We start from the raw sequence: 57,671 nt of genomic DNA on the forward strand, positions 1-57,671 counted from the left end.
CTGGGTGATGAAGCCGCGCAGGGTGCTGAGCTGATCGGTGAGCTGCGGAAAGGTCCCGGCGAGGGACTTCACGCTGTCGGTCAGGCCGTCCGCGATGCCGTCGAATTGGTCGAGGTCGTCGAAGAGTGAGAATCCCGTGACCGCGGCTCGGCAGGGATCGATATTTCCGCAGTTCGGAACGGTTCCCACGAATTGTTTGACCGGCTCGGCCGTATCCCGCAGCGAATGCAGCTTCGCTGTCACGCCGCCCAGCGCGGTTCGCAAGTTCTCCGCTTGCCCTGCGGCTCGGCCGATGCCCGCTCCACCGGTGTCGAGGGCTTTCTCCAGACCGTCGGCGACCTGCTCGAGCTGCCCGATGCTTCCGGACAGCGAATTGAGATCGTCGAGCCGCTGGGAGAGCAGGTTCGCCAGTTGGGTGAGACGTCCCCCGACGTATCCGGCTTGATTGGCCAGCGTGCCCTGTTCCAGCGGGGCCGCGAGCGGTCGGGTGATGCCTTGCACATTGCTGATTCCAGGAATGGACAGCACCGCGTTGGTGAGTTTCGCCAGGGCGATCGCGTCGGCGGGATTGCGCATGTCATGATCGGCTTCGATCAGCAGCAGGCTGGGTGCCATGATATTCGGCGGCAGATGGCGATCGGCCGCCGCGAACCCCAGATTCGCGGGCGAATTGCTCGGCTGCGCGATCCGCTCGTTGAAGCTGGGCCGGAAGGTCGGCAAGACGAGAATCGACAGGATGAGCACGGACAGGGCGGCCGCCAGGACCGGTCCCGGCCAGCGCACCACGCAGACGGCGATCCGCCGCCAGCGCCGCAGTGACCGCTGCTCACGGGGTTCGAGGAAGCCGAGGCGGCTACCGACCGCGAGAAAGGCGGGCCCGAGTGTCAGCGCGGCGGCGAGGGTCACGATCACGGCCACCGTGCACGGCAGGCCGGAGGTGCTGAATATCGCAAGCCGGGTGAATGCCATGCAGGCGGTTGCTCCGGCGACCGTCAAACCGGACGCGATAATGATGTGCTGCACCCCGGTCAATGCCGTGTAATAGGCGGTGGTCGGGTCCTCACCCGCGCGGCGCGCCTCCTGATATCTACCCAGCAGAAACACGCCGTAATCGATGGCCGCGCCGAGCACGATCACCGCGAGCAACGCCGAGGCGAAAATCGAGACGCCAATGATGTGATGCTCGCCGAGAAATGCCACGATCGGCCGTGCGACGGCGAGCCCCATGCCCGCTATCAGCAGCGGCATCGCCACCGTGACCGGTGAGCGATACACCCAGATCAGCACGCCGAAGACGAGCAGAGCCGACACCACGACGAGCAGAAGAATCGAATTATTGATCGACACCAGTTCGTCGTTCACCACCGCCGACGGTCCGGTCAGGTAGACCTTGATCCCCGATGGCGGCGGGAATCCGGCGATGATGTCACGGACCGCCTGCGTGGATTCCATCGCCAGGGCGGTGCCCATATTCCCGGTCAGATTGAGCAGCACGAATGCGGCTTTTCCGTCGGAGCTCTCGTTCGCGGGCGCGAAGATGGGATTGGACCACAGGTCCATCGACGAGCTGACGTGTTTGCTGTCCTGATCCAATCGGTGCAGCAGATCCTGGTAGTACCGGTGCGCCGCATCCCCGAGCGGCTTATCGCCCTCGAGCAGAACATAGGTGAAGTTATTGGTCCCGGCCCCGCCGAAGTAGTTGCCCATCTTCGCGATCGCCTGCACCGAGGACGCCTGGTCCGGCAGAAACGACCGGGCATGCCCTTCGATCACCTTCTCGAACTGGGGAACGAACAGGTTCAACCCGCCCGCGGCTATCAACCAGACCCCGATGACGGGCACCGCGAAGAGATACAGCAACCGCGCATACAACGGCCGCCCGGGAGTACGCGCCCAGTGCCTGATATCGAAGGGCACCCGGAACTCGTCCCGCACCCGGGAAATAAGGTCACCGCCGCGATCGCGCAGCGAGGCCCACTCCGGGAGAATCGACGGCCTGTTCATGACACGAGCACCTTGCAATTCACCGCCGCGGACGGCTCGTCCGACGACTGCGTATCCCGAACTTCCCCATTGATGACGATCCGGCAGGAGACCCGATCGGCGGTCGATTGCGCGATCAAACCCGTCGACAAGGTCAACTTGTGGGTGTGCAGCGAGGTGCGCCACGGCAGCGTGGCCTGCACGGTCTGCACCGCGCCGTTCTGATCCAGAAACGACAGGCTCGCCGACGCGTTCGCCGGGCCGTCGACCTGATAGTCGATCACCTTGTCGACGGGCCTACCCAGCGAAGGAGGTGGATTCGAATGCCCGATCGCCAGGTCCGGAATTTCACTGAGCCGCAAATGCGCAATGAAGCCCCCGGCCGCGCCGAGCGTCACGACCACGACGACGTACACCCACGCCCGCCGCATACCGATCTCCTCCCGCGCGCCCTACAGGAGATCCGCGCGGACCGGTCCGCGGAGATCGGCGGTAACCGGTTCGCTGCGGTAGCGGGCCGGTCGCCCGTCGATGCGGCACAGCTTCCAGACCACCCGCGCGGCCGGGTTCATCAGCCCGCTGTTCTCCGCAAGCATGCGAACATCGGCGAACGCGTCCCGCAGCGCCTGCCGCGACCGGGGGCTGCGCCAGTAGATGTCGCGGAACACAGCGCGCGGGATGCGGAACTGGGTGCGGAACCGCCGCGGCGGCACCGCGATCAGCTCACACGCGACCCGCATGGTGATCGGAACCAGCAGCGACAATGTCACCCGGCCGATCGGCGTCAGCCCGCCGGTGTTCTCCTCGATGTAGCGGTGCGCGAAGGAGATATGGCGCGCTTCCTCGGCGATATGGATCTGCATGACCCGACGCACCGCCGGATGCACCGCCTCACCAGCGCGCAGGATGGTCTTCTGCGTATGGTCGATCGGCTCCTCCCCCGCGAGCACCATCGTGAAGAACCAGGTCGGAAACACGATGGGCACCAACGGAATGAACGGGGCGAGCAGCCGCATGACCCGCGGCATACCGGGCACATCGACGCCGATCCGATTGATCAGCTCCTGGAACATCTGGTTGTGATTACACTCCTCGGCCGCCTCGTGGGTGCTGTACCGGAACTCCGGCGACCCGTTCGGCAGCGAGAATGTGTACTGCATCAGCCCGCGGATCAGCAGATTCTCGAACTGCACACCGACCTTGGCGATATTGGCCTGCCGCCACAGCCCGATCTCGATCCGCCGCTCCCGCGGCAACCCCCGGTACCACGCGCTCCCCCCGATCGGATCGACCTCGGGCAGAATCCAGTGATCGTCGTCGACATCGATGGCGAACTCCGGTGCGTCCCAGTCGATATCGAGAAACGGATCGAACCGCCGATGCACCGACCCCTCCGAAAGAGTCTGCAGCAGTTCGGCATACGACTGCTCGTCGCGCCCCTGACCGACACGACGGACAGGTCCGGTCGAGATCGTCATCGCAACTCCTTTGTCCGATGGGTGGCGCTCTCGCACGACCGCGTCCGCGCCGTTTAGTGGTACACCATGTCACATACAGTTACATGTGACAAGTGGTAACATTAAAATCGATACGCTCGCGCTCTTGGTATCTACGAGGGGACGGATCAGAACGGTGGTATCGGGCGGATCGACAGGGCAGGGTGTTCCATCAGGACTTCGGCGACATGCTCTGCCTGCTGCCGTGCGGGCGGGCCGTCTTCGTGCTGTTCGAGAATGTCTTCAAGCAGATCGATGATGGCTTTCGAGGCGAACTGCCGGTCTCGGTCCAGGCTCTCGAACTCGGTGGCGAGTCGTCTGAGATCGTGCGTCGTCCACAGTCTGAGTTCGTCCGGTCCCGCATCGAGGTGCTGGCGGCCGAAAGTCTCTGCATCACCGAGAGTTTCCGCAGCCTCACGCATGCGGTCCGGTAGCGGTCGCGTGTGCTTGGCGAGGGACCACGGGGGACCTTTTCGGTAGATCCGGGTCATGTCCTCCCACTTGTCGCTCGGGGTCGATGTGTAGAAGTCGTCCAACTGAACGAGGAGGCGGCCGTCGTCGGTCACCACGGCCAAACTGGTGCCGCCGGGGGAGGTCAGGGTGTACAGGCCAGGGCTGAGATCGCCCATCGGCCAAGGAGTACTGGTCATATCAGCGTACTTCGGTCATCTCGATGTGGTTGATTTCGATATTGCTTCCGTCGGTCCTTGGGATGTACTGCTTGTGCGTGCCGGTCACACGGAATCGAGTGCCGGGCAGAAACACCACCTCTTGCTCCCAGGGAAATCCAGAGTGCTTGCTTACGTCTCTGCCAGTCTCGGACATGATGTGGAATCTGACCGTGCCGGAATTGACACCTGCCTCGGTTGCCGAGGTGCTGGTGAAAGCCTTCTCGGTGATCGTATTTCCCGGTTTGTACTGTTTTAGCACATCGGCGGGAAGGTCCGCGCCGCGGAATACCTCGCCTCGATGTACGGGTAATTTCTTCAAGGCCCCGATCAATTTTTTGATACGTTCGTGCTGCTCGCGCGTGCCGCGTCCTGCCCGCAGGGCGTTGTTGAGGTCCTCAGAGCCGCTGCCGGTGTAACTGCGTACCGCCGCGGCCTCGTCCTGGGTCAGTCGGCCTGTGCGGTGGGCTTCGCTATGTCCGTTTCCGTGCTGTTCGGCGGAACCGCCATGGTGGTTGCTGTGCGGTTCGGGATGTTCCGGGGCCGGGCCTGCGGTCGGATGTCGGTTCAGGATCGTTGTCAGGAAATGGCCTATTGCGGCCGTCGCCACGGCCCCACCGGCGACCGCGTCGCCAATTGCCGCGCCCGTGGCGCCGAGGGCGAGGCAGCCGACGGTGTCGTCTTCGGGAGTCATGACGCCCGACGATGTTGCGTCGGCTACGGCGCTGCCGGTTGCCGCGCCTGCCGCGCATCCGATTGCGGCTCCGATCACCGCGCCGGGCAGTGCCGCGGCCTGTCCCGCGCCCATTTCGAGATTCAATGTGTTCAGTGCTTCGTCGAGATTGTCGCCGTCCGCGCCCTCGTCGAGTGGTGCGGAGTCGCTTTTATCGGCCTGCTCGGCCGGTGGCTGCGGCGGAGCGGCGTTACATGTTTCGGAGCCCGCAATCAGAATTCCGGCCGCCAGAATCGCGGTCGCGGTCGACGAGCGAAGGTTCACCAATCATCCCTGTCTGTTCGACGTGACATTTTCCCTCGAGCAACGGGCCCGACGGATCCCCCGATGAGGCGGCATTGATCGGACCGCACTGATCCATCTACGTAGCGGAATAGTAGATTGAGACGGGCGACCTGTCAAAGAGGGGCATGGCGGAGTCCCTGCGGGACTGAACGCAATCCGAAATGTCCGAATTGTTCTGTACTGTAACGGATTTGGCGTGCCCTCGCCTTCTTGTTACTGTCTACGTACCTACCTAGTAGACGAGCCGATTGGAGTGGTGGGGGAGCGCATCGCGGGGAATATCGAGACCGTGACGGTTATGCGCGGCCGGTGAGCATCATGTGCCAGTAGAAGAACGGGAGTCCGTACCGTTTCAGGTACCACATGTCTCGTCGCGGCCTGGTGGTGTCGATGATCGGGAAGGATGATGTGTGGTGGCCGGTGTAGTCGAATTCCGCGAGTAGCACCGTCCTGCGTGATGTGGTCAGCGGGCAGGATCCGTAGCCGTTGTAGCGGGCGGTCGGCGGGCGTGCCGCCAGGGTGGCGAGCAGGTTGTCGACCACGACGGGGGCCTGTTTACGCACGGCGGCACCGGTTTTCGCGTTCGGGGTGGAGCCGACGTCACCGAGGGCGAAGATGTCGGGAAAGCGGTTGTGCCGCAACGTGTGTCTGTCGATGTCGACCCAGCCTGCGCTGCTGTGCGGGTCGGCGATCGGGGAGGCTTTGATCCAATCCGGGGCCGACTGCGGCGCGACCACGTGCAGCATGTCGTAGGTGATCGAGTCGGTGGTCCCGGTGGCGTTGTTCGCGATCACGACCTGTCTGCCGATGGGATCGACCTCGGTGAGTTCGCTGTCGAGCCGCACCTCGATGCCGTAACCGGCGGCAACGCGCTCGAGCTCCCGGGCGAAGACCTCGATGCCGAACATGGCCGGTGTCGGCATGACCAGCACCACTCGGATGTCTTTCAGCACGCCGTGCCGACGCCAATGATCGCAGGCGAGGTAGGCGATCTTCTGCGGGGCGCCGCCGCATTTGATCGGCCCGGTCGGCATGGTGAAAATCGCAGTGCCCGACCGCATATTGCGAATCAGCTCCCAGGTCTTGGGTGCGAGATCGCGGGCATAGTTGCTCGCCGCGAAGGGCGTTGCGAGGGCGGGGCGGACTCCGGGGATCGCGTCCCAGTCGGTCTGGACTCCCGGGCAGACGACGAGGCGTTCGTAGTCGATCGCCGTGCCGTCCTCGAGCGTCACCCGCCTGCGGGCGGGATCGATGTCGCGGGCGGCCCGCCTGATCCAGGTCGCTCCCTTCGGCATCACCGACGCCTGCGGCCGACCGCTGTCGGCCATCGAGGCGCATCCGCCGCCGACGAGAGTCCACAGCGGCTGGTAGTAGTGCGTGACCGCGGGGTCGATGACACAGACCTCCCGGCCTCGCCGCCGCAGGCGAGACGCGACGCTGATACCGGCGCTACCACCTCCCACGACGACGATTTCGTGATGTCCGGCGAGCGAGAGCTGCTCCCGCCGCCTCCCCTCGAGCCTGCCGGACAAAAATGTACGGACATTGCGGATCGTCATGTCCGTACATTAATCTGATCGCGAAGTCGTCGACAACCGCCGGAGAGCCAGTGCCCCTTACGAACTCGGACAAGACCCCCGCCCGTCCGCTGCTCCGGGAGGCGGGCCTACCGCTGTGGCGGCAACTGCAGGCCGATCTGCGTCGTCGACTGCGGGAGGGCGAGTTCACCGAGCAATTCCCCGGTGAGCTGGAACTACGAGACGAATACGGCGTCAGCCGCCACACCGTCCGCGAGGCCCTGCGTGCGCTGCGCGAGGAGGGCATGGTCACCGCGACCCGCGGCCGCCCCGCCAAACTCGCTGCGCCGGGCGAGATCACCCAGCCCCTCGGCGCCCTCTACAGCCTGTTCGCTTCCGTCGAGGCAGCCGATCTGCGTCAGCGCAGCATCGTGCGCCGACTCGATGCCCGCCACGACGCCTACGCGGCGGTCCGCCTCGGCCTCGAGGAATCGACGCCGCTGATCTACCTGGAGCGGCTGCGCCTGGCCGACGAACAGCCGCTGGCGATCGATTGCGCCTGGCTTCCGGCCGCTCTCGCCCGTCCCCTGCTCGACGCGGATTTCTCGCACACCTCCCTCTACGACGAGCTCGCCGCCCGCTGCGGTGTCCGGCTGACCGGCGGGCAGGAGCAGATCCGAGCGGTGGTCCCCACCCCCGCGCAACAACGGCTGCTCGACATCGGTCCCGAGACGGCCGCCATGAAGGTCGAACGGATGGGCACGGCCGACGGCACCCCCGTCGAATGGCGCACGTCGCTGATCCGCGGGGACCGTTTCAGCGTTGTCGCCGACTTCTCGGCGCGGTCGGGGTACAGCGTCAATCTTGCTGCGCCCAGGGACTTTTCGTATTCGGCCTAGGAGATTCATGATCATTGCGGCAGTCGTCCTCGGCGCGGGCATCGGAGTGTGCCTCGGCGCGCTCGGGGGCGGCGGTTCGATCATCACCACGCCCGTGCTGGTGTATCTGCTCGATCAGCCGTTCTCGACGGCGATCACCCAGAGCCTGGTGATCGTCGGCATCTCCGCGGGCGTCACCGCGATCGCGTATGCGCGCACCGGTCACGTGAAATGGGGTGTGGGCGTAGCGCTCGGCGCGATGGGAGGGATCGCGGCGTGGGGCGGGGCCGCACTGGGCCGACTGGTGCCCGCGGATACCACGCTGGCGGGGTTCTCGGTCCTGATGGTGTTGGTGGCGTTCTCGATGCTGAAGCGATCGACACCGGCCAGGCGGGCGAGCCCGCGGTCGCGGATAGCCGTGGCCGCGCGCAGCGGATCTGCCACCTACGACGCCGAATCCGGCACTGTCGCGGAAGAATCCGGCACTGTCGCAGGCGATTCTCCCGGTAGGCCCGCCGCGCGGGCCGCGCTCGAGGTGGTGCTCGCGGGTCTGCTCATCGGGCTGTTGACCGGATTCTTCGGTGTCGGCGGCGGTTTCGTCATCGTCCCGGTCCTGGTGATCGTGATGGGCTATCCGATGCCGGTGGCCGTGGGAACGTCGCTGCTGGTCATCGCACTGAACTCGGCGACGGCCCTGCTGGCCCGTGCCGGTCACGAGGCGATCGACTGGTCGCTGGTGCTGCCGGTCACCATTGCCGCGATCCTCGGATCCGTCGCCGGAAAACACCTGGCGCTGCGTATCTCCGAGCAAACCCTCACCCGTGGTTTCGCCACGATGCTGCTCGTCATCGCCGTCTGCGTCGGCGTCCGCAGCAGCGGGCTACTGCTCTGACGCAACGATTCCCACAGAACGGAGTTCTCGCGTGATCCTGAAGCAGTTCTACCTGTCGTGTCTGTCCCACGCCTCCTACCTGATCGCCGATGAACAGTCCCGGCGCGCGATCATCGTCGACCCGCGCCGCGATATCGACGAATACCTCGACACGGCCGCCCGGCACGGCCTGCGGATCGAGGGCGTGATCAACACCCACTTCCACGCGGATTTCCTGTCCGGCCACCTCGAACTCGTCGCCGCCACCGGAGCGTGGATCGGCTTCGGTGCGGCGGCCGAGACCGACTACCCGATCCGCCGCCTCTCCCACGGCGAACACCTTTCCCTCGGCCGGGTCGACATCGAAATCCTCGCCACGCCCGGCCACACCTGGGAGTCGATCAGCCTGCTGGTCCGCGACGGTATCTCGCAGATCCCGGCCGCCGTCTTGACCGGCGACTCCCTGTTCATCGGCGACGTGGGCCGCCCGGATCTCGCGAATCTGAGCAACGCCACCAGTACCGATCTCGCTCGGGCGATGTACAACTCGATCCACCGGGTCCTGTTGCGGCTGCCCGACGAGGTCGCGGTGATGCCCGCGCACGGCGCCGGTTCCTCGTGCGGCAAGAACCTCTCGACCGATCTGGTGTCGACCATCGGCGAACAACGCCGCACCAACCCGTCCGTACAGCCGATGACCGAGGACGAGTTCGTCGCCCTCATCACCTCCGGGCAACCGGCGATCCCCGGCTACTTCCACAGCGTCGCCGACCTCAACCGCCGAATCCACCCCGTCCTCGACAGCGCGCGGACCGTTCCCGAGCTGTGCGGCAACGACATTCGGGCTCGGATGACCGACCCCGGCACGGTCCTGATCGACACCCGATCCCCCGAGGAGTTCGCCGCCGCTCACCTGACGGGATCGGTCAATGTCGGACTCGCCGGGCGATTCGCCGAGACATGTGGAATGGTCGCGAATGCCGACGACTCGATTCTCGTCATCACCGCACCCGGCGATGAGCAGCAAGCCGTCCTGCGCCTCGGCCGTATCGGATACGACAATGTCGCCGGGTATCTCAATGCCCGGCCCGATACCGGCTCCACCTTCCCGGAGTCGCTGGCCGACCTCGTCGAACACACCGATCGAATCACCGTCACCGAACTTGCCGACCTGCTCGACCGGGATGCGGTCACCGTCCTCGACGTCCGCAACGGCGGCGAACGGGAATCGGGCTTCATCGAGGGCTCCCTGCACATCCCGCTCCCGGAACTGGCCGGACGCCACCGCGAGGTACCCGATCGCACACCGGTTGTCGTCCATTGCCAGAGCGGATGGCGCTCGAGCGTCGCCGCCAGTCTGCTACGCGCACACGAACATCGGAGCATCACCGACCTGGAGGGCGGCTATCTCGCCTGGTCCCGGCTCCATCGAAAGGCCCTGTGATGACCACCGTTTCCGACCCTGCCCGCAAACTCGTCAAGCCCACACCGCCCGAGCTGATGGAGGACGCCGGCACCGGCCTGGACTACGGAACCCGCCCGGACCGCGTCCCCGGCTATCTGACCCCGACCGATCGCTTCTTCGTCCGCAGCCACGCGGCCACTCCGCAGATAGACGCGGCCACCTGGGCGCTGTGCATCGACGGCAAAGGAGTGCGCGAACCGATCGCCTACACCTACGACGAGCTGTGGAACTGTTTTCCACTGACCTCGGTGGTCCGAACGATCGAGTGTGCGGGCAACCGCCGCACTCTGTTCGGCGCGGAGGTCGGGAAACCGTTCCGGGGCACCGGATGGGGCCGCGGCGCGATCAGCACCGCCGAATGGACCGGTGTCCGCCTGCGCGACCTTCTCGAACCGGCCGGAATCACCCCCGACGCCTGCGAAGTCATGCCCGAAGGGCTCGACGAGATCCGGGCCCGCCGCCCGATGCCGCTGGCCAAGGCATGCGCCGACGACACCCTCGTCGCCCTGACCATGAACGGCGAGGTGCTCCCACCCGACCACGGATTCCCCGCCCGCATGGTGGTATCCGGCTGGCTCGGCGCGGCCAGCATCAAATGGCTGGGCCGAATCGAAGTCTCCGACAGCGCCATTCACGTGCCCTGGAACACCGACGATTACGTGCTGATCGGCCCCGACTTCCCGAGACGCCTGCCCGCGCGCGGTGCGGTGATCACCGCCCTCACCGTGACCAGTCTCGTCGAACTACCCTGGCCCGCACACCTGAGACCCGAACCGCAGATGATCCGCGGACGAGCCTTCGCAGGCGAAAACCTGGTCACCGCAGTCCAATACCGAATCGACGACGACCCCTGGCAGGACGCACAGATCACTCCACCGATCATGACAGGCGCCTGGGTACGCTGGCAGTTCCCCTGGAACCCGCACCCCGGCCACCACACCCTCCGCGTCCGCGCCCGCGACGACCAGGGCAACACCCAGCCCGATTCCACCCCATGGAACGAACTGGGCTACCTCCACAGCTCAGTCCTCGCCCACCCCATACACGTCGCCCACCCATCGCCCACCCACAAGCCACACGATCGAACACGGGGCACGGGCACGTGATGGTTGTCCGCCAGCATGAGGACTTCTTTGGCGACGGCGTGGGTGGTGAGAGAGCTCCGCGACACGGTGAGAAAACTCACAGAGATCGAAATGGGGTGGTCGGCTCCCGGAATGATCCTGCGGGAGTGCGGCAATGGGAGATGGAAAGTTCCGGTATGTGCCCTCGGCAGGATTCGAACCTGCGGCCTTCTGCTCCGGAGGCAGACGCTCTATCCCCTGAGCTACGAGGGCGGGGATTGGACCCGTTCGGCGCCGGTTGGTACGCCGTCCGATCGGGCTGGGAAAGCGTATCGCATCGGACGGCGTGCGCCAAAAAGTGGGGTCTAGCGGGTGGTTAGCATCTGGGTCATCAGTTGTATCTCGCCCTGTTGGGTCTTGCCCATGCTGTCGGCCAGGGTGCGGACCGCGTCGGTGTCGGCGTGGGTGGTGGCGTAGTCGACCATGGGGAGGCCGCCTCGGTGGTGGCGCAGCATGAGTTGGAGGAACAGGGTGTCCTGGGCGGGGCCGGTGGCGCGGCGCAGGCGTTCCATCTCGTCCGGGGTGGCCATGCCGGGCATGGTTTGCATCGGGCCGGACACGGGATGGGACATGCCGTGGTCGTGACCGGCGGCCGGTTCGGTCATCCAGCCCATGTAGCCGTCCGGGTTCATCGTGGGCTTGCTCCACAGCTGCAGCCAGCCCTGCATCCGCCCGGCCTGGTTCTGCTGGGTGGTGAGGATGTCGTAGGCCAGCCGCTTCACCTCCGGATCGCTGCCGCCGGACAGTTCCAGCCCGGCCATCTGCACCGCCTGCGCGTGATGCACCGACATGTCCTGGCAGAAGCCGGTGTCCACCGCGTTGGGGGCGGCATCGGTCTTGTCCTGCAACGGGTTCCGTGCGATCAGGCCGAGCGCGAAGCCGGTCGCCAGCAGGCCGATCACGGCCAGGATCAGCAGGGCCGTGCGCTGCCGCCGCACCGGTGCCGGGTGCTCGTCGAGGCCGGGATCGGCGGTCTCTGTCACTGCCCGCCGCCCTGCGGCCCACCGGGCGCGCCGGGAGCATCGGGCGCGCCGGGTACGCCGGGCAGTCCGGGAATGCCGCCGGGCAGGCCGGGCATACCGCCGCCGGGCAGGCCCGGAATGCCGCCGCCGCTCATCTCCGACACATCGGGGCGCAGGCCCTTGCCGTCCATCGGCACCGCGTCCGGGCCCGGGGGAGCGGGGTCGAACGGCGGCGGGTTGGCGGTGTCGAAGGTCGGGTTCGCGCAGTCCGCGCCGACCTCCGGGTAGGTGTACTGGTTGAGCCGCAGCGCGCTGATGAACTCGTTGATGCGCTTGTCGTCGGCGCTGGCCAGCTTCAGCTGATGTCCCCACGCCTGCACCGAGATCGGGGTGTCCAGGCCCGGGTACGGCGACAGGAGCATGGCGGGCTTGCCCTGCACCTTCTGCTTCAGCGTGTCCAGCGCCGCGCCGTCGATCCGGTCCGGGTTGTAGGCGATCCAGATCGCACCGTGCTCCAGCGAATGCACCGCATTCTCGGTCCGGATGGCCTTGGCGTACACGACGCCGGTGCAGGTCGCCCAGGAGGCGTCGTGCGGTCCGCCCATCGGCGGGCTCATGTCGTAGGCCACCCGCTGCGTCGGGCCGACGTGCAGACCGGCCTGGTACTCCTTCGTGATCACGCCGGGGATCTGCGACGAGGGGTCCTTCTTCGCCGCCGTCGGGGTGAACTTCTCGACGTCGGCCTTGTCCTCGTACTTGGGCACCAGATAGGCGGCGAGCGCTCCGATCAGGACGACGATGACCACCGCCGCACCGACCGTCAGCCACGGAATCCGCCGGCCGCCGGGCATTTTCCCGCCGCCGGGAGCGTTGCGAACGGCCGTGGATTTGGAGGATTTCGCGGCGGCGCGAATGGCCTTGGCCGATCTGGCCGCCCTGTCCTGCCGGGCCGAATTCCCGTCGGCACTGGTGTTGGGCATCGATACTCCAGCTCTCTTCGACGCCGCGATGCGGCACGATGGTGTTTCCCCGTCCGGTTTGCCGGCCGTTGCCCCGAAGGTGCCCGCTGCTCGCGTACACCACGTCGGACCATAGGATAGAGACTCGTGACTCCAGCTGACCTTGCAGATCTCCTTCGTGCTACCGCGGCGAAGGTGCTTGTCGAACGTGGATCGGACCCGGCCGTCCTGCCCGACGAGGTCAAGGTGGAGCGTCCCCGCAACCCGGAACACGGTGACTATGCCACGAATGTGGCTATGCAGGTGGCCAAGAAGGCCGGAATGAATCCGCGCGAGTTGGCCGGGCTGCTGGCCGAGGCGCTGTCGGCCACCGACGCCATCGATGTCGCCGAGGTCGCCGGTCCGGGCTTTCTGAACATTCGGCTCGCCGCGGCCGCGCAGGGCGCGATCCTGGAGCAGATCCGGTCCGCTGGGCCCGCCTACGGCACCGGGTCGGCGCTCGCGGGCACCCGCATCAACCTCGAGTTCGTCTCCGCGAATCCGACCGGCCCGATCCATCTCGGCGGCACCCGCTGGGCGTCGGTCGGCGACGCGCTGGGCCGGATCCTGGCCGCCCAGGGCGCCGATGTCACGCGCGAGTACTACTTCAACGACCACGGCGCCCAGATCGACCGCTTCGCCGAGTCGCTGATCGCCGCCGCCACCGGCGCCCCCACGCCCGAGAAGGGTTATGCCGGAGCCTATATCGGCGAGATCGCCGGCACGGTGGTGGCCGCGCACCCGCAGGCGCCGACGCTGCCCGCGGCCGAGCGGCACGAGCTGTTCCGCCGCGAGGGCGTCGAGCTGATGTTCGCGCACATCAAGCAGACCCTGCACGAGTTCGGCACCGACTTCGACGTCTACTTCAACGAGAGTTCGCTGTTCGCCTCCGGCGCGGTCGAGAAGGCCGTCGAGACGCTGAAGGCGTCCGGCGATCTGTACGAGAAGGACGGCGCCTGGTGGATCGCGAGCACCGAGTACGGCGACGATCAGGACCGGGTGGTCATCAAGAGCGACGGCAAGGCCGCCTACATCGCCGGTGACATCGCCTACTTCCAGAACAAGCGCTCGCGCGGCTTCGATCTGTGCATCTACATGCTCGGCGCCGACCACCACGGCTACATCGGCCGGCTGAAGGCCGCGGCGGCCGCGTTCGGCGACGACCCGAACACCGTCGAGGTGCTCATCGGCCAGATGGTGAATCTGGTGAAAGACGGTGTGGCCGTGCGCATGAGCAAGCGCGCGGGCACCGTCGTCACGCTCGACGACCTGGTCGAGGCGATCGGCGTGGACGCCGCCCGGTACGTGCTGGTGCGCAGCTCGGTGAACTCCGGCATCGACATCGACCTGGACCTGTGGACCAAGCAGAGCAGCGAGAATCCGGTCTACTACGTGCAATACGCGCACGCCCGCACCTGCGCGGTCGGCCGCAATGCCGCCGATCTCGGATTCGCCGCCGTCGCACCGGATCTCGCGCTGCTGGTCGCCGACGAGGAGGGCGAGCTGATCCGCACTCTCGGCGAGTACCCGTCGGTGGTGGCCGGCGCCGCGGCCCTGCGCGAGCCGCACCGCGTCGCCCGCTACCTGGAGGAACTCGCCGGCGCCTACCACCGTTTCCAGACCAACAAGGCGCTGCGCATCCTGCCGCAGGGCGACGACCCGGTCGCCCCGGTCAACGCCGCGCGGCTCGAACTGGTCAACGCCACCCGTCAGGTCCTCGCCAACGGCCTCGGCCTGCTCGGCGTCAGCGCACCGGAGAGAATGTAGCGTGAACGAGCGCAGCGAGAGAACCATGAACACAGCGCCTTGTGCGGTCATGCCGGAGCCGAGCGCTAGCGAGGTGGAGGCATGAGTGCACACCCCGCAGGTCCCAGGCACGCCGAAATTCCCCACGCACCCAATCTGCCGGAGCGGCCTTCCGATCCGGCGGAGCTGATCGAGCTGCCCGCGAATGTGTGGCCGCGCAATGCCTCTCGCGACGCCGACGGTGTGGTGCGGCTCGCCGGTGTGCCGGTGACCGAGCTCGCCGAGCAGTACGGCACCCCGTTGTTCGTGATCGACGAGGACGACTTCCGTTCCCGCTGCAGGGATATGGTGCGCGCGTTCGGTGAGGGCGCGCGAGTCCACTACGCCTCCAAGGCATTCCTGTGCGGCGAGGTCGCGCGCTGGGTGCGCGACGAGGGCCTGTCGCTGGACGTGTGTTCCGGCGGCGAGCTCGCGGTGGCCCTGCACGCCGGGTTCCCCGCGCAGCGAATCGCCCTGCACGGCAACAATAAATCGGTGCCCGAGCTGGAAGCCGCGGTGCGCGCCGGGGTGGGTCACGTCGTGGTCGACTCGCTGATCGAGATCGATCGGCTGGAGGCCGTGGCCGGGCGCGCCGGTGTGGTGCAGGACGTGCTGGTGCGCGTCACCGTCGGCGTGGAAGCCCATACGCACGAATACATTTCGACCGCGCACGAGGACCAGAAGTTCGGTTTCTCCATCGCGGGCGGCGACGCCATGGAGGCGCTGGCGCGCGTGTTCGAGGCGGACAACCTGCGCCTGGTCGGCCTGCACAGCCACATCGGCTCGCAGATCTTCGACATCGACGGCTTCGAGATCTCCGCGCGCCGCATGCTGCGGCTGCTGCGCGACGCCATCGACAAGTTCGGCGTGGAGCGCACCGCGCAGATCCACACCCTGGATCTCGGTGGCGGCCTTGGTATCTCGTACCTGCCGAGCGACGACCCGCCGCCGCTGACCGAATTCGCCGCCAAGGTGCGCGATCTGGTCGCGGCCGAGGCCGCGCAGATCGGGCTGCCCGCCCCGACCCTCGCGGTGGAGCCGGGCCGCGCCATCGCCGGTCCGGGCACCGTGACCCTCTACGAGGTCGGTACCACGAAGGACGTCACGCTGGACGCGGGCGCGCGCCGCCGCTACGTGAGCGTCGACGGCGGCATGAGCGACAACATCCGGCCCGCCCTGTATCAGGCCGACTACGACTGCCGATTGGTCTCGCGCGGTAGCGAGTCGCAGGCCGTGGTCGCGCGGGTGGTCGGAAAGCACTGTGAGAGTGGGGATATCGTCATCCGTGACACCTGGATGCCCGCCGATGTGGGCCCGGGGGATCTGGTCGCGGTGGCGGCGACGGGCGCCTACTGCTACTCGATGTCCAGCCGCTACAACATGCTGACGCGTCCGGCCGTGGTGGCCGTCCGCGCAGGGCAGTCGCGTCCGATCCTCCGCCGGGAGACGGTGGCGGACCTGTTGAGCTTGGAGGTGGAAGCATGACCGAGGCCGTGTCCGTGGCCAGACCGAACGGAGCGTTCGGCTCCGATCACCCGATCGGTGTGGTGGTGCTCGGTATGGGCAACGTCGGGACCGAGGTCGTGCGGATTCTGCGCGACAACGCCGACGATCTGCGGCAGCGCGTGGGCGCGCCGCTGGCGCTGCGCGGTGTCGCGGTGCGCCGGCTCGACGTCGATCGCGGCATTCCCGCCGAACTGCTCACCACCGATGCCGAGAGCCTGGTCACCCGCCCCGACGTCGATCTGGTGATCGAGGTGATGGGCGGCATCGACCCGGCCCGCTCGCTGATCACCGCGGCGCTCAACGCCGGAAAATCGGTGGTGACCGCGAACAAGGCCCTGCTCGCCGACTACACCGGCGAACTGGCCGCCGCCGCCGAGCGCAGCCGCGCCGACCTGTACTTCGAGGCCGCCGTCGCCGGGGCGATCCCGGTGGTGCGCCCGCTGATCCAGTCGCTGTCCGGCGACCGGGTCAACCGGGTGGTCGGAATCGTCAACGGCACAACGAATTTCATCCTGTCCGCGATGGACGAGACCGGCGCCGACTACGCCGAGACGCTGGCCGAGGCCACCCGCCTGGGCTACGCCGAGGCCGACCCGACCGCCGACGTCGAGGGCTACGACGCCGCCGCCAAGGCCGCCATCCTGGCCTCGCTGGCCTTCCACACCCGGGTCACCGCCGCCGACGTCTACCGTGAGGGCATCTCCCGGATCAGCGCCGAGGATCTGGAGACCGCCGCGGCCGTGGGCTGCACCGTCAAGCTGCTCGCCATCTGCGAGCGGGTCCCCGCCGGTCCGGGCGAGCCCGGGCCGAAAGAGGGTGGCAAGGAACGGATTTCGGTGCGGGTGTATCCGGCGCTGATCCCGCGCAAGCATCCGCTGTCGTCGGTGAACGGCGCGTTCAACGCGATCGTGGTGGAGGCCGACAATGCCGGGCGGCTGATGTTCTACGGCCAGGGCGCCGGTGGCGCACCGACCGCGGCGGCCGTGATGGGCGACCTGGTGATGGCCGCGCGCAACAAGTTCTACAGTGGCCGCGCCCCGGGCGAATCGGTTTATGCTGAGCTGCCGATAGCGCCGATCGGCGACACACCGACCCGCTACCACGTCAACCTGCAGGTTGCCGACCGCATCGGGGTGCTGCAGGCGGTGGCCGGGGAGTTCGCCAAGCACGGCGTCAGCATCTCGACGGTCCGCCAGGAGGGACACGGCGCGGGCGCTCGACTGGTCGTGGTCACCCACCACGCGGAGGAGTCGGCGCTGGCCGATACCGTGGCCGCGCTCGCCGAATTGGAATCCGTCACGTCCGTGACCAGCGTCTTGAGATTGGAAGGCACCGAGGAATGAGTACGACGGGAGCGGAGGCCCCGGCCAAAAGCGCGCCGGGGACAGCTGGTGGCAGCGCGCCGGGGCAGGTACACACGGCCTGGCCGGGGCTGATCGCGGCTTATCGCGATCGGCTGGCGGTCGGAGCCGACTGGGAGCCGGTCACGTTGTTCGAGGGCGGGACGCCGCTGGTGCCCGCGCATCACCTGTCCGAGCTCACCGGCTGCGAGGTCTACCTCAAGGTCGAGGGGGCCAATCCGACCGGTTCCTTCAAGGACCGCGGCATGACCATGGCGATGACCGACGCCCGGGCCCGCGGCCAGAAGGCGGTGCTGTGCGCCTCCACCGGCAACACCTCGGCATCGGCCGCCGCCTACGCCACCCGCGCCGGCATGCACTGCGCGGTGCTGATCCCGCAGGGCAAGATCGCCATGGGCAAGCTGGCCCAGGCGGTCATGCTCGGCGCCGAGATCATCCAGGTGCAGGGCAATTTCGACGACTGCCTGGAGCTGGCCCGCAAGGTGACCGCGGAATTCCCCGAGGTCGGCCTGGTGAACTCGGTGAACCCGGCCCGCATCGAGGGCCAGAAGACCGCGGCCTTCGAGATCTGCGACGTGCTCGGCAAGGCCCCGGACGTGCACGCGCTGCCCGTCGGCAACGCGGGGAACATCACCGCGTACTGGAAGGGCTACAGCGAGTATCACGCCGACGGCATCACGACCGGTCGCCCGCGCATGCTCGGCGTGCAGGCCGCCGGCGCGGCGCCGCTGGTCAACGGCGCGCCGGTGAAGAATCCGGAAACGATCGCCACCGCCATCCGCATCGGCGCGCCCGCGTCGTGGAACGGCGCGGTCGCCGCCAGGGACGAGTCCGGTGGCGCGTTCCGGGCCGCCACCGACGAGGAGATCCTCGCCGCCTACCGCCTGATCGCGGGCACCGAGGGCGTCTTCGTCGAGCCCGCCTCCGCCGCGAGCGTGGCGGGCCTGCTGGCCGCCCGCGCGGAGGGTTGGCTGGACGCCGGGCTGACCGTGGTCTGCACGGTGACCGGCAACGGCCTCAAGGATCCCGATACCGCGCTCGCGGGAATGCCCGAGGTGCAGGCGATTCCGGTCGACCCGATCGCCGTGGCCCGCAAACTAGAGCTGGGCTGACATGCACTCGCGTGAGGGGCAGCTGCTGACCCGGACCCTGCCCGCCGGTATCGAGGTTCTCGCGCGGGTGCCCGCGTCCAGCGCCAATCTGGGTCCGGGCTTCGACTCGCTGGGCATCGCGCTCGGCCTGTACGACGAGATCGAGGTCCGAACGACCGGGTCCGGACTGACGATCCGGGTGGAGGGCGAGGGCGCCGACGACGTGCCTTGGGGCCCTTCGCATCTCGTGGTGCGGGCGATCGAGCGCGGCCTGGAGTCGGCGGGGGTCTGGGCCGACGGCCTGGATGTGGTGTGCCGCAACGTGATTCCGCACTCGCGTGGACTGGGGTCCTCCGCGTCCGCGGTGGTGGGCGGGCTGGCCGCCGGTCGCGGGCTGGCCGCCCGCTTCGATCCGGAGCTGGCCTGCGACGATGCCGAATTGGTGCAGCTGGCTTCGGAATTCGAGGGGCATCCCGACAACGCGTCCGCCAGCGTCCTGGGCGGCATCGTGGTGTCGTGGACCGAAACCGATCGCCCCGCCGATCTGGGTGCGGGCATCGCCGACCACACGCGCTCCTACCGCGCGGTACGGCTGGATCCGCATCCCGCGATTCGCGCGACCGTCGTGGTCCCCGAGGAACGGTCGTCGACCGCGCACACGCGCGGCCTGCTGCCGGAAATGGTGCCGCACGGCGACGCCGCGTTCAATGCCAGTCGCGCCGCATTGGCGGTAGTGGCCTTGACGCAGCGCCCGGACCTGCTGCTACCCGCCACGGCGGACCGGCTGCATCAGGGGTATCGATCCGCGGCCCTGCCCTTGACAACCGCGTGGATCGCGCGATTGCGCGAGGCGGGAATTGCGGCCATGGTCTCCGGTGCGGGACCGACCGTACTGGCTCTGCACACCGGTGAATTCCCGGCCGAACTGCGCGAACTCGCGGCGGCGGACGGACTTCGAGTGATCGAACCGACAATTTCCGAGGGTGTGCGCGTGGACTGACGGCGTGCCTGCCTTGCAGGCATTCCGAGTGGGGGCTATCCTGAGCGAGTCCGTACATCGTGCGCGTCAGACGCCGGTGCTTCATCAGGGCAATCGCTCCAGCAGGCTCCTTGCTCAGATTCGAGACATGGATCGCGAATCTCGGGGGTAGCACTGGAATGATCACTCCCACCTTTATGAACCGGTGGCTGTGACCACGTGGTGATGGCCGCCGGTCCGGCGGGGCAGGCGATACGGCATCCGAGCTCGGCATGGTGATCGGGCTTCGGGACGAAACCCTCGAATAAGCACACGGCAATCGAGGGAAGGAAAGGATCTCCGTGACAGATACGGACCTGCTCGCGACACCCGGGATGGAAACGGATGCACGTTCCTCGGGCGGCCGCGAAAGTGACTCCGGACAGATTTCGAAGATGAGCGAACAAACTGACGTCGCACGATCGGGGCTGACTGGAATGTTGTTGCCGCAGTTGCGTGCACTTGCCGGAGAGCTCGGTATCCGAGGGACATCCGGTATGCGTAAGGGCGATCTGATCGCCGCCATCAAGGAAAATCAGGCCTCGCCCGGCAAGGCCACGCGCGGCCGGTCCGAGGCGAAATCCGACGAGGCGAAGCCGGCGGCACGGGCCGCCGAGGCGCCGTCGACCGGTGGGGAGTCCGCTTCGACGAAGGCCGAGACCAAGACCGCCGACGGCAAGGGCAAGGCCGAGAAGGCGTCCGCCCGGGGCGAGCAGCAGACGCTCGACGGCGTGGGCGCGGACAAGCCCGCCGAGAGCGCCCCCGCCAAGTCGGAGGGCTCGGAAAGCGCTGGGCGACCGGCCGATTCGGGTGAGGACACGGGCCGCGACGCCGGCCAGCGTGGCCGCGGCCGCCAGCGCCGGGGCCGCGAGCAGCGCGCCGCCGCCGCGACGGCCACCGCCGAGGCCCCGGCCGAGGCGAAGACCGAGGCGCCCGCCGCCGACACCAAGCCGGAGCAGGAGGGCGGCGAGCGCCGCCGCGATCGCAACCAGCAGAACGGCGGCCAGAACAACCAGGCCAACCAGAACGGCCGCGGCGGCGACCGCGACCGCGGTGGCGACGACGACGAGTCCGGCCGCGGCCGGCGCGGTCGCCGGTTCCGGGAGCGGCGTCGCGGGCGTGACCGCGAGGGCGGCGGCGGTGGTGGCGAGAGCCGCGAGGTCGAGATCCGCGAGGACGACGTCCTGCAGCCGGTCGCCGGCATCCTGGACGTGCTCGACAACTACGCGTTCGTGCGCACCTCCGGCTACCTGGCCGGACCGAACGACGTGTACGTCTCGATGAACCTGGTCCGCAAGAACGGCCTGCGCCGCGGTGACGCCATCACCGGTGCGGTGCGCGCGCCCCGCGACGGCGAGCAGGGCAACCAGCGGCAGAAGTTCGATCCGCTGGTGCGGCTGGACACCGTCAACGGCAGCGATATCGAGGCCGCCAAGCGGCGTCCGGACTTCAACAAGCTGACCCCGCTGTACCCGAACCAGCGCCTGCGGCTGGAGACCCAGCCCAACAAGCTGACCACCCGGGTCATCGACCTGATCATGCCGATCGGCAAGGGCCAGCGCGCCCTGATCGTGTCGCCGCCGAAGGCCGGTAAGACCACGATCATGCAGGACATCGCGAACGCGATCGCGATCAACAACCCCGAGGTCTACCTCATGGTGGTGCTGGTCGACGAGCGTCCGGAAGAGGTCACCGACATGCAGCGCACCGTGCGCGGCGAGGTGATCGCCTCCACCTTCGACCGCCCGCCGGGCGATCACACCTCCGTCGCCGAGCTCGCCATCGAGCGGGCCAAGCGCCTGGTCGAAATGGGCCAGGACGTCGTGGTGCTGCTGGACTCGATCACCCGTCTGGGCCGCGCGTACAACAACTCCTCGCCGGCGTCGGGCCGCATCCTCTCCGGTGGTATCGACTCGACCGCGCTGTACCCGCCCAAGCGGTTCCTCGGTGCGGCGCGCAATATCGAGAACGGCGGCTCGCTGACGATCATCGCCACCGCCATGGTGGAGACCGGTTCGACCGGTGACACGGTGATCTTCGAGGAGTTCAAGGGCACCGGCAACGCCGAGCTCAAGCTGGACCGCAAGATCGCCGAGCGCCGGGTGTTCCCGGCCGTGGACGTCAACCCGTCCGGCACGCGCCGCGACGACCTGCTGATGTCGCCCGACGAGGCCGCGGTGATCCACAAGCTGCGGCGGGTGCTGTCGGGTCTGGATTCGCATCAGGCCATCGATCTGCTGATCGACCGGTTGAAGAAGTCCAAGAACAACTTGGAATTCCTGATGCAGGTCTCCAAGACCGCACCGGGCGCACTCGACGAGTGACCGGAAGGAGGCTCCGCGACGCGGGGCCTCCTTCCATCTTGGGAGAGAAGAAGACCGATCCGATCACCGCGGCCCCGACGATCAACAGTCCCACAATCACGGCGGTGGCCGTGGTGATCGCGCCGGTCGACGCCACCGTGGCGGTGTATTCGACCCGGGACCCGTCGCCCGGCGGATCGGCGGCTATCGCGGGCCGGGGCGTGCCGGGCGCGGCCCACCAGCCGATCGCCGCCGCGAGCAACAGCACGGCCAGGACGATGCGAGCGGCGTGGAGATGCACGGCTGTCCTTTCGGGTATCACGCGGGTGTGACCTGGCAATACTCTATGAACAGCGGTGTTCGTATTCCTGAGTAGCGAACTACTCGACTCGAGGGAACAAGGCCGGTTCCGGGTGTGTTTTGAGTGCGTGTCGGCGGTTCTGGCATACTGGACCGCTGGTGCGCTTGCGATCCGCGCAGGCCATCCCGCCTAGTCGGTTCCGGTTCACGCCCTCGATTCGCGACGGCGACCCGGCGACCACATCGAAAGGACATCCATGAAGGCAGGAATCCACCCGGCATACGTGGCGACCACCGTCGTCTGCGGTTGCGGCAACACCTTCGAGACCCGCAGCACCAAGCAGTCGGGCCACATCACCGTCGAGGTTTGCTCGCAGTGCCACCCGTTCTACACGGGCAAGCAGAAGATCCTGGACACCGGCGGCCGCGTCGCCCGCTTCGAGGCCCGCTACGGCAAGCGCGCCAAGAAGGCCGACGCCAAGTAGCTGCCCCGCCGACGCCCGTCCTGCCCCGCAGGCCGGGCGTCGACGTGTTTGAGCACCCTTCCCCCTTTCCAAGGAGCATCTGCGATGGCCGACAAGACGGCCCCCTCGGCGATCGACGACATCCTGGCCGAACACGCCGGGTTGGAGACGCGGCTGTCGGATCCGGCGCTGCACAACAACCCCGGGGAGGCCCGGCGCGTCGGGAAGCGGTTCGCCGAGCTCGCTCCGATCATGTCGACCTACACCAAGCTGCAGACCGCGCGCGACGATCTGGCCGCCGCCCGTGAACTGGCCGCGGACGACTCCTCCTTCGCCGCGGAGGTTCCCGGCCTCGAGGCGCAGGTCGAGGAGTTGGAGACGGCCCTGACCGATCTGCTCGCGCCGCGCGACCCACACGACGCCGACGACGTCGTGCTCGAGGTGAAGTCCGGGGAGGGCGGGGAGGAGTCGGCGCTGTTCGCCGCGGACCTGGCCCGCATGTACATCCGCTATGCCGAGCGGCACGGCTGGAAGGTCGAGGTCCTCGACGCCACCGTCTCCGATCTGGGCGGGTACAAGGAGGCGACGCTGTCGATCAAGAGCCGCGAGCCCAGCCGCGACGGCGTGTGGTCGCGGCTGAAGTTCGAGGGCGGCGTGCACCGCGTGCAGCGGGTGCCGGTCACCGAATCGCAGGGCCGCATCCACACCTCGGCCGCGGGCGTGCTCATCTACCCCGAGCCCGACGAGGTCGAGCAGGTGCAGATCGACGAGTCCGACCTGCGCATCGATGTCTACCGGTCCTCGGGCAAGGGTGGGCAGGGCGTCAACACCACCGACTCGGCGGTCCGCATCACCCACCTACCCACCGGCATCGTCGTGACCTGCCAGAACGAACGGTCCCAGCTGCAGAACAAGATTCGCGCCATGCAGGTGCTGTCGGCGCGGCTGCAGGCGGTGGCCGAGGAGCAGGCCGAGGCCGAGGCCGCCGCGGGCCGGGCCAGCCAGATCCGCACGGTCGACCGCTCCGAACGCATCCGCACCTACAACTTCCCCGAGAACCGCATCGCCGATCACCGCATCGGCTTCAAGGCCCACAACCTGGACTCGGTCCTGGACGGCGAGATGGACGCCCTGCTCGACGCCCTCGGCGAGGCCGACCGCGCGGCTCGGCTGGCGGCGGAGTGACCGTTCCGCCGAGCGACGGGGACCGTCTTCCGTTGCGGCCCGCGCTCTCGGAGGCCGCCGCGGCCCTGGCGGCCGCCGGGGTGCACAGCCCGCGGGTGGATGCGGAGTACCTCGCGGCCCATGTGCTCGGCGTGCAGCGGCCGCGGCTGGCGCTGGTTCCGATGCTGACGCCCGAACAGCTGGGCGAATTCCGAGCATTGGTGGCGCGGCGCGCGGAACGGGTTCCGCTGCAACACCTTACCGGCGTCGCGGCCATGGGCGAGGTCGAACTCGCGGTCGGGCCGGGCGTTTTCGTGCCGCGGCCCGAGACCGAGCTGCTGTTCGCCTGGGCGCTGGCCCAACTGGAGGCGGCCGGGCACGCGCACGCACCCGTCGTGGTGGACCTGTGCACGGGATCGGGGGCGCTGGCCCTGGCCGTCGCGCACGCCCGCCCGGACGCCGAGGTGCACGCGATCGAGCTCGACCCCGCCGCGCTGGCGTGGGCCCGGCGCAATGCGGATCGGCAAGCGGCCCAGGGCGATACGCCGATCACCCTGCACGCGGGCGATGTCACCGATCCGCGGGCGCTGGCCGAACTCGACGGCCGCGTCGACGTGGTCGTCGCCAACCCGCCCTACATTCCGGTCACGGCCGAGCTGGAACCCGAAGTGCTCCACCACGATCCGCACGCGGCGCTGTTCGGCGGCCCGGACGGCCTGTCGGTGATCGAGCCCATGATCGGCACCATCGCCCGCCTGCTGCGCGCGGGCGGCGTGACTGCGGTGGAGCACGACGATTCACACGGCTCCCGGGTCTCGGGCCTGTTCGCCGCGCACGGCGGTTTCACCGATATCGCCGAGCATCCGGACCTGGCCGGTCGGCCGCGCTTCGTCGTCGCGCAGCGCGTCCGCGCCGACTGACCCTCGCCCGCAAGCGGATTCACCCGATCGCTGTGATCAAAGTCATATCTAGAAATACCTCTGAGTCAGAGCTATTCTGAAGTCGTGGAGGTAGCGCCCGAGGTCGAAGCGGTGGCCGCGCCGGATACGGAGCTGGTCGGCAGGCTGCTGGGTACCTTCGGGCGGCTGCGGCGGCAGGTGGCCCGGCTGGTCGGGCGCTCGTTCGATCGTGCCGGGGTCAGCTCCTCGCAGGCGGAATTCCTGCGGCTGGTCGGCCGGAATCCCGGCATCTCGGTGAAGGCGGCCGCCGCGGAGCTGGGCCTGGCGCCCAACAGCGTCTCCACCTTCGTCACCGCGCTGGTGCAGGCGGAACTGCTGGTGCGCGAATCGGATCCGGACGACCGCCGGGCCACGCGCCTGCGACTGCCCGCCGCCGTGCAGCGCGGTGTCGACGAAAGCCGCAGGCGCCGATACGGGCTCGTCGCCACCGCGCTCGACGAGCTCACCGCCGCCGAACGCGCGGATCTGGTGCGGGGCCTGGCCGTGGTGAACAAGCTCACCGACATCCTGCACCGCCGAGAAGAGGGGAGGCAGCGATGACGCAGGCGGATTTTCCGGCCGTCGAATGTATGGACCTGACCCACCGCTACGGCGACCACACGGTGGTCGACCACCTGAATCTGCGCATCGAGCGCGGCGAGGTGTTCGGCCTGCTGGGACCCAACGGGGCGGGCAAGACCACCACCATCCGCCTGCTCACCACGCTGATGCCGGTGCGGCAGGGGCGGGTTCGGGTGCTCGGCTTCGAGGTGGGCCGCCGCAATACCGACATCCGCTACAACCTCGGCTATGTGCCGCAACAGCTTTCGATCGAGGCCACGCTCACCGGCCGCCAGAACGTCACCTGGTTCGCGCGGCTGTTCGACGTGCCGCGCCGCGAACGGGCAAGGCGCGTCGAGGAAGTGCTCGACGCCATGAACCTGCTCGACGTCGCCGACCGGCTCGCCGCCGGGTATTCCGGCGGCATGGTCCGCCGGCTGGAACTCGCACAGGCGCTGGTCAATCGGCCCGCGCTGCTCATCCTGGACGAGCCGACCGTGGGCCTGGATCCCATTGCCCGCGACGGGGTCTGGGAGCGGGTGCGCGAGCTGCGCGAGCGCTACGGCACCACGGTGCTGCTCACCACGCACTACATGGAAGAGGCCGACACGCTGTGCGATCGGGTCGCCCTGCTGCACCGGGGAGCGCTGCGGGCGGTCGGGGCCCCGGCGGACCTGAAGGCCGAACTGGGGTCCGGCGCGACGCTGGAGGACGTCTTCCGCCGCCACGCGGGTGCGGACCTGAACGACGACACGACCCAGGGAGGGCTCCGCAATGTCCGGAACACTCGTCGAACGGCACAGCGGGCCGGTTGAGTTCCCGCCGCTGCGGCACGCCCCGCGCGGCCTGTCCCGGGCGGTCGCGCTCGGCTCCCGGATCGGCACCTTCGCGCTGGTCGAATTGCAGAAGCTGCGGCACGACCGCAGCGAGCTGTTCACCCGGGCGGTGCAGCCCGCGCTGTGGATGCTCATCTTCGGCACCACCTTCGCGCGGCTGCGCACCATCCCCACCGGCGCCATGCCCTACCTGGACTTCCTGGCGCCCGGCATCATCGCCCAGTCCGCCCTGTTCATCTCGATCTTCTACGGCATCCTGCTGATCTGGGACCGCGACGCCGGGATTCTCAACAAGCTCATGGTCACCCCCACCCCGCGCTCGGCGCTGATCACCGGCAAATGCTTTGCCGCCGGGGTGCGTTCGGTGGCGCAGGTGCTGATCATCGTGGTGCTGGCGCTGGCCATGGGCGTGCACATGACGATGAACCCGCTGAAGCTGCTCGGCGCGGCCGTGGTCGTGGTGCTCGGCTCGGCCTTCTTCGCCTGCCTGTCGATGACGATCGCGGGCCTGGTCGCCAAGCGCGACCGGCTGATGGGCATCGGCCAGGCCATCACCATGCCGCTGTTCTTCGCCTCCAACGCGCTCTACCCGGTCACCCTGATGCCGGGCTGGCTGCGCGCGATCAGCCACGTCAACCCGCTCAGCTACGAGGTCGACGCCCTGCGCGGCCTGCTGGTCGGCGGCGCGATGAACCCCTGGCTCGACTTCGGCGTGCTGGTCCTCGCCGCGATCCTCGGAATCGCCTGCGCCGCATCGCTTCTCGGCCGACTGGTGCGGTAGGTCGGCGCACCCGGCCGCCGAGACGGGTCACCGAGCACGGCGATTCGATCCACCCCACTACACTCTCCCGGGTGAGTACCGTCTACGACTGCTCCGATCCCGACTCCCGCGCCGCCGGCCTGACCGCGGCGCGTACCACCCTGAAGTCGGGGCGGCTGGCCGTCATCCCGACCGACACCCTGTACGGCCTGGCCGCGGACGCCTTCGACTCCTCGGCGGTCGCCGCCCTGCTCGCGGCCAAGCGCCGCGGCCGGGACATGCCGGTGCCGGTGCTGGTCGGTTCCTGGAACACCATCGACGGGCTGGTGTTCTCGGTGCAGCCGCAGGCGCGCGACCTGATCCGGGCGTTCTGGCCCGGTGGGCTGAGTCTGGTTGTCCAGCAGGCCCCCTCGCTGGCCTGGGATCTCGGCGACGCCCGCGGCACGGTGATGCTGCGGATGCCGCTGCATCCGGTCGCGCTGGAACTGCTGCGCGAGGTGGGCCCGCTCGCGGTATCCAGCGCCAACGTCTCCGGCCAGCCGCCCGCCACCACCGTCGCCGAGGCGCGGGCGCAGCTGGGCGAGTCGGCGAGCGTCTACCTCGACGGCGGCACCGCCGAGCAGGGCGTCGCGTCCACGATCGTGGACCTGACCGCCGACCGCCCCCGCATCCTGCGCGAGGGCGCGGTCACGGCGGCGCAGGTGGCCGAGGTGCTCGGCACCACCCCGGACGAACTGACCGCCCAGCCGACCGGATAGCACCGCGAGATACGGTGAAAAGGGTTCGGCGCGCACACTTTTCGCCGGACCGGTGCGCCGGGCGATGTCGACGCGATGGTTGGGTGGTGGGGGAACGAGTGCGAAGATGGGCGGATATGGTGGCGGATAGGTTGATCGAGCGGTCCGGCGGATGACGGGGTCGGGTACTGTCGTTCCGCTGCGCGAGCTCTCGCTGGTCCTGCTCATCTCGGCCGTCGCCACGCTGCTGGCCACCGGCGGGGTGCGGGTGCTGGCCATCAAGTTCGGCGCGGTCGCCATACCGCGCGAGCGCGACGTGCACGTCAAGCCGATCCCCCGGATGGGCGGCGTCGGAATCTATCTCGGCATCGTCGCGGCGGTGCTGTTCGCCCACCAGTTGCCCGCGCTGCGCCGCGGTTTCGACTACGGCCCCAACATCCCGCTGGCGGTCCTGGTGGCCGGCACCCTGATCGTGCTGGTCGGCATCGTCGACGATCGCTGGGGCCTGGACGCGCTGACCAAATTCGTCGGCCAGGTCACCGCCGCGGGCGTCATGGCGGTGATGGGCCTGAGCTGGTACGGCATCTACAACCCCTTCACCAACTCCACGGTCTCGCTGGACACCCTGCAGGGCAGCGTGGTCACCGTCGTCATCACGGTGACGCTGATCAACGCCATGAACTTCGTCGACGGCCTGGACGGTCTCGCCTCCGGGCTGGGCATGATCGCCGCGGCCGCGGTGTTCGTCTTCTCCGCGGGCGTCATGACCGAGCAGGGCGGCTCGGTCGACACCTATCCGCCCGCCCTGCTGGCCGCCGCGCTGGCCGGGGCCTGCCTGGGTTTCCTGCCGCACAACTTCCACCCCGCGCGCATCTTCATGGGCGACTCCGGCTCGATGCTGATCGGGCTCATGCTGGCCGCGGTCTCGACCAGCGTGTCCGGGCGCATTCCGCTGCAGAGCTACGGCCCGCGCGACATCGTGGGCCTGCTGTCGCCGCTGCTGCTCGTCGGCGCGGTGATGTTCATCCCGGTGCTGGATCTGGTGCTGGCCATCGTGCGCCGGGTGCGCGCCGGAGTGAGTTTCTCCACACCGGACAAGATGCATCTGCACCATCGGCTGCTGCAGATCGGCCATTCCCAGCGCCGGGTGGCGCTGCTGATCTACCTGTGGGTCGGGGTGCTCGCCTTCGGCGCGGTCGGCACGTCGCTGCTGGACCGGCGGCTGGTGGTGCTGCTGTTCGCGGCCGGGCTGGTCTTCGCGCTGGTGGTCACCGCGGTGCCGTCGCTGCGCGAGGCGATCGGCCTGCGCCGCCGCGGGACGCCGCGCGGGCGTGCAGCCGGCAACGAGTAAGGTGAGGGGCCGTGAGCACCGCATCCGAGTATCATCCCGACGCCCCGCTGCGCGCGGCGCTGCGCTACGGCATCGCCGGATTGATTGTGCTGGTGGTCGTTTCCGCTGTGCTGGGGTCGATCTTCGCCGGGCTGCCGGGCCTGTGGGGGTCTTTGATCGGTTCCGCAATCGGCGGGTTCTTCATCCTCGCAACGGCCGCACTGGTGCTGTTCAGTGCGAAATTGGATTCCGGCATTCAGGGCATGGTGATGTTGGCCAGTTGGGTCGGCAAACTTCTGGTTGTCCTGATCGTGGTCGCCGTGCTCAAACAGTTCGATTTCTACAGCCGCGGCACGCTGTTCCTGACCGTCGTCGCGGCGCTGCTGATCGTGTTGGGCGCCGAGACGTACGGACTACTGCGCCAACGGGTTCCCATTGTGACCACGCCGGACGAGCGTTCCGATCAAGATCGTTCAAATGTTTGACCACACCCCCTACACGTTGTCGTAGATAGCTTGGTAAACTCTTTACCGTAGGCACCCGAAGCTACGGGGGGCGACAACGTCGAACCCGGTGGTGCGGGTTATGCTTACAGCCGTGCCGGACCTTGAGGGGGTTCGGCCCTGCACCGTCGACGATGTCGCCGACGTACAGACGCCACGAGCGGGTGACACCGCACAGCTGCTGACGAACTTCGAGCCGACCTGAGTCGACCCACCAGATCGTCAATGTCCGATCGAACCGCGGGTGAAACCGTTACCCGCGGCCCGAACACGGGAGAGAACGCTGAGCGTCACCACTTTGGCGGGCGAGTTTCATGCGCCTTCGCTGTCAGACTTCTTCCCTCCGGCTGTGCTGTTCGAGGGGACGCCTTTCGAGCTCGACCGTTTGATGCTCATTCGCATCCTCATGTCGGCCGTGCTGATCGGCTTCATGCTGGTGGCTTTCCGCCGGCCGCAGCTCGTGCCGCGAGGAGTGCAGAACATCGCCGAGTACGGATTGGTGTTCGTGCGCGACCAGATCTGCGACGAGGTACTGGGCAAGGAATCGGGCAAGAAGTATTTTCCGCTCATCGCGACGATCTTCTTCTCGGTGCTGTTCCTCAACTTCTCCAGCATCATCCCGTTCCTGAACATCTCGTCGAACGCGCGAATCGGCATGCCGTTGGTGCTGGCCGTGATCGCGTACATCGCGTTCAACTACATCGGCATCAAGAAGTACGGCTTCTGGAAGTACATGCGCTCGTCCATCGTGGTGCCGAATGTGCCGCCCGTGATGCACGTCCTGCTGATTCCGATCGAGTTCATCTCGACCTTCATCCTGCGCCCCTTCACGCTGACCGTCCGGCTCATGGCGAATATGCTGGCGGGACACATCATGCTCGTGCTGTTCTTCAGCGCCACGCAGTTCTTCCTGTTCGATGGCGCCGCCTGGATGAAGGGGCTGTCTCCGTTCTCGCTGGTGGGTGGATTCGCCTTCACGCTCTTCGAGATGCTGGTGATCTTCCTGCAGGCGTACGTGTTCGCGCTGCTGACGGCCGTGTACATCGGCCTCGCCCAGCACGCCGACTCGCACTGACCTGACCCGCTCAACTGCACAAGGACTGACCCACCCCGTCGCCCGGCGGGTGGGCAACAGAAAGGGAAAAAGAAATCTCATGAGCCTCTCCCACATGGCAGTCGAACTCGCTCAGACCTCCGAGAAGGTCAAGGGCTACGGCGCTGTCGGTTACGGTCTGGCCGCCATCGGCCCGGGCATCGGCGTCGGCATCGTTGTCGGTAAGGCGATCGAGGGCATGGCCCGCCAGCCCGAGCTGATGGGCACCATCCGGACCAACATGTTCCTGGGCATCGCGTTCACCGAGGCACTGGCGCTGATCGGTCTCGTCGCCGGCTTCATCTTCTGATTGCCATGAACAGGATGTTTTTGCTCGCGGCGGAGGAGGGGTCGGACAAGAACCCCCTCCTCCCCGAGCCGTACGACATCGTCTGGTCGCTGGTCTGTGTCGCCGTCATCGCGGTGGTCTTCTACAAGTACGTCGTTCCGCGTCTGCAGAAGGTCCTCGACGAGCGGTCCGAACGGATCGAGGGCGGCATCGAGAAGGCCGAGGCCGCGCAGGCCGAGGCGCAGCAGACGCTGCAGCAGTACCAGCAGCAGCTGGCCGAGGCCCGGCTCGAGGCCGCGCGCATCCGGGAAGAGGCGCGCACCCAGGGCCAGCAGATCCTCGCGCAGCTGCGGACCGAGGCGCAGGCCGAGGCCGACCGCATCGTGGCCCAGGGCCACTCGCAGCTGGAGGCGCAGCGTCAGCAGATCGTGACCGAGCTGCGTTCCGAACTCGGCCGCACCGCGGTCGATCTGGCCGAGAAGATCATCGGCCAGTCGGTGTCGGATCAAGCCAAACAGTCGGCATCGATCGACCGGTTCCTCTCAGAATTGGATGAGAAGACCGGCATCGGGGTCGGAAGGTAGCGACACGAAAGTGGGAAGCATGTACGCAGCGAGCCGCGAGGCGAGCTCCCGTGCGCGGGAGGCTCTTTCGGCCGCTCTGGCCGCGACCAGCCATATCGCGGCCACGACGGGCTCCGAATTGTTCGCCGTTGTCGCAATACTCGACGACCAGCGTTCGCTGCGTGTAGCGCTCGCGGATAAGTCGGTGTCGAGTTCGGCGCGCGCCGAACTCGCCGAACGCGTCTTCGGCGGCAAGATCAGCGCGGCCACCCTGGCCGTGCTGACCACCGCCGTCGCCCAGGACTGGTCGCGGGCCAAGGACCTGGTCGACACGCTGGAATTGCTCGGGCGGGAGGCGCTGCTGCGCGCCGCGACCGATCGCGGCCGCATCGATGCCGTCGAGGACGAGCTGTTCCGGCTGGGCCGGATCGTCGAGGACAATCCGGACCTCGAGCAGGCGCTGGCCGACCGCGGCAAGCCGGCGCAGGCCAAGAACGCACTGCTCGAACGGTTGCTCGCCGGCAAGGTCGAGGACATCACGCTGCAGCTGGCCGAGCAGGCGGTCGGCCGCTCGCACGGTGACGCGGGCGCGATCTTCGACCGGTTGTCCGAACTGGCGGCGTCGCTGCGCAAGCAGCTCGTCGCGCACGTGCGTGCCGCGACCGAGTTGACGCAGCAGCAGCGCGAGCACCTGGCGGCCTCGCTGCAGCGCATCTACGACAAGCCCGTCACCGTGCACGTGCAGGTCGACCCGACCCTGTTGGCCGGTGTCGTCGTGCGAGTCGGCGACGACGTCATCGACGGCAGTGCGATCGGCCGGCTGCAGCGGCTGCGCCAGTCGCTCGGCTGAGCCGCACACCCCCCGACATTCCAGACCACCAGCGAGAGCAGGAAGAACCATGGCGGAGCTGACGATCTCCCCCGATGAGATCCGTAGCGCGATCGAGAGCTACACCCAGAGCTACACCCCCGAGACCTCCATCGAAGAGGTCGGTGTCGTCACCGACACCGGCGACGGTATCGCCCACATCAGCGGCCTGCCGTCGGCGATGGCCAACGAGCTGCTGGAGTTCCCGGGCGGCGTGCTGGGTGTCGCGCTGAACCTGGAGGACACCTCGATCGGTGCGGTCATCCTGGGTGAGTTCGACACCATCGAGGAGGGCCAGGAGGTCCGTCGGACCGGCGACGTGCTCTCCGTGCCCGTCGGCGACAAGTTCCTCGGCCGCGTCATCGACCCGCTGGGCGCGCCGATCGACGGCCTGGGCGACATCGAGGCCGACGACCGTCGCGTGCTCGAGCTGCAGGCCGCGACCGTGCTGCAGCGGCAGCCGGTCGGCGAGCCGATGGCCACCGGCATCACCGCCATCGACGCCCTGACCGCCATCGGCCGCGGCCAGCGTCAGCTGATCATCGGCGACCGCAAGACCGGCAAGACCGCGGTCTGCATCGACGCCATCATCAACCAGAAGGCGAACTGGGAGTCGGGCGACCCCAGCAAGCAGATGCGCTGCATCTACGTCGCCATCGGCCAGAAGGGCTCGACCATCGCGGGCGTGAAGTCCGCGCTCGAGGCGCACGGCGCGATGGAGTACACCACCATCGTCGCGGCCCCGGCCTCCGACTCCGCCGGCTTCAAATGGCTTGCGCCCTACACCGGTTCGGCGCTCGGCCAGCACTGGATGTACCAGGGCAAGCACGTGCTGATCGTGTTCGACGACCTGTCCAAGCAGGCCGAGGCGTACCGCTCGATCTCGCTGCTGCTGCGCCGCCCGCCGGGCCGCGAGGCGTACCCGGGCGACGTGTTCTACCTGCACTCGCGCCTGCTGGAGCGGTGCGCGAAGCTGTCCGACGACATGGGCGCGGGCTCGATGACCGGTCTGCCGATCATCGAGACCAAGGCCGGCGACATCTCGGCGTTCATCCCGACCAACGTCATCTCCATCACCGACGGCCAGGTCTTCCTCGAGTCCGACCTGTTCAACAAGGGTGTGCGCCCGGCGATCAACGTCGGTACCTCCGTCTCCCGTGTCGGTGGCGCCGCCCAGACCAAGGGCATGAAGAAGGTGTCGGGCTCGCTGCGTCTGGAGATGGCCCAGTACCGCGAGCTGGAGGCGTTCTCCGCCTTCGCCTCCGACCTGGACGCCGCCTCGCTGGCACAGCTCGAGCGCGGCGCCCGCTGGGTCGAGCTGCTCAAGCAGGACCAGTACTCCCCGGTCTCGGTCGAGGACCAGATCGTGTCGCTGTACCTGGTCGACGGCGGCTACTACGACTCGGTGCCGGTGTCGGACATCCGCCGCTTCAACGTGGAGCTGCTGGAGGACCTGCACCGCAGCGCCGCCGACGCGTTCGCCTCGATCGCGGGTGGCAAGGTGCTGGAGGGCGAGGCCGCCGAGCAGATCAAGGCCGCGACCGACAAGTTCAAGCACGGCTTCCTGGCCTCCGACGGCAGCCGCGTCGTGAACGAGCCCGCCGCCGGCGAGCTGGACCACGAAGAGGTCGAGTCGCTGTCGGTCACCCGCAAGCACGTCGAGAAGTAGCGGGTCCCCGAATGCGACGACTGACCGTTCAACGAATGAAGGGAGTGTGAGCAGCCGATGGCAAGCGTGCGCGAATTGCGCTCCCGCATTCGTAGTGTGAGTTCGATCAAGAAGATCACCAAGGCGCAGGAGCTGATCGCCACCTCGCGAATCAGCAAGGCGCAGGCCCGGGTTGCCGCCGCCAAGCCGTACGCGGAGGAGATCACCAAGGTGCTGAGCGAACTGGCCGGCGCCTCGTCGAATCTCGACCATCCGCTGCTGACCGAGCGGGCCAACGCGCGCCGGGCCGCGATCCTGGTGATCACCAGCGACCGCGGCATGTGCGGCGGCTACAACGCGAACGTGCTGCGGCGCGCCGAGGAACTCATGACGACGCTGCGCTCCGAGGGCAAGGAGTCGGTGCTCTACGTCATGGGATCGAAGGGCCTGACGTACTACACGTTCCGCAATCGCCAGGTGACCGGGTCGTGGACCGGGTTCTCGCAGCAGCCGCACTACACCGACGCGTCGGCCGCGTGCCACCACCTGGTGGACGCCTTCATGGCCGGCTCCGACGGTGAGGTGCCCGCGACCGACGGCACCGGCACGATCGCGGGCGTGGACGAGATCCATGTCGTCTACACCCGTTTCGTGTCGATGCTGTCGCAGGTGCCGGAGGTGCGCCGGCTGGCGCCGATCCAGGTGAGCTACGTCGACGAGAACTACGAACTCGGCGAGGATTTCGTGACCGACTCCCCGGACGCGGACATCCACCCCCTGTACGAGTTCGAGCCCGACGCGGACACGCTGCTCGGCGCGCTGCTGCCGAAGTACGTGAACACCCGGATCTACTCCTCGCTGCTCGAGGCCGCGGCCTCGGAGTCGGCCGCACGCCGCACCGCGATGAAGGCCGCCACCGACAACGCCACCGATCTCGTGAACACCCTGACCCGTCAGGCGAATTCGATCCGGCAGGCGAACATTACACAGGAGATCAGTGAAATCGTCGGCGGCGCGAACGCGCTGGCAGCCAGTTCTAGCGACTAAGCCCACCCAGGAAGAAGACAAATGACCGCAGCAGCTACTGCAGAAAACACGAGCCGGGCGGGCGCTGGCACAGGCCGCGTCGCCCGGGTCATCGGCCCCGTCGTCGACGTCGAGTTCCCGCGCGGTGCCATCCCCGAGCTGTACAACGCCTTGCACGCCAAGGTCGAGCTCCCGTCGGTGGCCAAGACCCTGACCCTCGAGGTCGCGCAGCACCTGGGCGACGGCCTGGTCCGCACCATCTCGATGCAGCCGACCGACGGCCTGGTCCGCGGCGTGCCGGTCACCGACACCGGCAAGCCGATCTCGGTGCCGGTCGGCGATGTCACCAAGGGCCACGTCTTCAACGCCCTCGGCGACTGCCTCGACACCCCCGGCCTCGGCCGCGACGGCGAGCAGTGGGGCATCCACCGCGAGCCGCCGCCGTTCGATCAGCTCGAGGGCAAGACCGAGATCCTCGAGACCGGCATCAAGGTCATCGACCTGCTCACCCCGTACGTGAAGGGCGGCAAGATCGGCCTGTTCGGTGGCGCCGGTGTCGGCAAGACCGTGCTGATCCAGGAGATGATCACCCGTATCGCGCGGGAGTTCTCCGGCACCTCGGTGTTCGCGGGCGTCGGTGAGCGCACCCGTGAGGGCACCGACCTGCACCTGGAAATGGAAGAGATGGGCGTGCTGCAGGACACCGCCCTCGTCTTCGGCCAGATGGACGAGCCGCCGGGCACGCGTATGCGCGTCGCCCTCTCGGCCCTGACCATGGCCGAGTACTTCCGGGACGTGCAGAACCAGGACGTGTTGTTGTTCATCGACAACATCTTCCGGTTCACCCAGGCCGGTTCCGAGGTCTCCACCCTGCTGGGTCGCATGCCCTCGGCCGTCGGTTACCAGCCGACCCTGGCGGACGAGATGGGGCAGCTGCAGGAGCGGATCACCTCGACCCGCGGCCGTTCGATCACCTCGATGCAGGCGATCTACGTGCCCGCCGACGACTACACCGACCCGGCCCCGGCGACCACCTTCGCCCACCTGGACGCGACCACCGAGCTCTCCCGCCCGATTTCGCAGAAGGGCATCTACCCGGCCGTCGACCCGCTGACCTCGACCTCTCGCATCCTGGAGGCGTCGATCCTGGGCGAGCGGCACTTCGCGGTGGCCAACGAGGTGAAGCGAATCCTGCAGAAGTACAAGGAACTGCAGGACATCATCGCCATCCTCGGCATGGACGAGCTCTCCGAGGAGGACAAGGTCCTCGTCGGCCGCGCCCGTCGCCTGGAGAAGTTCCTGGGTCAGAACTTCATCGTCGCCGAGAAGTTCACCGGCCAGCAGGGTTCGGTCGTGCCGCTGGAGCAGACCATCGACGACTTCGAGCGGGTCTGCAAGGGCGAGTTCGACCACTTCCCGGAGCAGGCGTTCAACTCCTGCGGTGGCCTGGATGACGTCGAGAAGGCTGCGAAGAAGCTGGCCGGGAAGTAGTCCACCATGGCGGAAATGTCAGTTGATCTGGTCGCCATCGAGCGACGGCTGTGGTCCGGACAGGCGAATTTCGTCAGCGCCCAGACCACGGAGGGTCAGATCGGTATTCTGCCCGGCCACGAGCCGCTGCTCGGCCAGCTGGCCGAGGACAGCGCGGTGACCATCGTGGACTCCGACGGCGAGCGCATCGTCGCCGCGGTGCACGGCGGTTTCTTCTCGGTGACCGCGACGACCGTCCGGATTCTCGCCGAATCGGCGGAATTCGCCGGCGATGTGGATATCGAGGCCGCGCGGGCGGTGCTCGCCGATCCGAACGCCTCCGAGCAGGAGCAGAACGCGGCCCGCGCCCGGGTCCGGGCGGTCGAGGCCGCCGCCTCCTGACGCCGTAGCGCGACAACAGAATTCACGGCCCGTGTGGCGGTTCCGGATTACCGGGACCGCCACACGGCTTGTCACCGTGTGCCTCGCCGGATTGTCCTGTGTCCGTAAATGTTCCGGCGAGCGCGTCCACACGATCCGGAATGCCGATAGGCTCGGATCGGACAGGGGTGTACCGGTCGCTTCCGTACGGGGGGTGGTTTGTAGACTCGCCCCCACCGGCGTTGTTCGGGATGACACGGCGCTCGACGGCACAGGGGCAAAGCGAAGGGACGGACCTGGATTGCGGACCGGGATGGTGCTTCTGATCATTCTGGTGCTGCTGCTCGTCGGCTTGGCGCTGGCGTCGCTCTACCGGCTCGTCATGCTGCGGCGCGGCGGGACGGCGGCGATCCTCCGGGTGCTTCCCGCCAAGGGCGGCCAGGGTTGGCGGCACGGCCTGATCCGCTACGACGAGGATCGGCTGGTCTTCTACAAGCTGACCAGCCTCAAGCTGGGCCCCGACTCCACGATCCGCCGCCTGGGCATCGAGGTGGTCGATCGGCGCGGACCGGTCGGCGACGAGTACGACATCATGACCGACGACATCATCGTGATCGCGGTCTCCGACGGTGACGGCAGCTATGAGCTGGCACTGGACCGCGGTGCACTGGCGGCGTTCCTGTCCTGGGTCGAATCCCGGCCCTCGGACCGCATTCGCCGCCGACCCGGCTACTAGACACAGGAATACGGTGGGTTCCATGAGCGTGCATCTGACGCGGATCTATACCCGGACCGGCGATGACGGCACCACCGGTCTGAACGATTTCTCCCGGGTCTCCAAGAACGATCCCCGCCTGGTCGCCTACGCCGACTGCGACGAGACCAACGCCGCACTGGGTGTGGCGATCGCCCTCGGCAACCCGACGCCCGAACTGCTGCGGGTGCTGCGCACGGTGCAGAACGACCTGTTCGATGTCGGCGCCGACCTGTCCACCCCGGTGGTCGCCGAACCGAAGTATCCGCCGCTGCGCATCACCCAGTCCTACATCGATCGGCTGGAACGGTGGTGCGACGAGTTCAATGCCGAACTGCCGCCGTTGAATTCGTTCATTCTGCCGGGCGGCACCCCGCTGGCCGCGCTGCTGCACACCGCCCGCACGGTGACCCGCCGCGCCGAGCGCTCGGCCTGGGCGGCGGTCGAGGCCCACCCGGACGACACGAGCGCGCTGCCCGCGAAATACCTGAATCGCCTGTCGGATCTGCTGTTCATCCTCGGCCGGGTGGCCAACCCGGAGGGCGACGTGCTGTGGCGCCCGGGCGGGGGCGGCGAGTCGGCGGGAACGGCCGACGCCGATGCGAGCGCCGCGTCACACACCGGAGGAGAGGCCGCGATCGATGGACCGGACCACTAGGCTGACCCCCGTGAGTGAACGGTTTCTGGTGACCGGGGGCAGTCGGCTCGTCGGCGAGGTGGCGGTGGGGGGAGCCAAGAACAGCGTGCTCAAGCTAATGGCCGCCGCACTGCTGGCCGAGGGCACGACGACCATCACGAACTGCCCGGACATCCTCGACGTGCCGTTGATGGCCGAGGTCCTGCGGGGCCTCGGCTGCGACGTCGTGGTCGCCGGGTCGACGGTCACCATCACCGCACCGGCCGAGCCGAAGTATCACGCGGACTTCCCGGCCGTCACCCAGTTCCGGGCATCGGTGTGTGTGCTCGGTCCGCTCATGGCGCGGTGCAAGCGGGCCGTGGTCGCGCTGCCGGGCGGCGACGCCATCGGGTCGCGCCCGCTCGACATGCATCAGGCGGGTCTGCGATTGCTCGGCGCGACCAGCGAGATCGAGCACGGCTGCCTGGTCGCCCGCGCCGACGAACTACAGGGTGCCCGCATCCGGCTGGACTTCCCGTCGGTCGGCGCGACCGAGAACATCCTGATGGCCGCGGTGCTCGCCGAGGGCGAGACGGTCATCGACAATGCCGCCCGCGAACCCGAGATCGTCGACCTGTGCACGATGCTCACCCGGATGGGCGCGCGGATCGGCGGCGCCGGTACCTCGGTGCTCACCATCGAGGGCGTGCGCAAGCTGTCACCGACCGACCATCAGGTGATCGGTGATCGAATCGTGGCCGCCACCTGGGGAATTGCCGCCGCGATGACCATGGGCGACGTGCACGTCACCGGCATCAACCCGAAGCATCTGTCGCTGGTGCTGGACAAGCTGCGTTCCGCCGGCGCGCGAATCTCCTTCGAGCCGGACGGTTTCCGGGTCGTGCAGCCCGAGCGCCCGCGCGCGGTGAACTTCTCCACCCTCCCGTTTCCGGGATTCCCGACCGACCTGCAACCGATGGCCATCGGGCTCGCGGCGATCGCCGACGGCACCTCCATGATCACCGAGAACATCTTCGAGGCGCGCTTCCGCTTCGTGGAGGAGATGATCCGCCTGGGTGCCGACGCCCGCACCGACGGGCATCACGCTGTGGTGCGCGGGATTCCGCGGTTGTCGAGCGCGCCGGTGTGGTCCTCCGACATCCGGGCGGGCGCGGGCCTGGTGCTCGCGGGTCTGGTCGCCGACGGCGTCACCGAGGTGCACGACGTCTTCCACATCGACCGCGGCTACCCGGATTTCGTCGAAAACCTGCGCTCCCTCGGGGCCGAGGTCGAACGAGTCCGCTGACCCGTATGTCCGAAAAGCCTTCCTGACCAGGCGATTTGACATCGATTCGGACGACACGTAACTTATTCCAGGTCAGAGCGACACGGACACCGACCCGGGGCCGAGAGGCCGGGGTGAACGAGGTTGGACGGGGAGCGCCTGGCGATCACACTGGTTCGGCTGTGAGCTCCGGATTTGGTTCGGGGTGGATGGTTGGGCTAAGCTGGTTCAAGTTGCCTCACGATCGAGCGGGTGAATAGCCCGGGGTGATGGTGTGTGCGTGTGTTCTTTGAGAACTCAATAGTGTGTCGATGAATGTCAGTGCCAAATATTTTATTTGGTTCCGGTGCTTACACCCCCGTGTGGGTGCCGGGACATTTTAGTCAGCAAATACTTTTGCTGGCGTTTGATTTTTGCCATGGTTTTCGGACTCTGGTTAATTCTTCCGATTACGTCTTCGGACGCAATTGAGAGTCTTCAACGGAGAGTTTGATCCTGGCTCAGGACGAACGCTGGCGGCGTGCTTAACACATGCAAGTCGAGCGGTAAGGCCCTTCGGGGTACACGAGCGGCGAACGGGTGAGTAACACGTGGGTGATCTGCCTCGTACTCTGGGATAAGCCTGGGAAACTGGGTCTAATACCGGATATGACCACGCATTGCATGGTGTGTGGTGGAAAGATTTATCGGTGCGAGATGGGCCCGCGGCCTATCAGCTTGTTGGTGGGGTAACGGCCTACCAAGGCGACGACGGGTAGCCGACCTGAGAGGGTGACCGGCCACACTGGGACTGAGACACGGCCCAGACTCCTACGGGAGGCAGCAGTGGGGAATATTGCACAATGGGCGGAAGCCTGATGCAGCGACGCCGCGTGCGGGATGACGGCCTTCGGGTTGTAAACCGCTTTCGACTCCGACGAAGCGCAAGTGACGGTAGGAGTAGAAGAAGCACCGGCCAACTACGTGCCAGCAGCCGCGGTAATACGTAGGGTGCGAGCGTTGTCCGGAATTACTGGGCGTAAAGAGCTTGTAGGCGGTTCGTCGCGTCGATTGTGAAATCTCACGGCTCAACCGTGCGCTTGCAGTCGATACGGGCGGACTAGAGTACTGCAGGGGAGACTGGAATTCCTGGTGTAGCGGTGAAATGCGCAGATATCAGGAGGAACACCGGTGGCGAAGGCGGGTCTCTGGGCAGTAACTGACGCTGAGAAGCGAAAGCGTGGGTAGCGAACAGGATTAGATACCCTGGTAGTCCACGCCGTAAACGGTGGGTACTAGGTGTGGGTTTCCTTCCACGGGATCCGTGCCGTAGCTAACGCATTAAGTACCCCGCCTGGGGAGTACGGCCGCAAGGCTAAAACTCAAAGGAATTGACGGGGGCCCGCACAAGCGGCGGAGCATGTGGATTAATTCGATGCAACGCGAAGAACCTTACCTGGGTTTGACATACACCAGAAAGCTGCAGAGATGTAGCCTCCCTTGTGGCTGGTGTACAGGTGGTGCATGGCTGTCGTCAGCTCGTGTCGTGAGATGTTGGGTTAAGTCCCGCAACGAGCGCAACCCTTATCTTATGTTGCCAGCGCGTGATGGCGGGGACTCGTGAGAGACTGCCGGGGTCAACTCGGAGGAAGGTGGGGACGACGTCAAGTCATCATGCCCCTTATGTCCAGGGCTTCACACATGCTACAATGGCCGGTACAGAGGGTTGCGATACCGTGAGGTGGAGCGAATCCCTTAAAGCCGGTCTCAGTTCGGATCGGGGTCTGCAACTCGACCCCGTGAAGTTGGAGTCGCTAGTAATCGCAGATCAGCAACGCTGCGGTGAATACGTTCCCGGGCCTTGTACACACCGCCCGTCACGTCATGAAAGTCGGTAACACCCGAAGCCGGTGGCCTAACCCCTCGTGGGAGGGAGCCGTCGAAGGTGGGATTGGCGATTGGGACGAAGTCGTAACAAGGTAGCCGTACCGGAAGGTGCGGCTGGATCACCTCCTTTCTAAGGAGCACATCTCCACGACGCCTCGAAGAGTCGAGAGTGGTTGTGGCAGAGACCGTTCGAGTCCCCGCATGTGGGACCGCGGAAGCTCATGGGTGGAACGCTGACAGGCTTCATCGCTTGTGGTCGGAGCCGAGTCTCCGGTCGCGGTGGATATATCGACACACTGTTGGGTCCTGAAAGAACAGACGTTCTTTCCAGGCAAGAAACGATCCGCTCGGGCCTCTTGTGAAACCGCTGGTGTTGCCAGTCAGGTCCTTGATTCAGTCCGGTGCGGGTGTGTTGTTTGAGAACTGCACAGTGGACGCGAGCATCTTTGTTTGTAAGTGTGTAAGAGCGTACGGTGGATGCCTTGGCACCGAGAGCCGATGAAGGACGTAGGAGGCTGCGATAAGCCTCGGGGAGCTGTCAACCGAGCTGAGATCCGAGGATGTCCGAATGGGGAAACCCGGCACGAGTGATGTCGTGTCACCCGCATCTGAATATATAGGGTGTGTGGAGGGAACGTGGGGAAGTGAAACATCTCAGTACCCACAGGAAGAGAAAACAATAGTGATTCCGTGAGTAGTGGCGAGCGAAAGCGGAAGAGGCTAAACCGTGTACGTGTGATAGACGGCAGTCGTTGCGTATGCGGGGTTGTGGGGCTCATTTTCTTTCCACTGCCGTGGGGAGCGAGAGTCAGAAAAGTGCGTGTTAGCTGAATTGGTCTGGGATGGCCGACCGTAGACGGTGAGAGTCCGGTAGGCGAAAACATGTGCTCTCTCGTAGTGAGTGCCCGAGTAGCAGCGGACTCGTGAAATCTGCTGTGAATCTGCCGGGACCACCCGGTAAGCCTGAATACTACTTGGTGACCGATAGCGGACTAGTACCGTGAGGGAAAGGTGAAAAGTACCCCGGGAGGGGAGTGAAATAGTACCTGAAACCGTGCGCTTACAATCCGTCAGAGCCCTCCTATGGTGGGGTGATGGCGTGCCTTTTGAAGAATGAGCCTGCGAGTCATCGGTGTGTGGCGAGGTTAACCCGTGTGGGGGAGCCGTAGCGAAAGCGAGTCCGAATAGGGCGCCCGAGTCGCACATCATGGACCCGAAGCGGGGTGATCTACCCATGGCCAGGGTGAAGCGACGGTAAGACGTCGTGGAGGCCCGAACCCACTTAGGTTGAAAACTGAGGGGATGAGCTGTGGGTAGGGGTGAAAGGCCAATCAAACTCCGTGATAGCTGGTTCTCCCCGAAATGCATTTAGGTGCAGCGTCGCGTGTTTCACACTGGAGGTAGAGCACTGGATGGCCTAGGGGGCCTACAAGCTTACCGAAGTCAGCCAAACTCCGAATGCCGGTGTGTGAGAGCGCGGCAGTGAGACTGCGGGGGATAAGCTTCGTAGTCGAGAGGGAAACAGCCCAGATCGCCGGCTAAGGCCCCTAAGCGTGTACTAAGTGGAAAAGGATGTGGGGTCGCTTAGACAACCAGGAGGTTGGCTTAGAAGCAGCCACCCTTGAAAGAGTGCGTAATAGCTCACTGGTCAAGTGATCCTGCGCCGATAATGTAGCGGGGCTCAAGTACACCGCCGAAGCCGCGGCATTTCAGCATTATCCTGCTTTCGAGCCAGGAGCTGGGATGGGTAGGGGAGCGTCCTGCACCCAGGGAAGTAGTCGGGTGACCGAACTGTGGAGGGTGTGGGAGTGAGAATGCAGGCATGAGTAGCGAAAGACGAGTGAGAAACTCGTCCGCCGGATGACCAAGGGTTCCTGGGCCAGGTTAATCCGCCCAGGGTGAGTCGGGACCTAAGGCGAGGCCGACAGGCGTAGTCGATGGACAACGGGTTGATATTCCCGTACCCGTGTATCCGCGCCCAATGGCGAATCAGTTGTGCTAACCGTCCAAAAGCGGACCTATCACCTTCGGGTGAAGAGAAGTGGCTGCACGGGACCCTGATTGTAGTAGTCAAGCGATGGGGTGACGCAGGAAGGTAGCTGGGCCAGGTGATGGATTACCTGGTGTAAGCCTGTAGGGCGTTGTGTAGGCAAATCCGCACAGCATCAAGCCTGAGAGGTGATGCGTAGCCGGTTGAGGCGAATTCAGTGATCCTATGCTGCCGAGAAAAGCCTCTAGTGAGTTGGTACACGGCCCGTACCCCAAACCGACACAGGTGGTCAGGTAGAGAATACTAAGGCGATCGAGAGAACTGTGGTGAAGGAACTCGGCAAAATGCCTCCGTAACTTCGGGAGAAGGAGGGCCCGGTCTGGTGAACATCCTTGCGGTGGGAGCTGGGTTGGGTCGCAGAGACCAGAGAGAAGCGACTGTTTACTAAAAACACAGGTCCGTGCGAAGTCGTAAGACGATGTATACGGACTGACGCCTGCCCGGTGCCGGAAGGTTAAGAGGACCGGTTAGTCCCTTTCGGGGGGCGAAGCTGAGAATTTAAGCCCCGGTAAACGGCGGTGGTAACTATAACCATCCTAAGGTAGCGAAATTCCTTGTCGGGTAAGTTCCGACCTGCACGAATGGCGTAACGACTTCTCTGCTGTCTCCACCACAGACTCGGCGAAATTGCAGTACGAGTAAAGATGCTCGTTACGCGCGGCAGGACGAAAAGACCCCGGGACCTTTACTATAGCTTGGTATTGGTGTTCGGTACGGTTTGTGTAGGATAGGTGGGAGACTGTGAAGCTTGGACGCTAGTTCGGGTGGAGTCGTCGTTGAAATACCACTCTGATCGTATTGGACTTCTAACCTCGGACCATGATCTGGTTCAGGGACAGTGCCTGGTGGGTAGTTTAACTGGGGCGGTTGCCTCCTAAAGTGTAACGGAGGCGCCCAAAGGTTCCCTCAGCCTGGTTGGCAATCAGGTGGTGAGTGTAAGTGCACAAGGGAGCTTGACTGTGAGACCGACAGGTCGAGCAGGGACGAAAGTCGGGACTAGTGATCCGGCACCGGCATGTGGAAGCGGTGTCGCTCAACGGATAAAAGGTACCCCGGGGATAACAGGCTGATCTTCCCCAAGAGTCCATATCGACGGGATGGTTTGGCACCTCGATGTCGGCTCGTCGCATCCTGGGGCTGGAGTAGGTCCCAAGGGTTGGGCTGTTCGCCCATTAAAGCGGCACGCGAGCTGGGTTTAGAACGTCGTGAGACAGTTCGGTCTCTATCCGCCGCGCGCGTCAGAAACTTGAGGAAGGCTGTCCCTAGTACGAGAGGACCGGGACGGACGAACCTCTGGTGTGCCAGTTGTCCCGCCAGGGGCATGGCTGGTTGGCTACGTTCGGAAGGGATAACCGCTGAAAGCATCTAAGCGGGAAGCCTGTTCCAAGATGAGGTTTCTCACCACTTCGAGTGGGTAAGGTCCCCAACAGACCATTGGGTTGATAGGCCGGAACTGGAAGCCAGGTAACTGGTGCAGGTGACCGGTACTAATAGGCCGAGGACTTACCAACAAAGCTGCTACGCGTCCACTGTGCGGTATCTGAAACAACACACAGATCCCCGCGAAAAGCATGCGGGGAACAAGGGTCTGATCCCGCGCATGCGAGGGATCAGACGATCTGATCCCGGCACGCTTTTCGCCGGGATCGGTGTGGATAGTTTCATAGTGTTACGGCGGTTATAGCGGTGGGGAAACGCCCGGTCCCATTCCGAACCCGGAAGCTAAGGCCACCTGCGCCGATGGTACTGCACTCGCCAGGGTGTGGGAGAGTAGGACACCGCCGGACAATATTTGAAGGAAGGCCCCCGACATTGTCGGGGGCCTTTCGCATATCTGGACTCGTGCACCGCCTTGACCTGGGAGTTTCAGGTTCACAGCATTCTCTCGAGGAACAGGGAGCCCGCGCGCAGCGCCGATCTGGATCATGAAGGGGTAGGTCCGGCAGATCCGGTGCCGGATGCGAGGAAGGGATGCGCATGGTGGTGTTGTCCGCATCGCCCGCCGAGGCGTCGGAGTCCGCGGTGACGACGGCTACGACCACGCCGCCCACGCGTGTGCGCCGACTTCGCCGGTTCTTCCTGCCTGTCACCTACGGTTATGCGGCGCTGTTGATCGCCGTGACGGCTCTGGTGGCCGCGTTGAGCAACTCCGCGCAGACCAAGGTCGTCCTGCATGCCAGCACCAACCTGCACAATCTGCTGCGCGGCCACTTCGGCACCCTGTTCTCCAGCGCCTTCGTCATCGGCGACAGCGATGCGGCGCTGATGATCATTCCGCTGCTGATCTGCGCGCTGGCCCTCGCCGAGATGCGGTTCGGCTCCTGGCATCTCGTCCGGATCTTCCTGGCCGGTCATATCGGCGCGACGCTGCTGGTCGCGGTCGGGCTGTGGGTGGCCGTCGAGGCCGAGTGGCTGCCGATGGACATCACCCGCGCCGAGGACGTCGGCATCAGCTACGGCGCCATGGCCCTGGTCGGGGCCTTCGTCGTGCTGCTGCCGTCGCGCTGGCGGCCCACCTGGGCCATCACCTGGCTCGCGGTCGCCGTGGCCGGGGTGATCATGGGTCGCACCTTCACCAATGTCGGTCATCTCCTGTCGGTCGTGATCGGACTGCTGGCCGGGTACTGGGCCCTGCGGACGGGACGCCGCACCACCCTGCCCAGGCTGACATGGTCGGAGATCGGCATGCTCGCCACCGCGTCCGTGCTGGGCTACATGATGCTCGTGGGCTGAATAACGCTCCGGGCGGGCTCTGGCCTAGAGTGCCACGGGTGCGCCTCGTGATTGCTCGCTGTCAGGTCGACTACGTGGGTCGACTCACCGCTCACCTGCCCATGGCCCGCCGCCTGCTCATGATGAAGGCGGACGGCTCCGTGCTGGTGCACTCCGACGGTGGTTCCTACAAGCCGCTGAACTGGATGAGCCCGCCGTGTTGGCTGGAGGAGCGCGCGAGCGAGTCGGATGCGGCGAAGCTGTGGGTGGTCACCAACAAGGCCGGTGAGGAACTGCGGATCACCGTCGAGGACATCGAACACGACTCCTCGCACGATCTCGGCGTCGATCCCGGTCTGGTCAAGGACGGTGTCGAGGCCCACCTGCAGGAGCTGCTGGCCGAGCACATCGAGACCCTGGGGGCAGGATTCTCGCTGATCCGACGCGAATACATGACCGCGATCGGCCCGGTCGACATTTTGTGCCGCGACTCCACCGGCGCCACCGTGGCGGTGGAAATCAAGCGCCGCGGCGAGATCGACGGTGTGGAACAGCTGACCCGCTACCTGGAACTGCTGAACCGCGACCCGCTGCTGGCCCCGGTCGCCGGGGTGTTCGCGGCCCAGCAGATCAAGCCGCAGGCCCGCACGCTCGCCACCGACCGCGGGATTCGTTGTCTGACACTCGATTACGATGCCCTCCGCGGCACGGAGAGTGACGAATTCCGGCTGTTCTAAGCTCGGATCATGTCCCGCCGGAATCCTCGCCCGAAACGGTCGTCGGCGCGGCTCTCGCAGGAGCCGCGTCCGCTCGGCGACGTCTTCGGGCGCACCGAGGAGGGACCCGGCGGAGAAACCTATATCGTGCGGACGGTTCCCGGTGCCCGCGCGGTGAAAACCTATCGCTGTCCCGGCTGCGATCACGAAATTCCACCCGGCGTCGCGCATATCGTCGCCTGGGCCGCCGAGGGCGGCGAGGACGATCGTCGGCACTGGCACACCGGATGCTGGAAGGGCCGTCACACCCGAACGATTACCCGCCGCTGGTCATAGGCGGAATCGGAACAGATACTTCAGCCTGGAACATGAAAAAGCCGCCTCCCGGTGGGAGGCGGCTTTCGGATGGATGGGGGTGTCGCCCGGTGAGAGTTCGTCGTCAGCTCGAGATTTCGGCGTTCTCGCGCTCGTCGTCGACGATCTCCTCCTGGTCGTTCTTCATCTCGGGGATGGCCTTCTGCCGGGTGTTGCCGGACTGCTTGCTCGACAGCGAGCGCGGCTCGGGTGTGCCGTCGAGCAGTTCGCTCTCGCGGTTGACGGCGGCGAGCATGGCCGGCACCGAATCGAGCTGGCCGCGAATTCCCAAGAGCTGGGCCAGGACTCGACCGCGCAGCACGCGCATCTCCTCGGCCAGTTCCTTGGCGTGGGCGATCTTGCGGTCGGCGCTCTGACTCGCGGAGGTGACCAGGCGGTTGGCCTCGTCGGTGGCATCCTTGATGCGCTGCGCGGCCTCGGCGCGGCTGGTGGCCTCGAGCTCCTCCATGGCGCGGGTGAGCTTGGTGCGCCGCTCCGCCATCGTGACCTCGAAGTCCTGCTGGGCGGCCTTGCGCTTGGCGTCGGCTTCCTTGGTGACCCGGTCGGCCTCGGCGTTGGCCGCGTCGACGATCTTGGTGGCCTCGGTGCGGGCGTTGGCGAGGGTCTGCTCGAACTCGATCTCGAGGGCCTCGCGCTTTTCCTTGGTCTCGCCGAGCAGCGACTCGTACTTGCCACGCATCTCGGTGGCCTGCTGCTCCGCGATGGAGATCATTTCGGCCGCCTCGGCCTGCGCCTGCGCCCGCACCTCGGACGCCTCGTCGGAGGCCAGGCGCAGCATGCGCGAAATGCGATCGCTCATGCCCTCGGCCGTGGTCGGCGGCACCGACAGACGATCGACTTCCTTACGGAGCTCATCGATTTCGTCGCGGGCGTCTTCGAGCTGCGCGGCCAGGTTTCGCGCCTGGGCGGCGGCGGCGTCGCGATCCGTTGCGGTCACCCGCAGTTCGGCATCGAATCGGTCGAAGTAATTGCGAACTTCGTCGCGGTCGTAACCTTTGCGGACTACCGTAAAGGGCAACGCAACGAAGCGATTGCGATCGGGCTCAGTGGACGACATGCCCCACAAACTACCGCCTGGCGCCGCGGCATGGTGACCCGACCGCGAATGTCGTTACGACAAGTTTCCGCGGCCGGATTCCGGTACTAGTGAGTAGGATTCGCGGCCGGCTCTACCAGCTCGATGAGCACACCACCAGCATCCTTCGGGTGTACGAAGTTGACCCGGGAACCGGCGGTTCCGTTACCGGGCTTGTCGAACAGCAGGCGCAGGCCACGGTCGCGCAAATAGGCCGAGACCGCTTCCACATCGGTGACGCGATAGGCCAGCTGCTGCATTCCGGGGCCGTTGCGGTCGAGGAACTTGGCAATGGTCGACGCCGCATTGAGCGGCGCCAGCAACTGCAGAGCAGTCGAGTCGTCGCCGGCGGCCGGCAAGGCCAGCATGGCCTCGTGGACGCCCTGGTCCTCGTTCACCTCGCGATGGGTCTCGACCATCCCGAGATGTTCGGCGTACCAGGTGACGGCCGCATCCAGATCGGGGACCGCGATGCCGACGTGATCGACGGCGATCACATAGTCGGCCGGAATGAACGAGGACGTATCGAAAGTGCTCACCCCTCGAACGGTAGCGCGCGTACCTCCATAGTGCTGCCCCGACGACACCGGTTACCGTGGAGTTCCAGGCGGTTCCCCAGACTGTCGACCAGGTACCGAATTCATGAAGCGAGGCACATCGTGACCACCACTTCCGTCATCGTCTCCGGCGCACGCACCCCGGTCGGCCGGCTGCTGGGTGGGCTGAAGGACTTCCGTGGCTCGGACCTGGGCGGGTTCGCCATCAAGGCGGCGCTGGAGAAGGGTGGGGTCGCGCCCGAGCAGGTGGACTACGTGATCATGGGCCAGGTGCTGACCGCCGGAGCCGGTCAGATTCCGGCGCGCCAGGCCGCGGCGGCCGCGGGCATTCCGATGGACGTGCCGGCGCTGACGGTGAACAAGGTGTGCCTGTCCGGTATCAACGCTATCGCGCTGGCGGATCAGCTGATTCGCGCCGGTGAGTACGAGATCGTGGTGGCCGGTGGCCAGGAGTCGATGACGCAGGCCCCGCATCTGCTGGAGAAGAGCCGCGAGGGCTTCAAGTACGGCGATGTGACGCTGCGCGATCACATGGCCTTCGACGGTCTGCACGACATCTTCACCGACCAGGCGATGGGCGCGCTCACCGAGACCCGCAACGACGCCGACCACATCGGCCGCGAGGACCAGGACGCGTTCGCCGCCGCCTCGCATCAGAAGGCCGCGGCCGCATGGAAGAACGGCCTGTTCGACGACGAGGTGGTGCCGGTGTCGGTGCCGCAGCGCAAGGGCGACCCGATCGTGGTCGCCCAGGACGAGGGCATTCGCGCCGACACCACGGTGGAGTCGCTGGGCAAGCTGCGCCCGGCGTTCCGCAAGGACGGCACCATTACCGCCGGGTCGGCCTCGCAGATCTCCGACGGCGCCGCGGCGGTGGTCGTGATGAGCAAGGCCAAGGCGCAGCAGCTGGGCCTGAGCTGGATCGCCGAGATCGGCGCCGCGGGCGTGGTGGCCGGTCCGGACTCCACGCTGCAGGAGCAGCCCGCCAATGCCATTGCGAAAGCCTGTGCGCGCGAAGGTATCTCGCCCGCCGACCTGGATGTCGTGGAGATCAACGAGGCGTTCGCGGCGGTCGGCATCGCCTCCACCCGCAAGCTCGGCATCGACCCGGCCAAGGTCAACGTCAACGGCGGCGCCATCGCCATCGGCCACCCGCTCGGTATGTCCGGCGCCCGCATCGTCCTGCACCTCGCGCTGGAGCTGAAGCGCCGCGGCGGCGGTATCGGCGCGGCCGCGCTGTGCGGCGGCGGCGGACAGGGCGACGCGCTGATCCTGAAGGTGTAGAGGTCCCGGCGCACGGCGCCCATGATCCCGGCGTGCTTTTGGCCGGGATCTCACGTGAGGTCCCGGCCAAAAGCACGCCGGGACCAATGGGGATGCACGCCGGGACCAATGGGGATGCACGCCGGGACCAATGGGGATGCACGCCGGGACCAATGGGGATGCACGCCGGGACCAATGGGGATGCACGCCGGGACCAATGGGGATGCACGCCGGGACCAATGGGGATGCACGCCGGGACCAATGGGGATGCACGCCGGGACCAATGGGGATGCACGCCGGGACCAATGGGGATGCACGCCGGGACCAATGGGGATGCACGCCGGGACCAATGGGGATGCACGCCGGGACCAATGGGGATGCACGCCGGGACCAATGGGGATGCACGCCGGGACCAATGGGGAAGCACGCCCGGGCCATGGGAAAGCATGCTGGGACCGGTGGGTTCGGCTGTGCCTCGGGTGTGGGGTGGGGCACATTGATGTAGACCGACTACAGGCTGTCGTAGGGGTTGGGCACAATGGGCGCATGGGCGAATTCTTTGACCTGAGCACCGTGGCGAAGCGGGTGCGCCTGTTCGGTCTGCTGGAGGCTCCGTCGTGGGCGCTGCTGCTGACCGGGTCGGTGCTCAAGCGGCTGCCGGATCCGATCACCTGGCCGGTGATGGTGTTCGGCATGCTGCACGGCATCATCTTCCTGCTGTTCGCGGTGAACGTGCTGCTGGCGTTCCGCGAGTACGAGTGGCCGGGCAAGACGCTGGCGCTCGGGCTGCTGTCGGCGGTCGTCCCGTTCACGTCGCTGTGGTTCGAGCGCTGGGCCATTCGCAGCGGGCAGTTGGGCGAGCTGAGCACGGCCGCGGCACCGGCCGCCGCCCAGTCGTGACAAACTGGAAGTCGTGACTCGACCTGCAGCACGTCGTCCTTCGCCCGCCGTCGCCGCCGCCATGTCCGGCGCGGTGGATCTGTCCAGCCTGAAGCAGCCGGCCGCCACGGACGTCCCGGGTGACCATGCGGTCACCGAGGCCGATTTCGAAGCCAAGGTCCTGCGGCGCTCGCTGCAGGTCCCGGTGGTGGTCGTCCTGTATTCGCAGCGCAGCCCGGGTAGCGTCGATCTGGTCAAACTGTTCGAGCGCCTGGCCGCCGAGAACGGCGGCAGCTGGGACCTGGCCACCGTCGAGGCCGAGCCGAATATGCGCATCGCGCAGGCGTTCGGCGTACAGGGCATTCCGACGGTGATCGCGGTGGCCGCGGGCCAGCCGCTGGCCGATTTCCAGGGCGCGCAGCCGGAACCGCAGGTCAAGCAGTGGCTGGCCGCGGTCGTCGACGCGGTGCGCGGCCGCCTGCCGGGCGGCGAGGGCGGCGACGACGAACAGGGTGCCGAGATCCCGGAAGACCCGCGCTTCACCGCCGCCGAGGAGGCGCTCGAGCGCGGCGACATCGCCGGCGCCGAGGCCGCGTACGAGGCCATCCTGGCCGCCGAGCCCGCCAACGACGAGGCCAAGGCGGCGCTGCGCCAGATCCGTTTCTACGCGCGCACGCAGGGCCTTCCGGCCGACGCCATCGCGCGGGCCGACGCCGACCCGGCCGATATCGACGCCGCCTTCGCCGCCGCCGACATGGAACTGTTCAACCAGGAGCCCGAATCCGCCTTCAACCGCCTGATCGCGCTGATCAAGCGGACCGCGGGCGACGACCGCAACCGCGTGCGTTCGCGGCTGGTGGAGCTGTTCGATCTATTCGAGACCGCCGATCCGGTGGTCGTCGCGGCGCGCCGCAAGCTCGCCACCGCGCTGTACTGACAACGCGCGCACCCACGCGAGTGTCCATGATCCCGGCGTGCTTTTGGCCGGGATCATCTCACCGAGGATTCCGGAGTCAGCCACACGGCGCTGTTGGGAGCCAACGTGACCAAGGCCGAGGCCGGGCGCCCGTGCCATGGCTCCGCGGTCGCGTCCACGCCGCCGAGGTTGCCGATTCCGCTGCCGCCGTAGGCGATCGAGTCGGTGTTGAGCACCTCGCGCCAGCGCCCGGGCGTGGGCAGGCCGATGCGGTGGTCGCGGTGTTCGGCGCCGGACAGGTTGTAGACGCAGGCCAGCACCGATCCGTCGCTGCCGTGCCGGAGGAAGGCCAGCATGTTGTGGGCGCGGTCGTCGGCGTCGATCCAGGAGTAGCCGCCGGGGGAGGTGTCCTGCGTCCATAGCGCCGGATGGGCGCGGTAGGCGGCGTTGAGGTCGCGGACCAGGCTCCGAATGCCCTGGTGCAGTGGATTGTCCAGCTCCTGCCAGTCCAGGCCGCGGTCGTGCGACCACTCCCGGTACTGGCCGAAGTCCTGGCCCATGAACAGCAGCTGCTTGCCCGGATGCGCCCACATGTAGGCCAGCAGCGCCCGCACGCCACAGGCTTTCGCCCAGTCGTCGCCGGGCATCCGGGTCCACAGCGTGCCCTTGCCGTGCACCACCTCGTCGTGACTGATGGGCAGCACGTAGTTCTCGCTCCAGGCGTACACGGTGGAGAAGGTGATCTCGTTGTGATGCCAGCTGCGATGCACCTGATCGCGGCCGAAATAGCCGAGCGTGTCGTGCATCCAGCCCATGTTCCACTTCATGGTGAAGCCCAGCCCGCCGACATCGGTGGAGCGGGTGACGCCCGGCCAGGTGGTCGACTCCTCGGCGATGGTGACCACGCCCGGATGCAGCCGGTGCACCGTCGCGTTCATCTCCTGCAGGAATGCGACGGCCTCCAGATTCTCCCGGCCGCCGTGCACGTTCGGTTCCCAGCCGCCGGGCGGCCGCGAGTAGTCCAGGTAGAGCATCGAGGCGACCGCGTCCACCCGCAGCCCGTCGATGTGGAATTCCTCGATCCAGTACAGCGCGTTGGCGACCAGGAAGTTCCGCACCTCGTACCGGCCGAAGTCGAAAACGTAGGTGCCCCAGTCCAATTGCTCGCCCCGGCGGGGGTCGGGGTGCTCGTAGAGGGCGGTGCCGTCGAAGCGGGCCAGCGCCCAGTCGTCGCGCGGGAAATGCGCGGGCACCCAGTCGAGGAGGACGCCGATTCCGGCGCGGTGCAGGCGATCGACGAAGGCGCGGAAGTCGTCGGGGGTGCCGAAGCGGGCGGTGGGCGCGTAATAGGAGGTGACCTGGTAGCCCCACGAGCCGCCGAACGGATGCTCGGCGATGGGCAGCAGCTCGATGTGCGTATAGCCTTGGCCGCGAACGTATTCGGCGAGCCGGTCGGCGGCCTCGCGGTAGTCGAGGCCGGGCTGCCAGGACCCGAGGTGCACCTCGTAGACGCTCATCGGCGAGCGTAGCGGATCGGTCCGCTCGCGCCGGGCCACCCACTCGGCGTCGTGCCACACGTAGCTGCTCTCGGTGATCACCGAGGCCGACGCGGGCGGCGTCTCGGTGGCGAAGGCGAGCGGGTCGGCGTGGTCGGCGGTGCGGCCGTCGGCGCCGTGCACCCGGAACTTGTAGGTGGCCCCGGGGCCGAGTCCGGGCACGAACAGCTCCCATATCCCGGAGCCGCCGAGTTTCCGCATGGGTGCGGTGTTTCCGGTCCAGCCGTCGAAATCGCCGATCACGCTGACGCCGCGGGCATTGGGCGCCCAGACCGCGAACGCGGTGCCCGCCACCTCGCCGTCGAGCGTGGTGTATCGGCGCGGATGCGCACCCAGCACCTCCCACAGCCGCTCGTGTCGCCCCTCGCCGATCAGGTGCAGATCGAATTCGCCGACCGACGGCAGGAATCGGTAGCCGTCGGCGTCGAGCACGGTCCGGCCGCCCGGATACGACACCAGCAGCCGATAGTCCCAGAGGTCCGGATAGGGCACCACGCCCTCGAACACGCCGTGCTCGAGCGGGTCGAGCGGAAAGTCCTTGTCGCCCACCCGCGCCGACACCGAGTCCGCGAACGGGCGCAGGGCGCGGATCACCGTGCCGCCCGGATGCGGGTGCGCGCCGAGCACCGTGTGCGGGTCGGTGTGGGTGCCCGCGGCGAGCAACATGAGGTCGCGGCGGTTCACCCGAACGTCCTGCGGTAGGCCAGTTCCGTGCGGGCCTCGGCCGATACCGGCGGCAGGGCCAGGATGTGCGCCACCGCCCGCACCGGGTCCAGCCGCACGTAATTGGTTTGGGCCCAGTGGTATTCCTCGCCGCTGACCTCGTCGACGACCACCGGGTGGTCGTGCCATTCGCGGCCGATCGCGGGCAGGTCGAGCGAGAGCATGCCGTCCTCGGCGCCGTACGGGTCGAGGTTCACCACTACCAGCACGGCGTCGCCGGTGGTCGGGTCGACCTTGGAGTAGGCCAGCAGCGCGTCGTTGTCGACGTGGTGGAAGGCGATGCAGCGCAGCTGCTGCAGCGCGGGGTGCGCGCGGCGGATGTCGTTGAGCCGGGTCAGCCACGGCTCCAACGATTCTCCGCGCGCGGCGGCCGCGGCGAAGTGGCGCGGGCGCAGCTCGTACTTCTCCGAGTCCAGATATTCCTCGCTGCCCTGGCGCACCGCCTGATGCTCGAACAGCTCGAAGCCGGAGTACACGCCCCAGGTCGGCGCCAGCGTCGCCGCCAGCACGGCCCGGATCGCGAACATGCCGGGCCCGCCGTGCTGCAGGCTCTCGTGCAGGATGTCGGGGGTGTTGACGAACAGGTTGGGCCGCGCCTCGTCGGCCTTGGCGGCCAGTTCCCGGCCGAACTGTTCGAGCTCGTGTTTGCCGGTGCGCCAGGTGAAATAGGTGTAGGACTGGCTGAAGCCGCGCCGGGCCAGCCCGTACAGCCGGGCCGGGCGGGTGAACGCCTCGGACAGGAACAGCACGTCCGGATCGGTGCGGCGCACCTGCGCGATCAGCCACTCCCAGAAGTCGACCGGTTTGGTGTGCGGGTTGTCGACGCGGAAGATGGTGACGCCCAACGCGATCCAGTGCCGCACCACCCGCAGCACCTCCGCGTACAACCCGTCCGGGTCGTTGTCGAAGTCGAGCGGGTAGATGTCCTGGTACTTCTTGGGCGGATTCTCGGCGAAGGCGATGGTGCCGTCGGGCAGGGTGGTGAACCACTCCGGGTGCTCGCCCACCCACGGATGGTCCGGTGCGCACTGCAGCGCCAGATCGATCGCCACTTCCATGCCGAGTTGCCGTGCGGCGTCGACGAATTCGGTGAAGTCGGCCTCGGTGCCCAGCTGGGGATGGATGGCGTCGTGCCCGCCGTCCGCGGAGCCGATCGCCCACGGCGATCCGACATCGGTGGGCTCGGCGGTCAGTGCGTTGTTGCGGCCCTTGCGATTCACGGTGCCGATCGGATGGATGGGCGGCAGATACACCACGTCGAAGCCCATGGCGGCGATGCGCGGCAGCTCCTTGGCCGCGGTGCCGAAGGTGCCGTGCACCGGCCTGCCGTCGGCGTCCCAGCCGCCGGTGGAGCGGGGGAAGAATTCGTACCAGGAGCCGTAGAGCGCGCGCGGCCGGTCCACCAGCACCGTGTGCTGCGGGCCGCGGGTGATCAGTTCGCGCAGCGGGGTTTCGCGCAGGATCTCGGCCACCTCGGCGCTGAACGCGGGCGCCACCCGGGCCGGGAGCTGGGCGTCGCTGCGCAGCGCCGCGGCGGCGGCGCGCAGGCGCTCCCACTGCTTCCTCGGCACCGCCTGCGCGGCCCGGTCGAACAGCCGCGCACCGAGTTCGAGATCGTTGGCCAGGTCCGCGGCGCTCTGGCCGACGGCCAGTTTCGCCTCCACCGCCGCGCGCCAGGTCGCGACCGGGTCGCTCCAGCCCTCGATGCGATAGGTCCACAGCCCCGGCCGATTCGGCGTGAAGACCGCGTTGAACACGTCGGGCTCGATGTCGGGTGCCATCCGGATCCGCTGCAGGCGTGTGCTTGCGGGACCGCGCACCGCGAGCGTCGCGGCCACGGCGTCGTGCCCCTCCCGCCAGACCACCGTCCGGACCGGGAACACCTCGCCGACCACAGCTTTCGCCGGGTAGCGTCCGAGCCCGACGGTCGGGGCGGTGTCATCGATGGCGATGCGGCCGGTCACGCACCAACCGTACCGGTATTCGGGTCCGATCGGGCTTCGGCCAAGATCGATGGTGTTGTGCCGCTCCAGGAAGGATCATCATGACCGCTGTACACGGCGAGTCTGTGGATGTCACGACGCCCGACGGCGCCGCCGATGCCTACCTCGCTCATCCCGACGACAACGCTCCGCATCCGGGTGTCGTTGTCTACATGGACGCCTTCGGCCTACGCCCCTCGCTGCGGAAGTTGGCCGATGACATCGCCGCCCACGGATACACCGTGGTGGTGCCGAATGTGTTCTACCGCCACGGTCGCGCGCCCGTGGTGGAGTTGCCCGACTTCATCGATCCGAGCCATCGCCCGGAACTGTTCGGGCAGATCATGCCCATGATCCAGGACCTGACCCCGGACCGGATCGAGCGCGACGCGGGCGCGTATCTGGCCTGGCTGGCGGGCTCGCCGGTGGTCGCCGACGGCCCGGTCGGCACCGTCGGCTACTGCTTCGGCACCCGGCTGGCGCTGCGCACCGCCGCCGCGTACCCGGACCGGGTGGCCGCGGTCGGCGGATTCCACGGCGGCACCCTCGCCGTCGACGATCCGAACAGCCCGCACCTGCTGGCCGGATCCATCCGCGCCGAACTGTATTTCGGTCACGCCGACAACGATGCGTCGCTGCCCCCGGAGCAGATCGAGCGCTTCGAGAAGGCCCTGACCGAGGCCGGGGTGACCCACCGCACCGAGGTCTACGAGGGCGCCTCGCACGGCTACACCCAGGCCGACACCGCCATGTACAACGCCGAGGCCGACCAACGGCACCGCCGCGAACTGCTGGCCCTGTTCGACCGCACGCTGCGCCCGTCCGTGGCCTGATCCGCCGCCTCCGGGACCGGTATCGCCGCCGGTCCCGGGGCCCGGCGGCCGTGTAGGGTCTACCCGGTGAAGGCATTGCGTCGATTCACCGTCCGTGCCCATCTGCCCGCCGCATTGGGCGCGCTCACCGAGTTGGCGACCAATCTGCGCTGGTCGTGGCATTCGCCGACGCAGGATCTGTTCGCCGAGCTGGATCCGCGGCTGTGGGTGGAGGTCGGGCGTGATCCGGTGCGGATGCTCGGCGAGGTGCCCGCCGCGCGGCTGGACGAGGCGGCCGCCGACGCGGCGTATGTGCGGGCCGTCGAGGCGGGCGCGGCGGATCTGGCGGATTATCTGTCCCGGCCGCGGTGGTTCCAGCGGCAGACCGACGGTGCCGCGGGTCGGCCGGGGCGGCACCCGAACGCGATCGCCTACTTCTCCATGGAGTTCGGTGTCACCGAGGTGCTGCCCAATTACTCTGGGGGGCTGGGCATTCTGGCGGGCGACCATCTGAAGGCGGCCTCGGATCTGGGGTTGCCGCTGATCGGCGTCGGATTGC

The 57,671-nt window shown here is 67.0% G+C and carries 50 protein-coding genes, 1 tRNA gene, 3 rRNA genes and 1 pseudogene (2 of these 55 only partly in view); 42 read left to right on the forward strand and 13 right to left on the reverse strand.

Going from position 1 to position 57,671, the window contains the following annotated elements; translation table 11 throughout:
• The 6 genes from HPY32_RS00840 to HPY32_RS00865 all read right to left on the reverse strand — a co-directional run.
• Positions 1-2,004 carry the 5' portion of an MMPL/RND family transporter gene (locus tag HPY32_RS00840; RefSeq protein WP_082870888.1) on the reverse strand. Its footprint begins 906 nt before the window's first position, so 2,004 of the gene's 2,910 nt are visible here — the first part of the coding sequence; its start codon is at positions 2,002-2,004; its stop codon lies off the left edge, out of view.
• Complete coding sequence (locus HPY32_RS00845; RefSeq protein ID WP_067582071.1) at positions 2,001-2,414, reverse strand: MmpS family transport accessory protein; 414 nt, start codon at positions 2,412-2,414, stop codon at positions 2,001-2,003. The genes HPY32_RS00840 and HPY32_RS00845 overlap by 4 nt, the downstream gene beginning before the upstream one ends.
• A 21-nt stretch (positions 2,415-2,435) precedes the next feature.
• Positions 2,436-3,461, reverse strand: coding sequence for an AurF N-oxygenase family protein (locus tag HPY32_RS00850; RefSeq protein ID WP_067582074.1), 1,026 nt, complete (start codon positions 3,459-3,461; stop codon positions 2,436-2,438).
• Between the two features lie 146 nt (positions 3,462-3,607).
• Positions 3,608-4,108, reverse strand: coding sequence for a hypothetical protein (locus tag HPY32_RS00855; RefSeq protein ID WP_156674142.1), 501 nt, complete (start codon positions 4,106-4,108; stop codon positions 3,608-3,610).
• A gap of 22 nt (positions 4,109-4,130) precedes the next feature.
• The gene (locus HPY32_RS00860; RefSeq protein ID WP_156674143.1) at positions 4,131-5,144 is read right to left on the reverse strand and encodes an ADP-ribosyltransferase; all 1,014 of its coding nucleotides are present in this window, start codon (positions 5,142-5,144) and stop codon (positions 4,131-4,133) included.
• A gap of 317 nt (positions 5,145-5,461) precedes the next feature.
• On the reverse strand, positions 5,462-6,724 hold the full coding sequence (locus tag HPY32_RS00865; protein WP_082870889.1) for an NAD(P)/FAD-dependent oxidoreductase: 1,263 nt from the start codon (positions 6,722-6,724) through the stop codon (positions 5,462-5,464).
• A 50-nt stretch (positions 6,725-6,774) separates the two neighbouring features.
• On the opposite strand from HPY32_RS00865, the gene HPY32_RS00870 reads away from it, so the two are divergent.
• From HPY32_RS00870 to HPY32_RS00885, 4 genes are read left to right on the forward strand one after another with little or no spacing between them, the layout of a single operon-like run.
• Positions 6,775-7,581 (forward strand): GntR family transcriptional regulator, encoded by an 807-nt coding sequence (locus HPY32_RS00870; RefSeq protein WP_067582083.1) that lies wholly within the window; start codon positions 6,775-6,777, stop codon positions 7,579-7,581.
• A 7-nt stretch (positions 7,582-7,588) separates the two neighbouring features.
• Complete coding sequence (locus HPY32_RS00875; protein WP_067582085.1) at positions 7,589-8,452, forward strand: sulfite exporter TauE/SafE family protein; 864 nt, start codon at positions 7,589-7,591, stop codon at positions 8,450-8,452.
• A gap of 31 nt (positions 8,453-8,483) precedes the next feature.
• Positions 8,484-9,875, forward strand: a complete 1,392-nt coding sequence (locus HPY32_RS00880; protein ID WP_067582089.1) for a rhodanese-like domain-containing protein — start codon at positions 8,484-8,486, stop codon at positions 9,873-9,875.
• Positions 9,875-11,002: a sulfite oxidase gene (locus tag HPY32_RS00885; protein ID WP_067582092.1), complete on the forward strand. Its 1,128-nt coding sequence runs from the start codon at positions 9,875-9,877 to the stop codon at positions 11,000-11,002. Before HPY32_RS00880 ends, HPY32_RS00885 begins: the two co-directional genes overlap by 1 nt.
• Positions 11,003-11,160: 158 nt before the next feature.
• Here HPY32_RS00885 and HPY32_RS00890 read toward each other — a convergent pair.
• The 3 genes from HPY32_RS00890 to HPY32_RS00900 form a co-directional block, all read right to left on the reverse strand.
• Positions 11,161-11,233: transfer RNA gene (locus HPY32_RS00890), tRNA-Arg, on the reverse strand.
• 92 nt (positions 11,234-11,325) lie between these two features.
• Entirely contained in the window at positions 11,326-12,003 is a 678-nt protein-coding gene (locus HPY32_RS00895; protein ID WP_067582094.1) for a DUF305 domain-containing protein, read from the reverse strand.
• The gene (locus HPY32_RS00900; RefSeq protein WP_067582097.1) at positions 12,000-12,962 is read right to left on the reverse strand and encodes a thioredoxin-like domain-containing protein; all 963 of its coding nucleotides are present in this window, start codon (positions 12,960-12,962) and stop codon (positions 12,000-12,002) included. The genes HPY32_RS00895 and HPY32_RS00900 overlap by 4 nt, the downstream gene beginning before the upstream one ends.
• Positions 12,963-13,088: 126 nt before the next feature.
• On the opposite strand from HPY32_RS00900, the gene argS reads away from it, so the two are divergent.
• From argS to HPY32_RS01065, 33 genes and pseudogenes are all read left to right on the forward strand, one after another.
• The gene (gene argS / locus HPY32_RS00905) at positions 13,089-14,747 is read left to right on the forward strand and encodes an arginine--tRNA ligase (protein WP_067582100.1); all 1,659 of its coding nucleotides are present in this window, start codon (positions 13,089-13,091) and stop codon (positions 14,745-14,747) included.
• 81 nt (positions 14,748-14,828) lie between these two features.
• The gene (gene lysA / locus HPY32_RS00910) at positions 14,829-16,250 is read left to right on the forward strand and encodes a diaminopimelate decarboxylase (RefSeq protein ID WP_067582102.1); all 1,422 of its coding nucleotides are present in this window, start codon (positions 14,829-14,831) and stop codon (positions 16,248-16,250) included.
• Positions 16,247-17,614, forward strand: coding sequence for a homoserine dehydrogenase (locus HPY32_RS00915; protein ID WP_067582105.1), 1,368 nt, complete (start codon positions 16,247-16,249; stop codon positions 17,612-17,614). The genes lysA and HPY32_RS00915 overlap by 4 nt, the downstream gene beginning before the upstream one ends.
• Positions 17,611-18,744, forward strand: a complete 1,134-nt coding sequence (thrC, locus tag HPY32_RS00920; protein WP_082870891.1) for a threonine synthase — start codon at positions 17,611-17,613, stop codon at positions 18,742-18,744. Before HPY32_RS00915 ends, thrC begins: the two co-directional genes overlap by 4 nt.
• A gap of 25 nt (positions 18,745-18,769) precedes the next feature.
• Complete coding sequence (gene thrB / locus HPY32_RS00925) at positions 18,770-19,723, forward strand: homoserine kinase (RefSeq protein ID WP_171982792.1); 954 nt, start codon at positions 18,770-18,772, stop codon at positions 19,721-19,723.
• 320 nt (positions 19,724-20,043) lie between these two features.
• On the forward strand, positions 20,044-22,065 hold the full coding sequence (rho, locus tag HPY32_RS00930) for a transcription termination factor Rho (protein WP_082870892.1): 2,022 nt from the start codon (positions 20,044-20,046) through the stop codon (positions 22,063-22,065).
• 38 nt (positions 22,066-22,103) lie between these two features.
• Positions 22,104-22,376: a hypothetical protein gene (locus HPY32_RS00935; RefSeq protein ID WP_067582113.1), complete on the forward strand. Its 273-nt coding sequence runs from the start codon at positions 22,104-22,106 to the stop codon at positions 22,374-22,376.
• 225 nt (positions 22,377-22,601) lie between these two features.
• Complete coding sequence (rpmE, locus tag HPY32_RS00940; RefSeq protein WP_067582117.1) at positions 22,602-22,829, forward strand: 50S ribosomal protein L31; 228 nt, start codon at positions 22,602-22,604, stop codon at positions 22,827-22,829.
• A gap of 84 nt (positions 22,830-22,913) precedes the next feature.
• Positions 22,914-23,993: a peptide chain release factor 1 gene (prfA, locus tag HPY32_RS00945; RefSeq protein WP_067582119.1), complete on the forward strand. Its 1,080-nt coding sequence runs from the start codon at positions 22,914-22,916 to the stop codon at positions 23,991-23,993.
• Entirely contained in the window at positions 23,990-24,892 is a 903-nt protein-coding gene (prmC, locus tag HPY32_RS00950) for a peptide chain release factor N(5)-glutamine methyltransferase (RefSeq protein WP_067582122.1), read from the forward strand. Before prfA ends, prmC begins: the two co-directional genes overlap by 4 nt.
• An 84-nt stretch (positions 24,893-24,976) precedes the next feature.
• Positions 24,977-25,471: a MarR family winged helix-turn-helix transcriptional regulator gene (locus tag HPY32_RS00955; protein WP_373686594.1), complete on the forward strand. Its 495-nt coding sequence runs from the start codon at positions 24,977-24,979 to the stop codon at positions 25,469-25,471.
• A complete protein-coding gene (locus HPY32_RS00960) occupies positions 25,468-26,286 on the forward strand; it encodes an ATP-binding cassette domain-containing protein (protein WP_067582125.1) in 819 nt (272 codons plus the stop codon). The genes HPY32_RS00955 and HPY32_RS00960 overlap by 4 nt, the downstream gene beginning before the upstream one ends.
• Positions 26,246-27,088: an ABC transporter permease gene (locus HPY32_RS00965; RefSeq protein WP_082870893.1), complete on the forward strand. Its 843-nt coding sequence runs from the start codon at positions 26,246-26,248 to the stop codon at positions 27,086-27,088. Before HPY32_RS00960 ends, HPY32_RS00965 begins: the two co-directional genes overlap by 41 nt.
• Before the next feature lie 71 nt (positions 27,089-27,159).
• The gene (locus HPY32_RS00970) at positions 27,160-27,825 is read left to right on the forward strand and encodes an L-threonylcarbamoyladenylate synthase (protein ID WP_067582128.1); all 666 of its coding nucleotides are present in this window, start codon (positions 27,160-27,162) and stop codon (positions 27,823-27,825) included.
• Between the two features lie 151 nt (positions 27,826-27,976).
• On the forward strand, positions 27,977-29,155 hold the full coding sequence (locus HPY32_RS00975; protein ID WP_067582131.1) for a glycosyltransferase family 4 protein: 1,179 nt from the start codon (positions 27,977-27,979) through the stop codon (positions 29,153-29,155).
• A gap of 11 nt (positions 29,156-29,166) precedes the next feature.
• A complete protein-coding gene (locus HPY32_RS00980; RefSeq protein WP_082870894.1) occupies positions 29,167-29,619 on the forward strand; it encodes a Cg1360 family ATP-synthase-associated protein in 453 nt (150 codons plus the stop codon).
• Between the two features lie 316 nt (positions 29,620-29,935).
• Positions 29,936-30,712: a F0F1 ATP synthase subunit A gene (gene atpB, locus HPY32_RS00985; protein WP_228785987.1), complete on the forward strand. Its 777-nt coding sequence runs from the start codon at positions 29,936-29,938 to the stop codon at positions 30,710-30,712.
• A gap of 79 nt (positions 30,713-30,791) precedes the next feature.
• Complete coding sequence (locus tag HPY32_RS00990; protein WP_067582137.1) at positions 30,792-31,040, forward strand: ATP synthase F0 subunit C; 249 nt, start codon at positions 30,792-30,794, stop codon at positions 31,038-31,040.
• A 5-nt stretch (positions 31,041-31,045) separates the two neighbouring features.
• Positions 31,046-31,603, forward strand: coding sequence for a F0F1 ATP synthase subunit B (locus HPY32_RS00995; RefSeq protein WP_067582138.1), 558 nt, complete (start codon positions 31,046-31,048; stop codon positions 31,601-31,603).
• Between the two features lie 19 nt (positions 31,604-31,622).
• A complete protein-coding gene (locus tag HPY32_RS01000; protein ID WP_067582139.1) occupies positions 31,623-32,432 on the forward strand; it encodes a F0F1 ATP synthase subunit delta in 810 nt (269 codons plus the stop codon).
• Positions 32,433-32,481: 49 nt separating this feature from the next.
• Positions 32,482-34,119: a F0F1 ATP synthase subunit alpha gene (gene atpA, locus HPY32_RS01005; RefSeq protein ID WP_067582140.1), complete on the forward strand. Its 1,638-nt coding sequence runs from the start codon at positions 32,482-32,484 to the stop codon at positions 34,117-34,119.
• Between the two features lie 57 nt (positions 34,120-34,176).
• Positions 34,177-35,145 carry a F0F1 ATP synthase subunit gamma gene (locus HPY32_RS01010; RefSeq protein ID WP_067582151.1) on the forward strand — a complete coding sequence of 323 codons (969 nt, stop codon included), beginning with the start codon at positions 34,177-34,179 and terminating at the stop codon, positions 35,143-35,145.
• A 21-nt stretch (positions 35,146-35,166) separates the two neighbouring features.
• Entirely contained in the window at positions 35,167-36,615 is a 1,449-nt protein-coding gene (gene atpD, locus HPY32_RS01015) for a F0F1 ATP synthase subunit beta (protein ID WP_067582154.1), read from the forward strand.
• A 6-nt stretch (positions 36,616-36,621) separates the two neighbouring features.
• Positions 36,622-36,996, forward strand: a complete 375-nt coding sequence (locus HPY32_RS01020) for a F0F1 ATP synthase subunit epsilon (protein WP_067582157.1) — start codon at positions 36,622-36,624, stop codon at positions 36,994-36,996.
• A gap of 292 nt (positions 36,997-37,288) precedes the next feature.
• Positions 37,289-37,711: a DUF2550 domain-containing protein gene (locus HPY32_RS01025; RefSeq protein ID WP_067582161.1), complete on the forward strand. Its 423-nt coding sequence runs from the start codon at positions 37,289-37,291 to the stop codon at positions 37,709-37,711.
• Positions 37,712-37,733: 22 nt separating this feature from the next.
• Positions 37,734-38,312 (forward strand): annotated as a pseudogene (locus HPY32_RS01030) (cob(I)yrinic acid a,c-diamide adenosyltransferase); the annotation flags it as partial.
• An 85-nt stretch (positions 38,313-38,397) separates the two neighbouring features.
• Complete coding sequence (gene murA, locus HPY32_RS01035) at positions 38,398-39,651, forward strand: UDP-N-acetylglucosamine 1-carboxyvinyltransferase (RefSeq protein ID WP_171982682.1); 1,254 nt, start codon at positions 38,398-38,400, stop codon at positions 39,649-39,651.
• Positions 39,652-40,107: 456 nt separating this feature from the next.
• Positions 40,108-41,626 (forward strand): 16S ribosomal RNA (locus HPY32_RS01040).
• A gap of 320 nt (positions 41,627-41,946) precedes the next feature.
• A 23S ribosomal RNA gene (locus tag HPY32_RS01045) occupies positions 41,947-45,057 on the forward strand.
• A gap of 159 nt (positions 45,058-45,216) precedes the next feature.
• Positions 45,217-45,333 (forward strand): 5S ribosomal RNA (gene rrf / locus HPY32_RS01050).
• The 16S, 23S and 5S rRNA genes sit together here, the layout of an rRNA operon.
• A 190-nt stretch (positions 45,334-45,523) precedes the next feature.
• Positions 45,524-46,279: a rhomboid-like protein gene (locus HPY32_RS01055; RefSeq protein ID WP_067585501.1), complete on the forward strand. Its 756-nt coding sequence runs from the start codon at positions 45,524-45,526 to the stop codon at positions 46,277-46,279.
• A gap of 38 nt (positions 46,280-46,317) precedes the next feature.
• Positions 46,318-46,995, forward strand: coding sequence for an endonuclease NucS (gene nucS / locus HPY32_RS01060; protein ID WP_067582168.1), 678 nt, complete (start codon positions 46,318-46,320; stop codon positions 46,993-46,995).
• Positions 46,996-47,004: 9 nt separating this feature from the next.
• A complete protein-coding gene (locus tag HPY32_RS01065; RefSeq protein WP_067582170.1) occupies positions 47,005-47,310 on the forward strand; it encodes an Rv1322 family protein in 306 nt (101 codons plus the stop codon).
• A 103-nt stretch (positions 47,311-47,413) separates the two neighbouring features.
• On the opposite strand, the gene HPY32_RS01070 is transcribed toward HPY32_RS01065, so the two are convergent.
• Positions 47,414-48,406: a hypothetical protein gene (locus HPY32_RS01070; protein ID WP_067582176.1), complete on the reverse strand. Its 993-nt coding sequence runs from the start codon at positions 48,404-48,406 to the stop codon at positions 47,414-47,416.
• 86 nt (positions 48,407-48,492) lie between these two features.
• Entirely contained in the window at positions 48,493-48,963 is a 471-nt protein-coding gene (gene mce / locus HPY32_RS01075; protein ID WP_171982683.1) for a methylmalonyl-CoA epimerase, read from the reverse strand.
• Between the two features lie 120 nt (positions 48,964-49,083).
• Here mce and HPY32_RS01080 point away from each other — a divergent pair, with 120 nt between their 5' ends.
• The 3 genes from HPY32_RS01080 (at position 49,084) to HPY32_RS01090 (ending at position 52,060) form a co-directional block, all read left to right on the forward strand.
• Positions 49,084-50,265: an acetyl-CoA C-acetyltransferase gene (locus tag HPY32_RS01080; RefSeq protein ID WP_067582179.1), complete on the forward strand. Its 1,182-nt coding sequence runs from the start codon at positions 49,084-49,086 to the stop codon at positions 50,263-50,265.
• 525 nt (positions 50,266-50,790) lie between these two features.
• Positions 50,791-51,144, forward strand: a complete 354-nt coding sequence (locus HPY32_RS01085; protein WP_067582182.1) for a DUF3817 domain-containing protein — start codon at positions 50,791-50,793, stop codon at positions 51,142-51,144.
• 61 nt (positions 51,145-51,205) lie between these two features.
• On the forward strand, positions 51,206-52,060 hold the full coding sequence (locus HPY32_RS01090) for a tetratricopeptide repeat protein (protein ID WP_067582185.1): 855 nt from the start codon (positions 51,206-51,208) through the stop codon (positions 52,058-52,060).
• A 53-nt stretch (positions 52,061-52,113) separates the two neighbouring features.
• On the opposite strand, the gene glgB is transcribed toward HPY32_RS01090, so the two are convergent.
• Together glgB and HPY32_RS01100 are read right to left on the reverse strand one after the other, a co-directional pair.
• On the reverse strand, positions 52,114-54,261 hold the full coding sequence (gene glgB / locus HPY32_RS01095; protein ID WP_067585507.1) for a 1,4-alpha-glucan branching protein GlgB: 2,148 nt from the start codon (positions 54,259-54,261) through the stop codon (positions 52,114-52,116).
• Between the two features lie 14 nt (positions 54,262-54,275).
• Complete coding sequence (locus HPY32_RS01100; RefSeq protein WP_067582188.1) at positions 54,276-56,282, reverse strand: alpha-1,4-glucan--maltose-1-phosphate maltosyltransferase; 2,007 nt, start codon at positions 56,280-56,282, stop codon at positions 54,276-54,278.
• A gap of 80 nt (positions 56,283-56,362) precedes the next feature.
• Here HPY32_RS01100 and HPY32_RS01105 point away from each other — a divergent pair, with 80 nt between their 5' ends.
• Entirely contained in the window at positions 56,363-57,133 is a 771-nt protein-coding gene (locus HPY32_RS01105) for a dienelactone hydrolase family protein (RefSeq protein ID WP_067582191.1), read from the forward strand.
• Positions 57,134-57,199: 66 nt separating this feature from the next.
• On the forward strand, positions 57,200-57,671 hold the 5' end (the start) of the coding sequence (gene glgP, locus HPY32_RS01110; protein WP_067582194.1) for an alpha-glucan family phosphorylase. 2,120 nt of this gene lie beyond the right edge of the window; the window shows 472 of its 2,592 coding nt (coding positions 1-472); the start codon lies at positions 57,200-57,202; the stop codon falls past the right edge of the window.

The organism is Nocardia terpenica, from assembly GCF_013186535.1.
Classification (GTDB): Bacteria; Actinomycetota; Actinomycetes; order Mycobacteriales; family Mycobacteriaceae; genus Nocardia; species Nocardia terpenica.

Excerpts from the sequence above, each read along its gene's own strand:
- HPY32_RS01055 (WP_067585501.1), top strand. The coding sequence starts at position 45,524 with ATGGTGGTGTTGTCCGCATCGCCCGCCGAGGCGTCGGAGTCCGCGGTG.
- HPY32_RS00915 (WP_067582105.1), top strand. The coding sequence starts at position 16,247 with ATGACCGAGGCCGTGTCCGTGGCCAGACCGAACGGAGCGTTCGGCTCC.
- HPY32_RS01085 (WP_067582182.1), top strand. The coding sequence starts at position 50,791 with ATGGGCGAATTCTTTGACCTGAGCACCGTGGCGAAGCGGGTGCGCCTG.
- thrC (WP_082870891.1), top strand. The coding sequence starts at position 17,611 with ATGAGTACGACGGGAGCGGAGGCCCCGGCCAAAAGCGCGCCGGGGACA.
- HPY32_RS00885 (WP_067582092.1), top strand. The coding sequence starts at position 9,875 with ATGACCACCGTTTCCGACCCTGCCCGCAAACTCGTCAAGCCCACACCG.
- HPY32_RS00900 (WP_067582097.1), bottom strand. The coding sequence starts at position 12,962 with ATGCCCAACACCAGTGCCGACGGGAATTCGGCCCGGCAGGACAGGGCG.
- lysA (WP_067582102.1), top strand. The coding sequence starts at position 14,829 with ATGAGTGCACACCCCGCAGGTCCCAGGCACGCCGAAATTCCCCACGCA.
- atpD (WP_067582154.1), top strand. The coding sequence starts at position 35,167 with ATGACCGCAGCAGCTACTGCAGAAAACACGAGCCGGGCGGGCGCTGGC.
- atpA (WP_067582140.1), top strand. The coding sequence starts at position 32,482 with ATGGCGGAGCTGACGATCTCCCCCGATGAGATCCGTAGCGCGATCGAG.
- HPY32_RS00855 (WP_156674142.1), bottom strand. The coding sequence starts at position 4,108 with ATGGGCGATCTCAGCCCTGGCCTGTACACCCTGACCTCCCCCGGCGGC.
- HPY32_RS00865 (WP_082870889.1), bottom strand. The coding sequence starts at position 6,724 with ATGACGATCCGCAATGTCCGTACATTTTTGTCCGGCAGGCTCGAGGGG.
- glgB (WP_067585507.1), bottom strand. The coding sequence starts at position 54,261 with ATGTTGCTCGCCGCGGGCACCCACACCGACCCGCACACGGTGCTCGGC.
- HPY32_RS01020 (WP_067582157.1), top strand. The coding sequence starts at position 36,622 with ATGGCGGAAATGTCAGTTGATCTGGTCGCCATCGAGCGACGGCTGTGG.
- HPY32_RS01025 (WP_067582161.1), top strand. The coding sequence starts at position 37,289 with ATGGTGCTTCTGATCATTCTGGTGCTGCTGCTCGTCGGCTTGGCGCTG.
- HPY32_RS00990 (WP_067582137.1), top strand. The coding sequence starts at position 30,792 with ATGAGCCTCTCCCACATGGCAGTCGAACTCGCTCAGACCTCCGAGAAG.
- HPY32_RS01065 (WP_067582170.1), top strand. The coding sequence starts at position 47,005 with ATGTCCCGCCGGAATCCTCGCCCGAAACGGTCGTCGGCGCGGCTCTCG.
- HPY32_RS00965 (WP_082870893.1), top strand. The coding sequence starts at position 26,246 with ATGTCCGGAACACTCGTCGAACGGCACAGCGGGCCGGTTGAGTTCCCG.
- HPY32_RS00960 (WP_067582125.1), top strand. The coding sequence starts at position 25,468 with ATGACGCAGGCGGATTTTCCGGCCGTCGAATGTATGGACCTGACCCAC.
- rpmE (WP_067582117.1), top strand. The coding sequence starts at position 22,602 with ATGAAGGCAGGAATCCACCCGGCATACGTGGCGACCACCGTCGTCTGC.
- HPY32_RS00975 (WP_067582131.1), top strand. The coding sequence starts at position 27,977 with ATGACGGGGTCGGGTACTGTCGTTCCGCTGCGCGAGCTCTCGCTGGTC.
- HPY32_RS00850 (WP_067582074.1), bottom strand. The coding sequence starts at position 3,461 with ATGACGATCTCGACCGGACCTGTCCGTCGTGTCGGTCAGGGGCGCGAC.
- HPY32_RS01070 (WP_067582176.1), bottom strand. The coding sequence starts at position 48,406 with ATGTCGTCCACTGAGCCCGATCGCAATCGCTTCGTTGCGTTGCCCTTT.
- HPY32_RS00875 (WP_067582085.1), top strand. The coding sequence starts at position 7,589 with ATGATCATTGCGGCAGTCGTCCTCGGCGCGGGCATCGGAGTGTGCCTC.
- HPY32_RS01090 (WP_067582185.1), top strand. The coding sequence starts at position 51,206 with ATGTCCGGCGCGGTGGATCTGTCCAGCCTGAAGCAGCCGGCCGCCACG.
- HPY32_RS00845 (WP_067582071.1), bottom strand. The coding sequence starts at position 2,414 with ATGCGGCGGGCGTGGGTGTACGTCGTCGTGGTCGTGACGCTCGGCGCG.
- HPY32_RS01105 (WP_067582191.1), top strand. The coding sequence starts at position 56,363 with ATGACCGCTGTACACGGCGAGTCTGTGGATGTCACGACGCCCGACGGC.
- prfA (WP_067582119.1), top strand. The coding sequence starts at position 22,914 with ATGGCCGACAAGACGGCCCCCTCGGCGATCGACGACATCCTGGCCGAA.
- HPY32_RS01010 (WP_067582151.1), top strand. The coding sequence starts at position 34,177 with ATGGCAAGCGTGCGCGAATTGCGCTCCCGCATTCGTAGTGTGAGTTCG.
- HPY32_RS01000 (WP_067582139.1), top strand. The coding sequence starts at position 31,623 with ATGTACGCAGCGAGCCGCGAGGCGAGCTCCCGTGCGCGGGAGGCTCTT.
- HPY32_RS00995 (WP_067582138.1), top strand. The coding sequence starts at position 31,046 with ATGAACAGGATGTTTTTGCTCGCGGCGGAGGAGGGGTCGGACAAGAAC.